Genomic DNA, 54,809 nt, shown 5'->3' with positions numbered 1-54,809 from the left:
CGGCGGGCAGTGCTCCAGCAGCGTCGCCCGCAACCCGTATCCGATGACCCCGATGCGCACCGGGTCAGGCTAGGTCAGTGCCGGGCTCGGTGCGCAGGAGGCGGACCAGGTCCAGGACGGTGAGCCCGCACAGCGAGGCCAGGGACTCCAGCGCCGGGTAGTCCAGCTCGCGGACCGGGCTGGCGTGGCGGGCGACTTCCGCGGCTGCCCATCGGCGGGCCGGGATCAGCTCGTGGTGCTCGTCGTGGGAGAGCCGGTTCAGGTCGACGCGCAGCGCGGCGGGGTACTCCTCGTGCGCGACCACCTGGTGGACGCGTTCGAGCAGGTCGTGCGGGGAGGCGTCGAGCACGCCGCACAGCTCGACGAAGCGCACGACCGTGCACGAGCGGGTTCCGGTCTCGTAGGAGGCGAGCGCCTGGGCCGACAGCTCACCGGGCAGGCGCTGCACCAGCTGCGCCCGCGTCCACTTGCGGCGCAGGCGCAGCCTGCGCAGTTCCAGCCCGAGCGCGCGCTGGTATGCGGCACCGTCCATGTCCCCTGCCCGGCCTGCTAAGGCGACGCCGTCCCCGACAGCAGTCTGACCTGCGATTTTCCGACCGGTGCCACGCTACGCACTTTGCCGCCCGAGGGAACCGCGACAGGCGAAGTGCCCCACTATCGGGTGAGGTGTCGGCAGAGGTCCGGCCACTTCCGACGGATCCGGCGGCCCGTTCGATTACCGTTCAGTAGCCCCTGGACGGACGGCCCCCGGCGACAGATACTGCCTGGGCACCGTGCCTTCGCGCCCCGCATCGAGGCCCGCCGCAACCCTCCTCGGCGGGGCGGGGCCGCGACCGCAGTGCGCGCCCCGGGCCGGTCCGTGCCGTACCGGTTCCGGGGCGTCCCCGACCCCTGCTGTTGAATCTGACCCGTGGTGACCGCACTGGATCGCGCCGACCGGCGCGCGGCTGGGCCGACACCCCGGGCGGACTGGCGGGTCTGGGGTCCGCTCGCCGCGCTCCTGGCCGTCTTCTACAGCGCGATCTCGGTCACCAACCACCTGGCACTGCGCACCACCGGCTACGACCTGGGCATCTTCGAGCAGGCCGTGCGCGGCTACGCCGAGGGCGGCGCGCCGGTCTCGGAGCTGCGCGGCCCCGGGTTCGTGCTGCTCGGCGACCATTTCCACCCGATCCTGGCGACGCTGGCCCCGGTCTACCGCCTCTTCCCCGGCGCGGTCACCCTGCTGGTGGCGCAGGCGGTGCTGCTGGCGGTCTCGGCGATCCCGGTGACCCGGCTGTCCGCGCGCCGCTTCGGCACCGGCTTCGGGCTGTGCGTCGGCCTGGCCTACGGGCTCTCGTGGGGCCTGCTCACGACTGTCGACTTCGACTTCCACGAGATCGTCTTCGCGGTGCCGATGCTGGCCTTCGCGCTGGAGAAGCTCGTCCAGGAGCGCTGGAGCGCCGCCGCCTGCTGGACGGTGCCGCTGGTGCTGGTCAAGGAGGAGCTGCCGCTGACCGTCGCGGCGATCGGCCTCTACCTCGTCTTCCGGGGGCAGCGGCGGCTCGGCTGGGCGGTCACGGGGTTCGGCGCGGTCTCCTTCGCCGTCATCGTGCTGGTGCTGATCCCGGCGTTCGCCCCCGACGGCTCCTACGGCCAAGGCGACAACCTCGGCGGCGGCGGTCCGCTGCAGCTGCTCTCCGAGGCCCCCGGCAGGCTCGTCACGCCGCCGGAGAAGCTGGTCACGGTCCTGGTCCTGCTGGCCCCGACGGCGTTGCTCGCCCTGTTCTCGCCGATGGTCCTGCTGGCCGCGCCGACGCTGCTGTGGCGGTTCATGTCGCTCAAGGAGGCCCACTGGGGCATCGAGCACCACTACGGCGCGGTGCTGGTGCCGATCGTCTACTTCGCCTTCCTGCAGGCGATGGCCACGCGCTGGCCCGCGCTGCGGGCCGAGGCGGTGATGCGGTGGCGGCGGGTCGTCGCCGCGGTGTGCGTGGTCTCGGCCGCGGTCTCGCTGACGGCCCTGCTGCACGGGCGGGAGTGGTCGCCGGGCGAGCGGGTGGCCACCGCCCGGGAGCTGATGGCGCTGATCCCGGCGGGCGCGAGCGTGGCCGCGGGCAACCCGCTGGCCCCGCAGCTGACCGGCACCCACGACGTGCAGCTGTTCCCCTCGTACCAGGGCAACGTGGTCGACGCCGAGTGGGTGCTCGCCGACACCCTGTACAACGCCTGGCCGCTGACGCCGCAGGAGCAGGCCCAGGAGCTGCGCCTGCTCCAGTCCAGCGGCTACCGCACCGTCCGCGAGCAGGACGACTACGTGCTACTGCGCCGCGGGCCCGGCTAGCGCGTGCCCGATCAGCGCGAGCACCGCCGCCACCCCGGGCAGCACCGCGCAGACCGCCGCCCAGCGGCCGTCCATGACGCGGCGGTAGTCCCGGCGCGCGCCGATGGCGGCGAACCCCGACGCGCAGAGCAGCACGACCACCGCGGCGGCGAAACCGAGCGCACCTCGGGAACCGTGCAGCAGCAGCGCGCCGAGCGCCGCGCACGACAGCGCCGTCCGCCGCCAGGCCAGCCGGGTGCGCTCCGGTTGCAGGCCGGGATCTCCGGTCACGACACCAGCACCAGGACGAGGACGACGGCGGCCACGAGCGCGACGCCGTAGCCGAGGACCGCCATCTCCGGCGCCGGCGGCAGCGCGGCGCCCTCGCGCATCGCCCGCTGCGCGCGCCGCCAGCGGCGGTGGCTCAGCCCGGCCAGCGCGGCGCCCAGGACCACCAGCGCGACGCCGATCGCGGTGCGCACCGCGGGCGGACCGAGGTCGGGCAGGTACTGGTCGAGCGCGACCCCGGCGGCGACCAGCGCGAGCGAGGTGCGCACCCAGGCCAGGAACGTGCGCTCGTTGGCCAGCGTGAAGCGGTAGTCCGGCTCGGCCATGGCCTCCCTTTCCGTCCAGGCGATCGTAGGACGGGGTTCCCGTGCGGCAAGCGGGCCCATTCCCGCCCCCGTTCGCCGCAGCCGGCCACGCCTGGTGACCACGCCCCTCCTGGCGCGCACCGGATCGGCCGATTCCGGCGGGCGCGAACCGCGGCGTAACGTCGAGCGACGGGCGTACGCCGTCCTGCCGACAGACCCCCTCCCCCCTGCGCTCTCCACCGGAGGCCGTTCGTGAAGCTGTCCACAATCCTTGCCGCGGCTGGTGCCCTGGTCACCGCCGCCGCGCTCGCCACCCCCACCGCCGCCGCCGCACCCGCCGCACCGTCCGGAGTGGACGCCACAACGCTGATGTCGCGCCTGGACGCCAAAGCGGCGGCGGGCGTGCCCGACTCGGTCACCGGCTGGCACGTCGACCAGGCGAGCAAGCAGGTCGTGGTCTCGGTGCTGCGCGCCGACACCGACGGCCTGGCCTGGGCCCGCTCGCTGGGCGGACCGGTCCGGGTCGAGCACACCACCGCCCAGCCGCGGCGGATGTGGGACATCATCGGCGGGCAGGCCATCTACTTCGGCTCGGGCCGCTGCTCGGTGGGCTTCAACGCCCGCAACGCCTCCGGCACCCGCTACGTCATCACCGCGGGCCACTGCACCGAGCTGGGCGGCACGGTCAACGGCGTCGGCGGCGTGATCGGCCCGGTCGCCGGGACCTCGTTCCCGGGCAACGACTACGGGATCATCCGCGTCACCAACGCGGCGGCGGTCTCCACACCGCTGGTCGACCGCTACTCCAGCGGCTCGGACGTGACCGTCATCGGCAAGGAGGTGGTGCAGGTCGGCCAGCGGATCTGCCGCTCCGGCTCGACCACGCAGTGGCGCTGCGGCACCGTCCAGGCGTTCAACCAGTCGGTCAACTACGGCGGCGGCGACATCGTCACCGGGCTGACCCGCACCAACGCGTGCGCGCAGCCCGGCGACTCCGGCGGCCCGTACGTGAGCTTCCCGACCGGCACCACCGTGCAGGCCCAGGGCGTGCTGTCCGGCGGCTCGGGCAACTGCTCCACGGGCGGGACGACGTTCTTCCAGCCGGTCAACGAGATCCTCACCGCCTACGGGCTGACGCTGATCACCGGCTGATCCCCGGGAGCCCGTGCCCGCCCCCTCGTCGGGGCGGGCACGGGTGTGTCACAGCTGCCCGACCTCGACCTCGGTGTCCAGCAGCTCGGGCACCACCGCGCCCGCCCCCGGCGCGGCCACCGCCGCCGCCGACCAAGCGACCGCCGCCGCGACGCGCTCCGGCCAGGACCGTCCCGCCGCGGTCGCCCCGGCCAGCGCGGCGACCGCGGCGTCCCCCGCGCCGGTCGGGTTGCCGTCCACCCGCGGTCCGCGCGCCCGCCAGGCCCCGCTCCCGGTCACCGCGACCATCCCGGCCGCCCCGAGGGACACCACGACCGCGCCCGCCCCCGCTGCCAGCAGCTGCCGGGCCCCCGCCACGGGGTCTTCGGCTCCGGTGGCCGAGCGCAGTTCCTCGGCGTTGGGCTTGAGCACGTCCGCACCCGCCCGCGCGGCGGCCACCAGCGGCTCACCGCCCACGTCGACGAGCACGGGAACGCCCGATCCCCTCGCCAGCGCGACGAAGCGGGCGTAGGCATCGACCGGGGCGCCGGGCGGCAGCGAACCGGAGCAGACCAGCGCGCCCGCACCGGGCAGGCGGCGGGCAACGAGGTCGAGCAGGCGCTCCCAGTCCTTTTCGGACAAAGCGGTGCCCGGTTCGCTGAACAGGGTGGCGTCCGGCGGGTCGTCGGCGACGACGGCCACCGTCATCCGGGTCGCCCCGCCGACCGGCAGCAGCTCGTGCGGCAGACCGGAGTCGACCAGGTCCGCCCGCAGCGAGTCGCCGAGGACGCCGCCCGCCGGGCCGATGGCCAGCGTCGCGACGCCCAGCTGGTGCAGCACCCTGCTCACGTTGAAACCCTTGCCGCCCGCGCGTTCCAGCACCGACCGGACGCGGTGGGTCGCCCCGGGGACGAGCCGGTCGACGTGGTAGCTGACGTCCAGCGCCGGGTTGGGCGTGCAGGTGATGATCACCGGACCGCGACCCCGGCACCCAGCACCCCGAGCAGCCTGGCCACCTCCTCGGCGACGGCGTCGCGCGCCGGGCCGACGTACTTCCGTGTGTCCACAAGGGACTTGTCGGCGGCGAGCGCGGCGCGCACCGCGGCGGTGAACACCTTGTTGAGGTGGGTGGCGATGTTGACCTTCGTCATGCCCGCGGCGACGGCGGCGGCCAGCTGCTCGTCGGGCACGCCGGAGGAGCCGTGCAGCACGAGCGGGACCGGCACGGCGGCGCGCAGCGCGGCGATGAGGTCGAGGTCGAGCACGGCGTCGCGGGTCGTCATGGCGTGCGAGCTGCCGACGGCGACGGCGAGCGCGTCCACCCCGGTCGCCGCCGCGAACGCGGCGGCCTCGGCAGGGTCGGTGCGCACGCCGGGCGCGTGCACGCCGTCCTTGCCGCCGACCTCGCCCAGCTCGGCCTCCACGAACACCCCCGCAGCGTGGCAGCGGCGCACGACCTCGGCGGTGGCGGCGACGTTCTCCGCGTACGGCAGCCGCGAGGCGTCGAACATCACCGACCCGACGCCCAGCGCGATCCCCTCGTCCACCAGTTCCGGGGACTCGACGTGGTCCAGGTGCACCGCCACCGCCACCGCGGCGGCGCGCGCCACGGCCAGGGTCGCCGCGGCGATCGGCTCCAGGGAGCCGTGGTAGCGCACGCAGTTCTCGCTGATCTGCAGGACGACCGGGCAGCCCGCCCGCTCGGCCCCGCGCACCAGCGCGTAGGCGTGCTCGACCTGGATGACGTTGAATGCCCCGACCCCGCGCTCCCCGGTCACGATCGAGGCCATCGGGACCAGCATGTCAGGCGCCCGCCAGGATGACCGAGCGGCTCAGGCCGCGCGGGTTGTCCGGGTCGAGCCCGCGCGCGGCGGCCATCGCGACCGCGACGCGCTGGGCGAGCACCAGCTGGGCCATCGGGTCGACGCCGGTGCTGACGAAGTCCGCGCCGAGCGCGGTGACCTCGTCGGCGAGGCCGTCGGGGGCCGGGCCGAACATCCAGGTGGCGCGGCCGGGTCGGGCGATGCTGATCGGGCCGTGCCGGTACTCCATCGCCGGGTAGGACTCCGTCCACGCGCCCGCGGCCTCGCGCAGCTTGAGCGCGGCCTCGGCGGCCAGGCCGACGGTCCAGCCCCGGCCGAGGAAGGTGATCTGCTCGGCCGCGGCCAGCCCGGCGACCGGCAGCTCCAGGACCCGCGCGCAGTCGGCGGCCGGCGCGCCCAGGTCCTCGCCGAGGGAGGCGCGCAGCAGGGCGAGGGTGGAGGTGGCGAAGCGGGTCTGCACGACCGAGCGCTCGTCGGCGAACTCCAGCACCACGGCGGTGTCGGCGACCTCGGTGACGGGGCTGCCCGCGACGCCGGTGACCACGGTGGTGGCCGCCCGGCCCGCGTGCCCGCGCAGCAGGTCCACGACCTCGGTCGTGGTGCCGGACCGCGAGATCGCCACGACACGGTCGTAGTCGCGGCGGTAGTAGTCACGGCGGTCGTAGTCGCGGCGGTCGTAGTCGCGCCCGAGCGGGGCCTCCGAGGCGGCGAAGGCGTCGGTGACGCCGTGGCCCGCGCCTTCGCGCAGCGCGGCGTAGGCCATGGCCATGAACCACGACGTGCCGCAGCCGACGACCGCGACGCGCTCGCCCGCCTCCACGCCAAGGCCCCCGGCCCCGATCTCGGCGGCGCGTCGCCAGCACGCGGGCTGGCTGGCGATCTCGGCGGCCACGAACGACTCGGACATCCGCGCTCCCCTGCTCGATAGTGCTCACTTCTGCACATCATCATGCATCTCTGAGCAAAGCCTGGCAAGGGCGCAGATGTCTGGACCACCCGTGATCAGCAGGCGCAGGCGAAGCCCGGAGGCGCCACCAGCGGGTCGACCGGGCCGCGCGACACCGCGCCCGCGCGCTCCACCGGCAGGCCCTCGCGCACCCAGTACTCGAAGCCGCCGATCATCTCCTTGACCGCGAACCCCAGCCGGGCGAACTCCAGCGCCGCGCGGGTCGCGCCGTTGCACGCCGGACCCCAGCAGTAGGTCACCACCACGGCCGAGGACGTGACCTCGGCAGCCGCCCGCGCGGCGATCTCGGCGGTGGGCAGGTGCAGAGCACCCGGGATGTGGCCCGCCGCCCAGCTCTCGGGCGAGCGCGAGTCGACCACGAGCAGGCCGGGCGCGCCCGCCTCCAGGTCGGCGTGCACGTCGCTGACGTCGGTCTCGAAGGCCAGGCGCGCGGCGAAGTGGGCGGCGGCCTCGGCGGGCGGGGCGGGCGGGACGCGGGTCACGGCGGTCATGGCGCTGATGATCGCCGCCGCGGCGCCCGCCGCGGCAGTGGCTGAAACGTCGCGCGGCGACGAGATCCAGCCAGGATCAGGCCAGCTCCACCAGCCTGGAGTCGGTGAGCTGGTAGCCCACGCCGCGCACGGTGCGGATCAGCTCCTCGCCCGCGGCGAACTTGCCGCGCAGCCTGCGCACGTGCACGTCCACCGTGCGCTCCCCGATGTAGGCGGTGTGCCAGACCTCGCGCATCAGCGTGCGGCGGCGGTGCACCTGGTTCGGCGCGGAGGCGAGGTGGTGGAGCAGGTCGAACTCCAGCCGGGTGAGGGTGATCTCCTCGCCGTGCCAGTAGGCGCGGCGCGCGGCCGCGTCCAGCCGCAGCGGGGCCGACCGGGCGGGCAGGGCGATGACCCGGCTCCCCGGTCGCTCGGCCGACTCGGCGAAGTCCTCTGCCGCCGCGTCCAAGGCGCCCAAGGCGCGCAGCGCGTCCACGAGGTCGGCGACCTTGTCCGAGTCGGCGGTGATGTGCAGGGTCAGTTCGACCCGTCGGGCGGGGGGCTCGATCAGGAGCGGCGCTGCCATGTCAGTCATCCCAGTCGTGTACCGAAGGTGATGGTGGGAGCGGGCGGAATCCGCGCGGTCAGCGTGGACACCGCCGAGGAGTCACCACATCGGGACGCACAGTCCCACTCGACCATCGGATTACGAACGCGTCAACGTCGTCCCGCTCACTGGAACCGATCGGAGGACCTTCGCCCTCACCCCTTCGGCGGCCACGTCACCCCATCGGCCCCAAGCACCACGGATGGCCGCGTCACTCCAGCGGCTGCTCGACCCCCAGGTACGGGTGCAGCACGCCCTGTCCGCGCGGCAGGAACCACTCGTCGAAGTCCAGCCCCGGCGTGCCGAGCAGATCGATGTCGTCCTCGCCCGCCTCGCTGGAGAGCTCGTAGAGGCGCTCGTGGTCCATGTCGGCGAAGGCGTGCCGGTCGAAGGCCGCCAGGACCTCCTTCATCGGCAGCTCGTCCAGCAGGTTCGCCAGGTGCAGCTGCACCCCGGCCTCGGACTTGAGCACGTGCAGCGCCAGCGCCTCGGCGGTGCACAGCGGCGGCGTCCAGCCCTCCTGCGTCAGCCGGTGGCCGAGGATCGCCGACACCACCAGGAACTGCTTGGCGAACAGCGCGCCGTAGTGGTCGGCGTAGCGCTGGGGCAGCTGGTTGAGCACGCTCAGCGACTCGGTCTCGCTGGCGGCGGCCTCGGCGTCGTCCAGCTCCTGCACGTCGGCGAACAGCTCGTCGGTCAGGATCTCCATGCCCTGCACGAAGGCGCCCGCGACCAGCGCGGCGGCCTCGGCCGAGACCGGGCTGTCCGGGTCGTCGGGGTCGTGGCCGAAGGCCTCGGGGCCGAAGGCGACCAGGCTCTCGGCCGAGCGCAGCAGCTCCTCGCGCAGCGCGTCGACCTCCTCCTCGGTCAGCTCCTCGTCGTCCTCGTCCTCGCCGTCCTCCTCGGTCGCGGCGCCCAGGGCGGCTTCCAGGTCGTCGTCGGTGGCGATGACCTCGCAGCGGCCGACGGTCCAGCCGGGCAGCAGCTCGGCCTGCTGCAGCATCTCGGTCAGCACGTGTCGGGCCGCGTCCTCGGCGAAGCTCAGCGCCGGGGCGTCCACCAGCCACGTGATCACCGCGCCGCCGGGGTGCACCGCCACCCGGTGGTCCAGCGGCTCGACCTCGACGCCGTCCGGGCCCTCGATGCCCGCGAGCAGGTCGAGGCGCTCGTCGAGCAGGGCGGCCACGCCGTGGCGCTGGAGGGGGTCGAGGTCGGGGGTGCCTGCGGCGGGAGCGAGGTCCGCGGTGAGCTGGTATTCCACGGGGCGCAGTCTAGGAGCGCCACCGGACCGGGTCCCCGGCAGGCGGCCAGTCCACCGGTGGTGACCACGTTCACTCTCCCGGGTCGGTTTCTGCGTCCGGACGAGTCATATCCAGCCGCGGGTTGTGCCATTCGCAGGTTGCGTGCCCCACAGTGTTCGGCGAACCGATCTTGTGGAAGGCGCGATGAACATCTATCTGGCCGGTCTGCTCTGGGTGCTGGGCGCGGCGGTCGTGGCGGGCGTGGCCGCGTACGTGGTCCGCCGGATCGGCGAGACCGACGGCATCGTGGAGAACAACGAGGCCGCCGGCCAGGTGTTCACCATCGTCGGCGGCCTGCACGCCGTGCTCATCGCGTTCGTGCTGATCTCGCTGTTCGACTCCGCGGGCGCGGCCGAGGAGGACGCGTTCAAGGAGGCCGACGGGCTCGTCGCCGCCTACTGGGCCACCGAGGCCCTCGGCGAGCCGGTGCGCAGCGAGATGCACGACCTCGCCATCGCCTACGCCACCCGGGTCGCCGAGGACGAGTGGCCGACGATGCAGCAGGGCAGCGGCGACGTCAGCGACGACGGCTGGGGCGAGCTGGCCGCGATGCGCTCGCTGATCACCAAGGCCGAGGTCGACCAGCTCTGGCAGAACGAGCAGAAGGCCGAGGCGGCGGGCAAGCTCTGGGAGGTCTACGAGGCCAGGCAGGCCCGGCTCGACGCCGCAGGCAGCGAGGGCGTTTCGACGGTGGTGTGGTTCGCGCTGATCGCGGGCAGCCTGATGTCGATCTCCCTGCCGCTGATGTTCGGCGGCCCGCGCCCGGTCGCGCACATCTTCATCGTGTCCGTGCTGGCGGGCACCCTCGCCCTGCTGCTGTTCGCCACCGCGCAGCTGCAGAACCCGTACGGCGGCGGCGCAGCCATCCAGCCGGACGCCTTCGAGGCCGCGATCACCCGCCTCCAATGAGACTGCTGAGACCGCGACTGCTCGCCACCGGGCTCGCCGCGGCGGGCCTGGTCGGCGGCGGCGTGGTCGTCCTCGGCTCCGGCGCGGGCGAGGCCGCCCCGACCGCGCACCCGAGCTGCCAGGCCCTGCGCGTCACCGCCACCGGCGAGGACTCCCTGTCCACCGCCTACCGGGTCGACCTGGCCACCGGCCGCGCGACACGGCTGGGCACCCTGGCCGTCCAGGTGGACGCCATCGGCTACCACCACGGCCAGCGGCTCGTCTACGGCGTGGCGGGCGCGCGCCTGGTGAGCCTGACCCTCGACGGCGCGCTGACCGACCACGGACCCGTCCCCGGCTTCGACGGGGCGTCGGCGGGCGCGGTGCTCGGCGACCGCCTGCTCGTGCGCGACGGCCGCCACCTGCGCGCCATCGCCGTCGACCCGGCCGCGGCGGACTTCGCGACCGTGGTCGGCTCGACCCGCCTGCACCCCGCCGAACTCGCCAGGACCGTCGACGACTTCGACGCCCGCGGCGGCGCGCTCTACGGCGTCACCACCCACGTCCCCTACTACGGCCGCGTGGTCTCGATCGATCCGGCGACCGGCTCGGTGTCCGCGGTGGATGGTCCGCGCCTGCCCGGCGGCCGCTCCTACGGATCGGCGGCGCTGGGCCCCGACGGCGCGCTGTTCGCCGCGAGCAACACCACCGCCGAGCACGACTGGCACGAGCGGGACGAACCCCTGCGCAGCAGGCTGACCAGGCTCGCCCCCGGCCCGAACGCCGCCGCCGAGGAGATCGCCGCCTGGCCTGCCGCCACCCGCACCGACATGACGGGCTGCCTCGGCACCACCCAGCCGCCCATCCCCACCAACCCCCCGACACCGCCGATCCCGACCAACCCGCCGACCACGCCGTCGATCCCCACCAACCCCCCGACCACCACCCCCTCCATCCCGACCAACCCGACCACCCCTCGCCCGACCACCACCCGCCCGACGACCACCCGCCCGATTCCCACCCGCCCGATCCCCACCAATCCGCCCACCACCACCCGGCCCCGCCCGCGTCCGACCACACCACCACCACCCCCGCCTCCCCCACCGCCCCCGACCCAGCCTGCCGATCCGCCCGCCGCGGACCCGCCCGCCGCCGAGCCGCCCGCGCCCCCACCCCCGCCGCCACCCGCGCCCCCGGCCCCGCCGGTCCTCGCCGCGGGTCTGCCCGACCGGGCCCCCCAGCTGGCGCGCCCCGCCGTCACCCCGACGGAGAAGAAGCGCCGCTGGGGCGTGGCCACGCTGGCCCTCATCATCGGCGCGGGCGCCGTCGCGGGGGCCTCCCACCGCCGCAGGCACTGATCCCGCACGTCACCGGCGGTGCGGTCATCACTCCATAAGGGGTCCGTCAGCCGGGCGCGGGAACATCGTCGGCGGACGACGGCCAGCGGAAGGTGACTGCTGAATCGATTTTGACATCGCGCGTAACCCGTATGTACCGTCGGTGCCGCAACCGCCGGTGGATCGCCAGCGCTGTCGTCTCCCGGACTTGACCACCGCGCACACCGGAGACGACATGCCGACACCCCTGCACCCGGTCGTGGCCGAGGTGACCGCCAGGATCGCCGAGCGCAGCGCCGCGGGGCGGACCGCCTACCTGCACCGCATGTCCCAGGCCGCGTCCAGCACGCCGACGCGGGCCGGGCTCGGGTGCAGCAACCTCGCCCACGGGTTCGCCGCCTGCGACGGGCCGGACCGGCTGGCGGTGCGCGGGGTCAGCAAGACCAACGTGGCCATCGTGTCGGCCTACAACGACATGCTCTCGGCCCACCAGCCCTTCCAGGAGTACCCGGACTGGATCAAGGCCGCCGTGCGCGCGGCGGGCGGGGTGGCGCAGTTCGCCGGCGGCGTGCCCGCCATGTGCGACGGGATCACCCAGGGCCGGGCGGGCATGGAGCTCTCGCTCTACAGCCGCGAGGTCATCGCCATGGCCGCCGCGATCGCGCTCTCCCACGACATGTTCGACGCCACGCTGCTGCTCGGCGTCTGCGACAAGATCGTCCCTGGGCTGCTGATCGGCGCGCTCGCCTTCGGGCACCTGCCCGCGATCCTGGTCCCGGCCGGGCCGATGGCCTCCGGGCTGCCCAACACCGAGAAGGCCCGCGTGCGGCAGGCCTTCGCCGAGGGCAAGGCCACCCGCGATGACCTGCTCGCCGCCGAGTCGGCCTCCTACCACTCGGTCGGCACCTGCACCTTCTACGGCACCGCGAACTCCAACCAGCTCGTGGTCGAGGTGATGGGCCTGCACCTGCCGGGCGCCAGCTTCGTCGCCCCCGGCACCCCGCTGCGCCGCGCGCTGACCGACGCCGCCGCCCGCCGGGCGGTGGAGATCTCCGCGCAGGGCCGGGAGTACACGCCGCTGGCGCAGGTGGTGGACGAGCGCTCCGTGGTCAACGGCGTCATCGCGCTGCTGGCCACCGGCGGCTCCACCAACCACACCCTGCACCTGGTGGCCATCGCCGCCGCCGCGGGCATCCGGCTGACCTGGGACGACTTCGCCGACCTCTCGGCGGTGGTCCCGCTGCTGGCCCGCGTCTACCCCAACGGCACCGCCGACATCAACCACTTCGTCGCCGCGGGCGGCGTGCAGTTCCTCATCGGCGAGCTGCTCGACGCCGGCCTGCTGCACGGCGATGTGTCCACTGTGGCCGGACCGGGCCTGGACCGCTACCGCCAGGAGGCCGTGCTGGTCGACGGCGAGCTGACCTGGCGGCCCGGCGCGGCGGTCTCCGGCGACCCCGGCGTGCTGCGCCCGTTCGCCGAGCCCTTCTCCGCCGACGGCGGCCTGCGGATGCTCTCGGGCAACCTGGGCAAGGCCGTCATCAAGGTCTCCGCCGTGGCCCCCGAGCACCGCGTGGTGCAGGCGCCGGCGCGGGTGTTCACCGACCAGAACGCCGTCGGCGCCGCCTTCCGCGCCGGCGAGCTGGACGGCGACGTGGTGATCGTGCTGCGCCAGCAGGGCCCGCGCGCCAACGGCATGCCCGAGCTGCACGCGCTGACCCCGGCGATGAGCGCGCTGATGGCGCGCGGGCACCGCGTCGCCCTGGTCACCGACGGCCGCATGTCCGGCGCGTCCGGCAAGATCCCCGCCGCCATCCACTGCACCCCCGAGGCCGCGGCCGGCGGCCCGATCGCCCTGGTCCGCGACGGCGACCCGGTGCGCCTGGACGCCGAGACCGGCACCCTCACCCTGCTGGTCGAGCCGGACGTCCTCGCCGCCCGCCGCCCGACCGACGCCCCCGCCGACGACGCCGCCTGGACGGGCACCGGCCGCGAGCTGTTCGCCGCCTTCCGCCACGCCATCGGCCCCGCCGACCACGGCGCCACCATCTTCGGCCCCGCCTTCGCCACGAACACCACCGACCTGGACGAGCTGGAGTACTCGGTATGAGTTTGCTGGACATCTCGCCTGTCGTCCCCGTCGTCGTGATCGATGACCGGGCGACGGCGGTGCCCATCGCGGAGGCGCTGCTGAGCGGCGGGGTCGGGATCATCGAGGTCACCCTGCGCACGCAGGCCGCACTGGGGGCCATCGAGCGGATCGCCGCCGAGGTGCCGGGGATCGTCGTGGGCGCGGGCACCGTGACCAGCCCGGAGCTGGCCGCCGCCGCGGCCCGCGCGGGCGCGCGGTTCCTGGTGACCCCGGGCAGCACCGACCGCGTCCTGGACGCCGCCGCCGCCACCGGTCTGCCGACGCTGCCCGGCGCGGCGACGGTGTCGGAGGCGATGCGCCTGGCCGAGCGCGGCTTCACCGAGCTGAAGTTCTTCCCCGCCGAGGCCGCCGGTGGCGTGCCGTACCTGAAGTCGATCGCCGGTCCCCTGCCGGACCTGCGGTTCTGCCCCACCGGCGGCATCAGCGCCGCGACCGCGCCGACGTACCTGGCGCTGCCGAACGTGGGCTGCGTCGGCGGCAGCTGGCTGACCGCCTGCGGCGTCGCCGAGGTCGAGGCGCTGGCCAAGGAGGCGGCGGCCCTGCGCTGAGAGCCGCCTGTCGGCGGGCACCCGTAGCCTGGAGGCCATGACCGGGCACGCGCTGTTCGACACAGCCATCGGCCAGTGCGGCGTGGCCTGGGGTCCGTCGGGCATCACCGCCGCGTGGCTGCCGGGCGCCCGCCGCACCGGCAGTCCCGCCAAGCCGCCGCCCGCGGTGGCCGAGGCCATCCGGCGGATCACGGCGCTGCTGGCGGGCGAGAAGGACGACCTGCGCGACATCGCGCTGGACCCGGCGGGTGTGCCGGAGTTCCACCTGCGCGTCTACGAGGTCACCCGGGCCATCCCGGTGGGCGACGTGCTCACCTACGGCGAGGTCGCCCGGCGCGTCGGCCAGCCCGGGTCGGCGCAGGCGGTCGGCCGGGCGCTGGGCCGCAACCCGTTCCCGCCGATCGTGCCCTGCCACCGGGTGATGGGCGCCGACGGCCGCATGGTCGGCTTCTCCGCCCCCGGCGGCACGACGACGAAGCTGCGCATGCTCGCCATCGAGGGCGCGGCGGACCCCTACGGCCAGGAAGCGCTGTTCTAAGCCTTCACCGGCACCGCGATGGCGGTCGCGGCGATGCCGTTGGCGACCGTCCAGCGGCCGGTGAACCCGGTGATCTCGACACCGTCGACCACCGGCCCGGCGACCAGCAGCCGCGCGCGGAAGCCGCCGTCGGGGTCGAACTCGATGTGCGCGTCGGAGAAGCCCAGCCACTTGCGGGTGAGCGGGAACCAGGCCTTGTAGACGCTCTCCTTGCCCGCGAACAGCAGCTTGTCCCAGTGCACATCGCGGCTGCCCGCCGCCAGCGCCGCGAGGTGCACGCGCTCCTCGGGCAGCGAGACCGCCTCCAGCACGCCTTCGGGCAGCGGGACGTGCGGCTCGGCGTCGATGCCCACGCTGCGCAGGTCGGTGTCCAGCGCCAGCACCGCGGCCCGGTACCCGGCGCAGTGGGTCATGCTGCCGACGATCCCGGCAGGCCAGGTGGGCGCGCCCCGCTCGCCGGGCAGGATCGGGGCGGGTGGGACGCCGAGGCGGGCCATGGCCTGGCGGGCGCAGTGGCGCACGGTGGTGAACTCGCGGCGGCGCTTGTCGACCGCCTTCGCCACGACCGGCTCCTCCTCCGGGAGCAGCACGGCCTCCGGCGGGTCGTCGTAGACCTCGATGGCGACTACCTCGGCGGGGAGGATGCTCTCGATCACGTGGTGGGACCCTAGTCGAGGTGAGGCCCGGTCGACAGCGCACTTGACCGGGCCATCAGCACCTTCTCAGGATTTCCTCACCCGGCGCGGTTGCGCGCCACCACGTAGACCATCGGCAGGCGCAGGGGCGAGCCGTCGGGCAGCGTGTCGGTCGCGAGCAGGGGGACCTCACCGCTGTCGACCACCTCGATGCCCGCGCCGGCCAGCACGGACTCCAGCTTGCCCTCCTCCCAGGCGGCCGGGGTCAGGCCGTGGCTGAAGACGAGCTGGAGCCTCGGCACCGCGTCCGGGCTCTGGCCGAGCACGGCCTTCATCGCCGGACCCGCCGACGGCGCCAGCTCCACGTCGAAGGCGTGGCCGGAGCGGCCCAGCAGGACCGCCAGCGCGGCGGCGGCCTTCGGGCGGTCCTCGTCGGGCATCTGGTGGAACACGCCGCGCAGGTAGACGTTGGCGTCGCCGAACTCGTCGTGCAGCGCGGCGGCCGCGCCCGCGTCGGTGAGGTCGAAGTGCCGGAAGGTCGCGGCGGTGTCGGTCTGCAGCGCGCGGGCGTGCTCGATCGCGGACTCGGCGAAGTCCAGGCCGACCACCCGGTCGAAGTGCTCGGCCAGCGCGGCGGTCTGGGTGCCGTTGCCGCAGCCGATGTCGAGCACCGGCAGCGCGGCGGCGAAGTGCGGCTGGAAGATCGGCAGCTGCGCGGCCGCGGTCACCGCGCCCGTGCTGTCCCAGACCGGCAGCCCACGCTCCTTGGGCAGCTCGTGCCAGTAGTTCTGCCAGTTGGCGTTCACACCATCGACCATGAGTCCTCCACCGAACGGGTTACAAGCGGAGTTCGGTTTATGCCCGGACCACCAGTTCGGGCAAGAGATCAACTCGTTTTTGATCTTATAGGGTGAACCTGCGTAACCTTTATGATCACATCAGGTGATCTTTGATCACCCAGCGTCCACTAAGGACCGGCGACGGGCACCTGCGCGCCGGAGACCGCGACGTCGCCGCTGAGGTGCAGCACGGTCGCGGCGATGCGCTCCGGGCTCACCCAGCCCGCGCGGTCGGAGTCCGGCATGGCCGCCCGGTTGCCCGGGGTGTCGATCACGCCCGGCAGCACGGCGTTGGCGCGCACCCCGTCGCCGCCGTACTCCTCGGCCAGCGCCGCGACCAGGCCCAGCACCGCGGTCTTCGCCGTGATGTAGCCCGACGCCCCGGAGAACGGCCGCTTCACCGCGCCCGCCGACACGCACACGATCGACCCTCCGCCCGCGGCCACCAGGTGCGGCAGCGCGGCGTGGCAGACCAGGTACGTCGGGCGCAGGTTGAGCCGCAGCAGCCGCTCGAACTCCGCCACCGGCGTCTCGTGCAGCCGCCCGCCCATGGCGAACCCGCCGACGAGGTTGACCACCGCCCCCAGCGGGGCGCCCGGGTCGCCGGTGGCCGGCGCCAGGCACGCGGCGACCTCGTCCTCGGCGAAGAGGTCGGCGCGGTGGGCGACCAGGCGCTCGTGCTCGGGCAGCCGGTCCAGCTCGTGCTCGGCGATCCAGGGCACGACGACCCGCCACCCGTCGGCGAGGAACGCGGCCGTCACCGCGCTGCCCAGTCCCCCGGTCCCACCTGTCACCAGTGCGGTCTTCATGGCGACATCCTCCCCCGGTCAGCTCTCCGAGAGCTCGGGGGGCAGCGCCTCGTCGGCCTTGGGCTGCGTGCGCACCAGCACCGCGTGGATGATCATGCGCTGGGCGTTGGAGAACTTGGGGTGGCAGGTGGTCAGCGTCAGCATCGGCGTGAGCTTGTCCTCGGCCACGCCGGGGTTCTCGTTGCCCGGCACCGGCAGCACGACCTCGCTCTGGCCGGGGGTGACGATCCGGCGGCCGACGGCGGCGGCGTAGTCACCCTCCTGCGCCTCGACGCCCGCGCACCGGGGATCGCCCGCGTCGGCGGGCTGGCCCGCGGTGGGCAGCATCCGGTAGACGAACCAGTCGCTCTGCGTCTCCACGACGATCGCGTCGCACACTTCGAGCAGGTCGAGATCGTTGAACGGCGCACCCTTGCCGACCCGGTGCCCGGCCACTGCGAAGTTGCCCGGCTCCCCGGGCAGCGCCGAGTCCTTGTAGTGGCCGGGCCCGGTCTCCAGGTTCTTCTCGGACGTGCCCTCGACGATCGTGAAGTGGTAGTCCGGCCCGAAGACGGGGATGTAGAGCTTGGCCATGCCCTCGCCGTCGGCGAACTCGAACTTCTGCTGCCGCTCGGGATCCGGCGCGGGCGCGCTCTCCCACTGGCGGTCCATGTCGGCGGTGACCGTGGCCTGCTTGCGCGCCGACATCAGGTCGGTGATCCAGACCTCGTAGACGACGAACAGCAGGATGACCAGACCGGCGGTGACCATCAGCTCACCGAAGGAGCGGATGGCGATGGACACCGCGCCCGCCTTGGGCTTCTCGGGCTTGGCGTCGCCGTCGTGATCGTCGTAGCCGTCGTGATCGTCGTAGCCGTCGTGATCGTCGTAGCCGTCGTAGCCGTCGTCGTCCGGGGGGTCGGTCTCGATGAAGTCGGTGGGCGGATCGGCCTGCCGCCTGCGCGGGGGTGGCGGCGGCGCGACCGGGCGCAGAACGCGGGTGGGGGCGTCGGCGGGGTCGAGCGCGCGGATCACCTGGGTGGGCTCGTCGACCGAGCCCACCGCACCGAGATCGAGCTGACCGCCGAAACGCCCCGGCTGCGCCCCCGAGACCGGGCCGCCTGCCATCGGGGAACCACCCGACGGGCCGCCGTTGCGGGGCGTGCCGCCCTGGGGTGCGCCACTCGGCGGCATGCCGTCCCGAGACACGCCGACCTGGACCGTCCCGCTGGGCGGGGTGCCATTGCGAGCCGATCCACTCTGCGGCGCCCCACTCGCCGGAGCGCCATTGCGAGCCGAGCCGTCCTGAGGCGGCGTGCCGTTCGCCGGGATGCCGCTGGCTGGGGTGCCGTTTGGCGGGGTGCGGCGGGGTGGGGCCGGGCGGTGGGCGGGCGGGCGGTGTGGTTGGGCCTGCCTCGGCCGGTCTTCGCGCGGCGGGGCGCGGTGGGTGCCCGGGGGTGGCTGCGGGGCGCGGCGCAGGGGTGGTTGCTCCACCGTGCCCCACCCCCTCCGGGTCTGTCCGACCCCGTCAAGATAAGGCACTGCGCCGTTCGGCGGCTGTTAGTCCCGCCTCAGGTGAGGAAGCCGCGCAGCAGGGCTGCGGTCCCGGCGAGGTGTTCGGCCATGGCCGTGCGGGCGGCGGCGGGGTCGCCGTCGAGGATCGCGTCGACCACGGCGCGGTGTTGCTGGTCGGAGTGTTCGATGTTCGCGCCGAGGGGTGGGATGGCCTCCAGCAGGGCGTCGAGGCGGGCGCGCAGGTCGGCGACGGCGGCGGTCAGCGAGGGCGAGGCTGCCGCGGCGGCGACGGCCAGGTGCAGGCGGGCGTCGCGCCTGCGGTAGTCGGCGACGACGGCTCCGGTGCACTCCTCCAGGCGGGTGCGCAGGTGGCGGCGGGTGGTGGGGTCCAGCGCGCGGGCCGCGGCGGACTCGGCGGCGCCGGTCTCCAGCACCTGCCGCAGCGTGATCACGTCCTCGACATCGGCGGCGAACGCGGGCGGCGGCGGGGTCGGGTGCGTCGGGCGGATCGAGCGGACGAACGTGCCGCCGTAGCGGCCGCGCCTGCTCTCCACGTACCCGGCCTCCTGCAGCGCGTGCAGCGCCTCGCGCAGCGTGACCCGGCTCACCCCGAGCCGGGCCGCCAGTTCGCGCTCGGCGGGCAGCCGCTCGCCCGGCGCGGCCAGGCCCAGCCGGATGGCCTGCAGCAGCCGGGCCAGCGTCTCCTCGAAGGCGTTGCCCGCCTTGACCGGGCGCAGCAGCGCGTCGGCGAGCGGGTCAGAGTGGGGTGACATAGGCGCCGGAGATCCCGCCGTCGACCAGGAAGGACGACGCGGTGATGAAGGACGAGTCGTCGGAGGCCAGGAAGGCGACCGCGCCCGCGATCTCCTCCGGCTCGGCGAAGCGGCCGAGCGGGATGTGCACGAGCCTGCGCGCGGCGCGCTCGGGGTCCTTGGCGAACAGCTCCTGAAGCAGCGGGGTGTTCACCGGCCCCGGGCACAGCGCGTTGACCCGGATGCCCTCGCGGGCGAACTGCACGCCCAGCTCGCGGCTCATCGCCAGCACGCCGCCCTTGGACGCGGTGTAGGAGATCTGCGAGGTCGCCGCGCCCATCACCGCGACGAACGACGCGGTGTTGATCACCGAGCCGCGCCCGCGCTCCCGCATGTGGCCGATGGCGTGCTTGCAGCACAGGTACACCGAGGTCAGGTTGACCTGCTGCACCCGGTGCCAGGCGTCCGCGCCGGTCTCCAGGATCGAGTCGTCCTCCGGCGGGGAGATGCCCGCGTTGTTGAACGCGACGTCCAGCCCGCCGTAGCTGTCCACCGCGGTCTGGAACAGCGCCTTCACCTGCTCCTCGTCGGTGACGTCGGTGCGCACGAACAGGCCGTCGACCTCGCCCGCCGCCGCCTGCCCGCCCTCGACGTCGACGTCACCGACGACGACGCGCGCACCCTCCGCCGCGAGCCTGCGCACCGACGCCAGCCCGATGCCGCTCGCCCCGCCGGTGATCACCGCGACGCGGCCGTCCAGCCTGCCCATTCAGCCCTCCGAACTGATGAAGACGGTCTTCTCGTCGGTGAACCCGGCGAGCGCGTCCGGCCCCAGCTCGCGGCCGAGCCCGGACTGCTTGAACCCGCCGAACGGCGTCCAGTAGCGCACCGAGGAGTGCGAGTTGACCGACAGGTTGCCCGCCTCCACCCCGCGCGCCACGCGCAGCGCGCGGCCGACGTCGCGGGTCCAGATCGAGCCGGACAGGCCGTACTCGGTGTCGTTGGCCAGGGCGATGGCGGCGGCCTCGTCGTCGAAGGGCAGCACCGCCACGACCGGGCCGAAGACCTCGTCGGTGACGGCTCGGTGGTCCTCGGGCAGGCCCGCGAGGACCGTCGGGGGGAACCAGTAGCCCGGCCCGCCGGGCGCGGCGCCCTGGAAGGCGACCACGTCCTCGTCCAGGTAGGAGCGCACCCGCTCGCGGTGCTCGGCGGTGATCAGCGGCCCCATCTGGGTCGCGGGGTCGGCGGGCGGGCCGACCACGACGGCCTTGACCGCGGGCTCCAGCAGCTCCAGGAAGCGGTCGTGGACCGAGCGCTCGACCAGGATGCGCGAGCGCGCGCAGCAGTCCTGGCCCGCGTTGTCGAACACCGCCATCGGCGCGGCGGCGGCGGCCTTCTCCAGGTCGGCGTCGGCGAAGACGACGTTGGCGCTGTTGCCGCCCAGCTCCAGGGTCACCCGCTTGACCTGGTCGGCGCAGCCCGCCATGACCTGCTTGCCGACCTCGGTCGACCCGGTGAACACGACCTTGCGCACCAGCGGGTGGGTCACGAACCGCTGCCCCACGACCGGGCCGGAGCCGGGCAGCACCTGGAAGACGTCCTCCGGGATGCCCGCCGAGCGGGCCAGCTCGGCCAGGCGCAGCGCGCTCAGCGGCGTCGCCTCGGCGGGCTTGAGCACCACGGTGTTGCCCGCCGCCAGCGCGGGCGCGAAGCCCCACGCCGCGATCGGCATCGGGAAGTTCCACGGCGCGATCACCCCGACCACGCCCAGCGGCTCGTGGAAGGTGACCGCCCAACCGCCCGGCGCCGGGATCTGCCGCCCGGACAGCCGCTCCGGCGCGGCGGCGTAGTAGTGCAGCACGTCGCGGACGTTGCCCGCCTCCCAGCGGGCGTTGCCGACGGTGTGCCCGGCGTTGCGCACCTCGATCCCGGCGAGGTTCTCCAGGTCGGCGTCCACGGCGTCGGCGAAGCGGCGCAGCAGCCGGGCCCGGTCGGCGGGCGCGACCGCGCGCCAGGCCGGGAACGCGGCGTGCGCGCGGGCGATCGTGGCGTCGGCGTCCTCGGCCGAGGCCAGGGCGACGGTGGCGATCACCTGCTCGGTCGCGGGGTCGCGGACCTCACGGACGTCGCTCAGCGCTCCGCCCTCCAGCGGCGGGCCGCGTCGACCAGCGCGGTGAACAGGCGGATGTCGTCGGCGTTCTGCTCGGGGTGGGACTGCACGCCCACGGCGAAGCGGGCCGCGGGCACCTCCACCCCCTCGACCACCCCGTCGCCCGCCGTCGCGGTGACGGCGATGCCCGTGCCGAGGCGGTCCAGCGACTGGTGGTGGTGGCAGGCGACCTGCACCCGCTTGCCCAGGATCGACTCCAGCCCGCTGCCGGGCGCGAGCGTCACCTCGGTCTTGCCGAACATCGCCACCTCGGGCTGGTGGTCGTTGGTGCCGGTGCGCTCGGGGGTGTGCTGGTGCAGGGTCCCGCCCAGCACGACGTTGAGCACCTGCATGCCCCGGCAGACCGCCAGCAGCGGCATGCCGACCGCGAGCGCGGCCTCGGCGAGGGCGAACTCGGCGGCGTCGCGCAGCGGCTGCGGGGTGCCCGTCGTCGGGTGCGGGGCCTGGCCGTAGCGGGCCGGGTCGATGTCGGCGCCGCCGGAGAGCACCAGCCCGTCGAGCCAGTCGACGGTCTCGGCGCGCCAGTCGCCGATCGGCGGCAGCAGCACGGCGTTGCCGCCCGCCGAGCGCACCGACTCGACGTACTCGCGGTGCAGCACGACGGCCTCGGTCTCCCAGATCCCGAACGTCGAGTGCTCCAGGTAGGTGGTGATCCCGATGACCGGCGGGCGCCCGGCCCGGCGCTCAGAGCCTCTCGAAGCCACGGGCCAGCTCCCAGTCGGTCACCGCGGCCTCGAAGGCGGCCAGCTCGACCCGCGCGGCGTTGAGGTAGTGGTCCACGACGTCGTCGCCGAAGGCGGCCCGCGCGGTCGCGCTCTCCCGCAGCACGTCGGCGGCCTCGCGCAGCGTGGTGGGCACGCGGGGCTTGTCGGAGGTGTAGGCGTTGCCGGTGAACTCCGCTTCCGGCTCCAGGCCGTTCTCGATGCCGTGCAGCCCGGCCGCGACCATGGCCGCGACCGCGAGGTAGGGGTTCACGTCGCCGCCGGGGACGCGGTTCTCCACCCGCCGCGCCGCGCCGTGGCCGACCACGCGCAGCGCGCAGGTGCGGTTGTCGGTGCCCCAGGCGACCGCCGTCGGGGCGAACGACCCGGCGGCGAAGCGCTTGTAGGAGTTGATGTTCGGCGCGTAGAAGGCGGTGAACTCGCGCAGGCAGGCGAGCTGCCCGGCGAGGAAGGCGCGGAACACGTCGTCGCCGATCACCTCGCCGTCGGCGCGCAGGCTCATGTGGATGTGGCAGGAGTTGCCCTCGCGCTCGTTGACCTTGGCCATGAACGTCAGGCTGCGCCCGTGCTTGGCGGCGATCTCCTTCGCGCCGGTCTTGTAGACGGCGTGGTTGTCGCAGGTGGTGAGCGCCTCGGCGTAGCGGAAGGCGATCTCGTGCTGGCCGGGGTTGCACTCGCCCTTGACCGACTCGACGTAGAGCCCCGCGCCCGTCATGTGGTTGCGGATGTCGCGCAGCACCGGCTCGACGCGGCCGGTGCCGAGCAGGGAGTAGTCGACGTTGTACAGGTTCGACGGGGTGAGGTGGCGGTAGCCCATGCGCTGGGCGTCCTCGTAGGTGTCGTCGAAGAGGATGAACTCCAGCTCGGTGCCCACGTGCGCGGTCATCCCGTGCTCGGCGAGGCGGTCCAGCTGGCGGCGCAGCACCTGGCGCGGCGAGGGCGCGACCGGGGCGCCGTCGAGGGTGAGGACGTCGGCCTGCACCATCGCGGTGCCCTCGTGCCAGGGCACCGGGCGCAGCGTGTCCAGGTCGGGCTGGAGCAGGAAGTCGCCATAGCCGCGGTCCCAGGACGAGGACGCGTACCCGTCCACCGGGTTCATCTCGACGTCGACGGCCATCAGGTAGTCGCAGGCCTCGGTGCCGTGGCTGAGCACCTCCTCCAGGAAGTACCGCGCCCCGCAGCGCTTGCCCTGCAGCCTGCCCTGCATGTCGGTGAGCGCCACGAGCACGGTGTCGACCCGCCCGGCGTCCACCAGCTCGCGCAGCCGGTCGACCGACAGCTCAGGCATGCGTGTACCCCTCCCCAAAGGATCAGCAGGCGCCCAATGGAAGACCGCGTCCCAGCATCGTGTCAGTGATCACAGCCCTACGGCAACACTGAATTGGGCTCACAATGGGCCACGGAGATGCCAATAAGCCGCTCGACCAGCACGGACGGGCAAGTGGGAACGATCTGTTCAAAACTGCGCCTTGCCCGGTTCACGGCCGTTAACAAATACTGGCGATCATCGCGCTGGACCACACCCGGGCGCCCGACCGAGGGCGAGGGCGCTCAGGGGTTCCCTGCACCGGTCCACCGCGGGGCTCACCGGCGGTGGCCGCGGCACGCGGTCACCGCCCCCCTTCCGGTGATCATCGACAAGCGTCCTTGCCGCGCCTGCGCGGCTGGGGCAGGGTTGGGGCCGTGATCAGCGAGGAAGTCGTGCTGCTGGACGAGTCCGGCGCGGCCATCGGGACCGAGGACAAAGCGACGGTGCACCACGGGGACACTCCCCTGCACCTGGCGTTCTCCAGCTACGTGTTCAACCGCGACGGGGAGTTCCTGCTCACCCAGCGGGCGGCGAGCAAGAAGACCTGGCCCGCGGTGTGGACCAACTCCTGCTGCGGGCACCCCGCCCCCGGCGAGCCGCCGGTGACCGCGGTCGCCCGCAGGCTGGCCGACGAGCTGGGACTGGTCGGCAGCACCGAGATCGACCTGCTGCTGCCGCGCTTCCGCTACCGCGCGGTGCTCGACGGCGTGGTGGAGAACGAGATGTGCCCGGTGTACCGGGTCGTCACCGACGGCGTGCTCGCGCCCAACCCCGACGAGGTCGACACGGCCGAATGGGTGGCGTGGCAGCCCTTCGCGGCGGCGGTGCTGGCGGGCGAGCGGCCGATCTCGCCGTGGTGCGCGCTGCAGGTCGAGCAACTCGTGGCGCTCGGTCCCGACCCCCTCGCCTGGCCGGTGGGCGACGACGCCGAGCTGCCCCCCGCACTGCGGCGATGACGCACACCGAGCTGTTCAACGGCGCCATCGAGCACCTGGTGCCGCAGGCGCACCGGATGGGCGTGCAGGCCGTCGTCCTGGAGCCCGGCCGCGCGGTGTGCCGGGTTCCGCTGGCGGGCAACGGCAACCACCTGCGGACGATGTACGCCGGGGTGCTGTTCACCGTCGCCGAGGTGCTGGGCGGGGCGATCTGCCTGCCGTCGTTCGACATGGCGCGCTTCTACCCGGTGGTCAAGAGCGTGCGCATCGACTTCCGCAAGCCCGCCCGCACCGACGTGCTGGCCTCCGCCGAACTGCCCGCCGAGCGCGTCGCCGAGATCGCCGCCGCGGCCCAGGAGCACGGCAAGGCCGAGTTCACCCTCGGCGCGACGCTGACCGACGAGGCCGGGATCGTCGTCGCCACAACGGAAGGCGTGTACCAGCTGCGCGCGCACCAGCCCTAGGCTGGCCGTGTGCATGTGCTCTTCTCCGCGCTCGCCGCGCACGGCCACGTCTTCCCGCTGCTGCCCCTGGCACGCGCCGCGGCCGCGCGCGGGCACCGGGTCACCTTCGCCACCGGTGCGGACTTCGCGCCGCTGCTGGCCAGGCTCGGCTTCACCGCCGCCGCGGTGGGCATCGGCATGTCGGAGGCGTTCCGGCGGTCGACGGCCCACCTCGGCGAGCCGGTCGACCACACGAACCCCGACGACCCGGCGCTGCGGCGCGCGAGCGCCCGCTCCTTCGGCTACACCCTCCCGACGGCTTTCGGCGCGGACATCGGCGAGCTGATCGACCGCGATCGCCCCGACCTGGTCGTCCACGAGGTCGCCAACCCGGGCGCGGCCATCGCCGCCGCCGCGCGCGGCGTCCCGACCCTCGCCCACGGCATCGGCCGCGGCCGGATCCTGGAGATCTTCCCCGACTACGACGCCGAACTGGCCGCCGCCCACCAGACCCTGGGCGCCGACACCTCGGCCGACCCGATGCGCCTGGCCGACCCGTACCTCGACATCTACCCGCTGTCGCTGCAGGAGCGGCCCCTGCCCACCCGCATGCCGCTGCGCCCGACGCCCTTCGCCGAGCCCGGCGAGCTGCCCGCCTGGGTCGCCGAACACCGCGAACCGCTGGTGTACCTGACGCTGGGCACCGCTTTCAGCAGCGCCGACGCCCTGACCACCGCCGTCCACGGCCTGGCGGAACTGCCCGCCCGCCTCCTGGTCGCCGCGGGCCCGATGGTCGACACCGCCGACCTGCGCGACGTCCCGCCCTCGGTGACCGTGCTGCCCTGGGTCCCCCAGGCCGACCTGCTCCCCCACACCGACCTGGTCGTCCACCACGGCGGCGCGGGAACCTCCCTGGCGTCGCTGTCCGCGGGCCTGCCCCAGCTTTTCCTCCCCCAGGGCGCCGACCAGTTCATCAACGCCGACGCCATCACCGCCGCGGGCATCGGCCACACCCTCCGCGCGCCGACCGCGGAGTCCATCACCGAGGCGGCGACCGCCCTGCTGTCCGACGGCACCGCCCGCGCGAAGGCCCGGTCCGTCGCCGCCGAGATCGCCGCCATGCCCGGCCCTGCCGATGTCGCCGACCGCCTGCCCGAACTGGCACAGGGCTGACGAACAGGCACTCAGCCATCCGACTCCGTCGGCGCCGAGCCCGCGAACTCGGCGCGGACGTGCCGCAGTCGCCTGCCATCCGGGAGTCCCCAGAAGTACCAGCCGTTGGTGGCCCTCTTACGCAGCCCCCGCCCCGCCCCGGAGGGGCTGTCGTAGACCACGCCGCCCACCTCAAGACGACCGCCCGGCAGGATGGTCGCCTCCACGCCCGCGAAATCGCGGTGCGTGGCCCGGAGCTTGTCACCGACGGCGAGCAAGCCGGCGGCGATCAGGTGCTTGATCTCGACCCAGTCCTGGGCTTTCGCCTGTGGGTCGATGACCTGGCCTTGGTGCCCGTCGGGCACGGGCCAGACCGTCAACAGAGCAGTGATCAAGTCAGCCGTGCGCTGATCGATAAGCGGCTCGTCCCACTCCGTGGAGTGCGCCTGCTCTACGACGCGACCGGTCAGCTTGATCGTGTTGTGCTCCAGCAGCGCTTTCCGCTTGTCGGCCCACGTGCCGTTGGAGACCTTGGCGTTGAGCTTGCCAGTCAGCAGGGTCAGATTGCCGAGCCGGTGGACTCTGAGCTGCCGTTCCCACTCCTGTTCCTGCGTCTCCACCGGCCAGTTGGGCTGCCACTTCTGCGGAAGGATGTGCTCGATCGGGAACCCCGCCCGCTCAACCTGAGGTTGCCCCGTCTCCGCGCGGAAGGCGTTCTCGATGGCCTCCAGGACGGTCCGCAGGCGAGCGCGGGAGAACCGCCGGTACACAGCTTCGTCCGCGAGCGAGTCGCGGATCTCGTCGTCGCCGGGCCAGTAGGTGCTGGTGACGTTCAGCCGCGCGAGATGGGCGACGACGCGGTCGGCGAGGTCGCCCGCCGGAGTGTCCGAGTACGTCTTGATGATGTCGGCGACGATCCGGCCCAGATCCGAACCACTGAGCCGCAGGAGCTGGCGACGCACGATCCAGCTCTCGGCAGCCGAAACGATCCGGTCGATGGTCCACTGCGGCAGGTCCCGACCGGGTTCGTGCAGCCAGATCAACAGCGGTTTGAGCAGTTCCACGCCGCTCGCCTGCATCCGGTACACGGCCATCTCGACGACGCTGAGGTTGCCGCCGGTCCTGGCCGCCGCCTCTGTCCACGCCTCGTATTGGTCGGCCTGCTGTTTCAGCACCGGCAGCAGATCAGCGACCTTCTGCTCCCCGTGGTGCTCGACGTAGGACTTGAACCGGGTGAAAGTTGAATGCGGGCTGATCTCCTCTCCAAGGCGCGACATCAGCCATTGATTCAAGAAGAGCGAGCTGCGACTGACGAAGAACCGACCGACGCTGATGTCCTTCGCCCAGAACTTCGCCTCGAAGGGCCAGTCCTGCCGGTAGGCGGCCTTGGTGTCGCCGCCTTCGGCCGCCAAGCGCTGGAACACGAAGTTCCGCACAAGGTCCGCCGCTGTCAGCGGCGTTCCTCGCGCGTTGAGCGTCTCGAAGATCTCCTGGGAGTTCTCCGCGGCCAGGAGTTCGATGGTGACGAGTTGCAGATCCGCCTGCAAGGCGTTCGCCAGTTGCTCGGCCTTGAGGCCGTATTCCGCTGAGTCCGGGTCGCCAAGCCACTGGGCGACAGCGGTGGTGAAGTACCGGTGCGCTTGGACGATCTTGGAGTCCGCGTGCTTCAGGCTCGCATGATCCACAGGCGGGTCCGCTGTCATGACCTCGTCGAACGCGTCGTGATCCAGGTTGAGATGGCGCACCTTGAGGCAGCTTTCGCCCTCGGGCAGGTAGTTCGCGGAGTTGTGGGTCAGCGACTCGAGCTGGCTCGCCAGTCGCGCGTTCCCCCTCTGGCCGAGAATCGCGCCGGTCGCGTCCATCAGCAGTTGCAGCGTCGTCAACCTCTGCTGACCATCGATCACGTTCCACGTCGTCAGTCGATGAGTGTTCGATTCGTGCGCTTGGAGCACCACGGCGCCGAGGAAGTGCTGCTGAGTGCGTGAAGGCTCAGCGATGCGCAGTTCGACAACCCGGCGGATGTCCTTCCACAGCGGCTCCCACTGCTCGTCCTCTTTCCAGACGTAAGGGCGCTGGAACAGCGGAATCACGAAGTGCTGGGGAAGGCTGAACAGCTGCAAGGGCGTCCGCTTGAAGGTCTCCACGCGACCATGATGCCGCGACGTCCCTGATTCGCGGCCGAAGAATGATCACGGCGTGTCAACCGCGATCAGTCGGATGTGGGGACTTTCGCGCCGTGACCACGTAGTAGTCGAGCAGCCCGTCGCGGAACGCGGTGAGGTAGCGCCGCGGCCAGGTGCCCTCCGCCGCGCCGAGCTGCGCGACCCACGCGTCCAGCCCCGGCCACACGTCCGCGCCGATCGATTCCACCCCCACCCCGCCGAACCCGGCCGCCGCCAGGTCCGCGGCGAACAGCGGCACCGGGTGCTCCCGGTCGACCCCGTCGGCGAAGGGCTCCAACATCCTCGGCAGCGTCCCCACCACCGACTCGTGCGGGACGAAGAACGTGGCCACCACGAGCCGTCCCCCCGGCGCCAGCACCCGGAACGCCTCCCGCGCGAACCCCCCGAGATCGTCGAAGTGCTGCGCCGCCTCCACCGACACCACCGCATCCGCCACCCCGTCCCCGAACGGCAGCGCGTCGGCCGCCCCCTGCCGAAAACTCAGCCGCCCCCCGGAAGCCGCGACGGCCTCCCGATTCCGCTCGACACACCGCTGAACCTGCTCCTGGTGCAGATCCACCCCGTGCAGCTCGGCAGGCAGGCACTCGGCGAACGCCCACCCCGGCCCGACCCCGGTCCCCGGCCCGACCTCCACCACCTTCGCCCCGACGAGATCGGCGTACACGAGCCGGTAGAGGGCCAGCTGGCTCTCCACCCGCTGTTCCTCGGAGATCGGCCCGTCCAGCGGGATATCGCGCCAGTAGCCGTAGTTGATGAACCCGCCGGCGAAGACCGGGATCGAGCTGAGGTCGTCCTCGCCGTACATCTTCGCCCGGAGCGCCGCCACGTCGGTCATCCCGCCACGCTAGCGCCGCGGCCGGGTGGGCGCGCCCGCCTGTAGCGTTTCGTCAGGGCCGCGACGCAGGCCCGCACCGAGCGCTTGTCACCCACGATGACCGGCGCGTCGACGGCAAAGGTTCGATGAATCGCGGACAGCCCTGCGCGGGCTGTCGCCGCTCAGAGACTTCCCCCACCTCCCCATAGCCTGGGACGTCGCGCGACCGATCCGGGCGCCTCGTCCATCGGTGCGAGCACACCGAGCCGCGCTCGGCGCGATCGAACTGGCCCTCCGCGACGCCGCGACGATGTTCGGCGTCAGATCCCGAGACCGGTGGCGAACGCTTGACGGTCACAGGGCGCGCGGCTGAGAAAACCGCGACCAGCCGCCATCCGCGCGCGGCGACCGACACTCGACCAGGAGCCCCGGCCCGCGCGTCCACGGCCAGGCGCTAGCGTCGCGGCATGGGGACCGTCGTGGAGATCTTCAGCTATCCGGTGAAGGGCTGTGCCGGGGTATCGCTCACCCGCGCCGACGTGACGCCCGCAGGGCTGCGCCACGACCGGGAGTTCATGGTCACCGGGCTCGACGGGGTGTTCCGCAGCCAGCGGCGCTCGCCCCGGCTGGCGCTCATCCGGCCCGAGGTCGTCGGCGACGTGCTGTTGCTGCGCGCCACAGGCGTGGAGGAGCAGGCCATCCCCATCCACCCGGACGGCCCGCGCCGTCCCGTCACCCTGTTCTCGGCCCCCTTCACCGCCGTCGACCAAGGCGACGCGGCGGCCGGGTGGCTGAGCGAGGTGCTGGGTGCCCCGAGCAGGCTGGTCCGGGTCCCGCCCGACCACGCCCGCGTTGTCGACGGCGCGACGCCGGGGACCTCAGGCTGGGCGGACAGCGCCGCCGTGCACCTGCTCACCCGCTCGTCCCTGGCCGACCTCGCCGCCCGCGTGGACGAGCCGCTGCCGCTCTCCCGCTTCCGCCCGAACATCGTCGTCGACGACCTCGGCGCCCCCTACGCCGAGGACGACCTGCGCGCCGTCCGGATCGGCTCGGTGGGTCTGGCGTTCTGCAAGCACGCGATCCGGTGCGCGGTCACGCTGGTCGACCAGGACACGGGGGTCAGGGCGGGGCCGGAGCCGCTGCGGGCGCTGGCCGCCTACCGCCGCCACCCGGACGGCGGGGTGGCGTTCGGGACCAAGTTCTCGGTGGTCGCGCCGGGCGCGCTGGCCGTCGGGGATGTCGTGTCCCGGACATGCCGCGAGGCGCCCCCCGCTGGGAGCGCCTCGCGCTAGTCCGTCGCAGTACCGGTCAGTCGGTGACGGTGACGCCCATCGAACGGGCGGTGCCCGCGACGACCTTGACGGCGGCGTCGAGGGTGGTGGCGTTGAGGTCGGGCATCTTGCGCTCGGCGATCTCGCGGGCCTGCGCGCCGGTCAGCGTGCCGCCGGACTTGTGCCCGGGGGTGGCCGAGCCGCCCTTGGCGCCGATGGCCTTGCGGATCAGGAACGAGGTCGGCGGGGTCTTCAGGCGCAGCTTGTGGCTGCGGTCCTCGAAGACGGTCACCACGACCGGGACGATGTCACCGCGCTGGGCGGCGGTGGCCTCGTCGTACTCCAGCTTGATCGCACGCGTGTTGGCACCGGTCGGGCCGAGCATCTTGCCCAGGTCGACCATGGCGGCGTTGCCCGCTTCGAGCTCGAGGGTGGCCTCGAACGTCTTCTTCTGCTTCGGTGGCATTTCCCGATATCTTCTCTCTACGACGGACCCAACCGCCCAAGGGTACTACGCGGTCGGGTGATCCCCTGAGCGCACTCCCTCCGAGCAGCGCCACACCGCCCCCACGCTGGGCCGATCGCCTCGGGTCAGGCGGATTCGCGGCACCCCATCCCACCTTGCGATAACCCCTGTCCGATACCCGACATTGTCGTTTTCCGCCCTGTCCGCCCCGCGATCGCGCCGGCTACCGTCCCGCCACCCCGTGAGCCGCACCACAGCCCCCGGGTGGACGTGTGAGCGTCCCTGACCCCCTGCAGTCAGGAAGGACCGCAAGTGGAATCCAAGCGGAAGAAGGTGCTCGCGGCGATCGCCGTCGGGGCCTCGGTCACCACCGGGGTGGTGGTCACGCAAGCCGCGACCGCCGCGCCCACCGCACCCCAGGTGCAGCAGCACGCCGCCAAGATCATCGTCGGCTACAAGTCCGGCGCCGTGGAGGCCGTGTCCTACGTCGCCGCGGCCCAGGACGCCGAGGCCAAGACCGGCGGCAAGCTGGCCCGCACCCTGGGCACCGGCGCGGCGGTGGTCGCCCTCGCCCCCGGCGAGGACGTGAACGCGGCGCTGGCCGCCTACCGGGCCGACTCCTCGGTGGCCTACGCCGAGCCCGACCTGCTCGTGCACCGCATGGCCGAGCCGAACGACCCCGAGTACGCCAAGCAGTGGGACCTGTTCGAGGCCACCGCGGGCATGAACGTGCCGGGCGCGTGGGCGAAGTCGACCGGCGCGGGCGTGACCGTCGCGGTGATCGACACCGGCTACGTGGCGCACTCGGACCTGGCCGCGCAGATCGTGCCGGGCTACGACTTCATCTCCGACGTCGACAACGCCAAGGACGGCAACGGGCGCGACTCGAACCCGGCCGACCCCGGCGACGCCAGCACCACCTCCGACTGCCAGGGCCGCGGCGGCGCGAAGTCCTCCTGGCACGGCACGCACGTGGCGGGGACGATCGCCGCGCAGACCAACAACGGCAAGGGCGTCGTCGGCATCGCCTACGACGCGAAGATCCAGCCGATCCGCGTGCTCGGCAAGTGCGGCGGCTCGACCTCCGACATCGCCGACGCGATCACCTGGGCCTCCGGCGGCTCGGTGCCGGGCGTCCCGGCCAACCAGAACCCGGCGAAGGTGCTGAACCTGAGCCTGGGCGGGCAGTCCTCCTGCCTCTCGACCTACCAGAACGCCATCAACGGCGCGGTCCAGCGCGGCAGCACCGTGGTCATCGCCGCGGGCAACTCGAACATGGACGTCGCCAACTTCACGCCGGCGAACTGCAACAACGTCGTGGCCGTCGCCTCCAGCAACCGCCAGGGCAACCGCGCCTTCTACTCCAACTACGGCGCCAAGATCGACGTGGCCGCCCCGGGCGGCGAGGTGCGCCGCGAGAGCGACCCGCCGGGCTCCATCACCACCCCGGAGAACGGAATCTGGTCGACCCTCAACGCCGGTGACAACGGCCCGACCTCGGAGAACTACGAGCCGTACATGGGCACCAGCATGGCGGCCCCGCACGTGGCAGGCGTGGCCGCGCTGATGGTCGCCAAGAAGCCGTCGCTGACCCCGGCCGAGGTCGAGACGCTGCTGAAGAACAACACCCGCCCGCTGCCGGGCACCTGCTCCGGCGGCTGCGGCACCGGCCTGGTCGACACCGTCAAGACCGTCAACGCCGTCGACGGCGGCCAGGAGCCCCCCGCGGGCGAGGTCACCGTCACCAACCCGGGCAACCAGTCCGGCCGGGTCGGCACCGCGGCCTCCCTGCAGATCAGGGCGACCGCCAGCGGCCAGGGCGCGACCCTGTCCTACTCGGCGACCGGCCTGCCCGCCGGCCTGTCGATCAACGCGAGCACCGGCCTGATCTCCGGCACCCCGACCACCGCGGGCACCTCCACGGTCGTCGTCACCGCCAGGGACAGCCTGAACAAGACCGGCACCGCCCAGTTCACCTGGACGGTCACCTCGGGCACCGGCGGCGGCACGGTCACCGTGACCAACCCTGGCCTGCAGCTGGACTTCCGCGGCTGGGCGGCCTCCCTGCAGATCACCGCGCGCTCCTCGGACGGCACGGCGCTGACCTACTCGGCGACCGGCCTGCCCACCGGTATGGCGATCAACGCCCGCACCGGCCTGATCAGCGGCATCCCAAGCCGCACGGGCACCTACGCCGTCACCGTCACCGCGACGAACGCGGGCGGCACGGCGGGCACGACGACCTTCACCTGGTACGTGTTCTAGTCGAGCGCGGAAGGCCCCGCAGGTGAAGGGCGAGAGGGCCGGGCGGATCACCGCCCGGCCCTCTTCACGTCTGTCCGCAACGGTGGGGCCGGATACTCCGACCTCCCACCAGCGCCTGATCTACAGCCAGCCCCTGTGCGCGGCCTGCACCCCCGCTTGAAAGCGGGTCTCGGCGCCGAGTTGGCGCATCAGCTCGGTCACCCGCCGCCCGACGGTCCGCTCGGTGATCCCCATCGTCCTGGCGATCGAGCGGTCCTTCATGCCCGAGGAGAGCAGCGCCAGCAGCCTGCGGTCGCGGTCGGAGACCTCGGGGGCGGGGGCGGAGAACGGCACGGCGCGGGACCACTGGGCCTCGAAGCAGGCGATGATCGTGTCCAGCAGCGCCGAGCGGCGCACCAGCCACCGCCTGCCCGGGTCCGGCCGCTGGTAGGACGACGGCAGGATCGCCGCCTCGCGGTCGAAGACGACCATCTTCAGCGCGCCGTCGGCCAGCACCCTGGCCTCCTCGCCCGCCTCGACGCAGCGGCGCATCAGCTCGACGTTCTCCTCGGCCTCCAGCGACTCCGGCGCGTACACGACGCGGTAGCGGATGCCCGCGGCCAGCTGCGCCAGCTCGGGGACGTTGGGGGTGCAGTGCCCGCCCAGGTAGGGCGGGGCGTCGACGACCAGGACCTCGCGCCGGGCCTCGAACTGCAGGCGGGCGATGGCCGAGATCACCGCGTCGTCGCCTTCCAGCAGCTCGACGGCGTCGACGCCGTCGGAGCCGGTGCGCTGGCGCAGCCTGGCCAGGTCATCGATCTGCACTTGCAGCTCGGCCAGCTCGCTCTGCCTGCGCTGCACGAGAGCGCTCACCGACACCTCCGGCGACACCGCGGCGTACTCGTGCCTGCCGACGTACTGCACCAGGCCCGCCGCGAGCAGCCGGTCGACGGCGGCCAGCACCGCCGGTTCGCTGTCGCCGAGCCGCTCGGCCAGCTGCGGGGCGCTGGCCCGCGGCGCGTCGAGCAGCGCGAGGTAGACGTCGTTCTCGGCCCGGCCAAGACCGATGGGTTCCAACAGGAACATGGGCACCTCCTGTCGCCTCTGCCCTGAGAAGACGACCGAACACCCGGTTTGACACGCGGCCCCGCCAACCCGCGCGCGGGATGCGACCGGGACCACATCGCGCCGAGGACTAGACTCAGCCGGGTTTCCGCGCCCTGACTAGGAGGAATGGTGTCCGTCGACACGCCGAGTGATGTGCTGGCCACGGCGGGGCGGCGGCGCACGTTCGCGGTGATCAGCCACCCCGACGCGGGCAAGTCCACCCTCACCGAGGCGCTGGCGCTGCACGCGCGGGTGATCTCCGAGGCCGGCGCCGTGCACGGCAAGGCGGGCCGCCGCGGCGTGGTGTCGGACTGGATGGAGATGGAGCAGGCCCGCGGCATCTCGATCACGTCGGCGGCGCTGCAGTTCGGCTACGGCGACTGCGTGGTGAACCTGCTCGACACCCCCGGCCACGCCGACTTCTCCGAGGACACCTACCGGGTGCTGACGGCGGTCGACAGCGCGGTGATGCTGCTCGACGCCGCCAAGGGCCTGGAACCGCAGACGCTGAAGCTGTTCGAGGTGTGCCGCCACCGCGACATCCCGGTCATCACCTTCATCAACAAGTGGGACCGCCCCGGCCGCGACGCGCTCGCCCTGTGCGACGAGCTGGTCGAGCGCATCGGCCTGCAGCCGATGCCGCTGACCTGGCCGGTCGGCGACGCCGGGCACTTCAAGGGCGTGGTCGACCTGCCCACCGGCCGGTTCGTCGGCTACGAGCGCACCGCGGGCGGCGCGACCGCCGCCGCCGAGGAGCACCTGGACGCCGACGCGGCGCTGGAGCGGGTCGGCCCGGAGTGGACGCGCGCGGTCGAGGAGGCCGAGCTGCTTGCCCTCTCCGGCGGCGAGTTCGACCACGAGCGCTACCTCAAGGCCACCGCGACCCCGGTGCTCTTCGGCGCCGCGGTGCTGAACTTCGGCGTGCGCCACCTGCTGGACCTGCTGGTCTCGCTGGCCCCGCCGCCCGCGCCGCGCCCGGACGCCGCGGGCGCCGAGCGGCCGGTGGACGCCCCGTTCTCCGGGTTCGTGTTCAAGGTGCAGACCGGCATGGACCGCGCCCACCGCGACCAGGTGGCCTTCGCCAGGGTGTGCTCGGGGGTCTTCGAGCGCGGCATGGTCGTCACCAACGCGACGACGAACCGCCCGTTCGCCACCAAGTACACCCAGCAGATGTTCGGCCGCGAGCGCACCACCGTCGACACCGCTTACCCGGGCGACGTGATCGGCCTGGTCAACGCCACCGCGCTGCGCGTGGGCGACACGCTGTACGCGGGCAAGCCCGCCGTGCGCTACCCGCGGCTGCCCACCTTCACCCCGACGGCCTTCGCCGTCGCCCGCCCGACCGACCTCGGCAAGGCCAAGCAGTTCCGCCGCGGTGTCGAGCAGCTGGGCGCCGAGGGCGTGGTGCAGGTGCTGACCTCCGACCGCCGCGGCGACGCCGCGCCGGTGTTCGCCGCGGTGGGCCCGATGCAGTTCGAGGTCGCCGCGCACCGGATGGACGCGGAGTTCAACTCCCCCATCCGCATGGACCACCTGCCTTACAGCACCGTCCGGCGGCTGCTGGACCCCGCGCAGGCGCCGATCCTCAACACCGGCACCCGCAGCGAGGTCCTGACCCGCGCCGACGGCACGCTGCTGGCGCTGTTCCTCGACGAGATCTCGCTGGGCATGGCCAGGCGGCTCAACCCGGAGCTGGCGCTGGACGACAGCCTGGTCGACACCGACACCGACTGATCAGCCGGGCCTCACGGCTGGAAGAGGACCTTGACGGCCCCGTCCTGCTTCTTCTGGAACATCTCGTAGGCGTCGGGGGCCTCGGCCAGCGGCACCCGGTGGGTGGCGAAGCCGTCGACGCCGAGCGGGTCGCCGTCGGTGAGCAGCGGGAGGATGTCGGGCACCCAGCGGTGCACGTTGGCCTGCCCCATGCGCAGCTGGATCTGCTTGTCGAACATGGTCAGCATCGGCAGCGGGTCGGCCATGCCGCCGTAGACGCCGGAGACGGAGATCGTCCCGCCCCGGCGGACGATGTCGATGGCCAGCCGCAGCGCGTGCAGCCGGTCGACGCCCGCGGTCGTCATGACCTTCGCGGCGAGCGCGTCCGGCAGCAGTCCGGTCAGCTTCTGCGCGCCCTCGGCGACCCGGGACCCGTGGGCCTCCATGCCGACGGCGTCGATGACCGAGTCAGGGCCGCGCCCGCCGGTGCGCGCGCGGATCTCCTCGGCCAGGCCGGAGCCGAGCGCACGCAGGTCGAGGGTGTCCACGCCGCGTTCGGCCGCGCGGGCCAGCCGCTCGGGCACGAGGTCGACACCGATGATGGTCTCCACGCCCCGGTGCCGGGCGATCCGGCACGCCATGTCGCCGATCGGGCCGAGGCCGAGCACGACCAGGCTGCCGCCGGGCGGCACGTCGGCGTAGGCGACGGCTTGCCACGCGGTGGGCAGCACGTCGGAGAGGTAGACGAAACGGTCGTCCGCCGGGCCCTCCGGGACCTTGATCGGCAGCGTGTTGCCGAACGGCACGCGCAGGTACTCGGCCTGCCCGCCCGGGACCTGGCCGTAGAGCTTGGTGTAGCCGAAGAGCGAGGCGCCGGTGCCCTGCTCGCGCACCTGCGTGGTCTCGCACTGCGAGTGCAGGCCCGTGCCGCACATGGCGCAGGTGCCGCAGGAGACGGTGAAGGGGACCACGACCCGGTCGCCCGCGCGCAGTTCGGTGACGCCGGGTCCGACCTCCTCCACGATCCCCATCGGCTCGTGCCCGAGGATGTCGCCCTCGTCGAGGAACGGGCCGAGCACCTCGTAGAGGTGCAGGTCGGACCCGCACAGCCCGGTGGAGGTGATCCGCACGACGACGTCGGTCGGGTCGGTGATGCCGGGGTCGGCGACGGTGTCCACGCGGACGTCGCGGCGACCGTGCCAGGTGAGTGCCTTCATGCTGACCGGTTTCCCGCCAAGCCCGCAGGGAAACCGGGTTTTGTCCGTCTCCGCCAGGGGCACTTCACAGGTGTCTCCCGCGCTCCCCATGACCGAGGAAGTGGTCACGTGCCCGCTGACTTCGACCAGCACGGCGTTCCGACGCCCGGGGCCATCATCACCTTCGTGCGCTCCGGCGGGCAGCAGCCCGGCGGCACGGGGCCGGTCGGCTCCGGGATCGTGGTCGGCCCGGTGTACCCGGACCCGGACACCGGGCGGTGGTGGGTCGGGGTCCGGCTGCCGTCAGAGGCCGACGAGTTGCCCGGCGTCGACCTCATCGACGCGGAATCCATTGTGGACAGCATCCCGCCCCGCTGGGAGAAGCCGGTCTGGTAGCGGGCTGACGAAGAGAGAGCGGAGGACGGCGCAGCCGCCCTCCGCTCTCTCTTCGTCAGTCGTCCATGTGGTCACCGGTGAGCTTGCGGTACCCCTTCGCACCCGCGCGGTCCACCGCCGCCTTCACCACGCCGAACAGCGCGCCTTGCAGGAGTGCGGCTGCCAGCACCTCCTTGGTGCTGTGGTCCGGCGAGGTGGCCTCCGGCGCTTCCTCGTCACCGGAAGCCACCTTCCAGACCCGCTTGAACAGCGCCGACGCGAGCAGGCCGCCGAGCACGCTGATGAGCAGGCTCAGCGGCCGGTAGATGAGCTTCAGCATGCGCGGGGTTTACCCGGAACCTGCCATGTCCGAAACCGCCGCAGACATGTAGTACACATGCTATCGTTCGCAGCATGAGAACTACCGACTTTGCCGCGAGCCCCGCGCGGCAGGGGGAGCCGGTAGAGGGCACCGCGATCCGCGTGCGCGGCTTGCGGATGCGCTACGGCACCAAGGACGTGCTGCACGGCGTGGACTTCGAGGTCCGCACCGGGGAGCTGGTCGCCCTGCTGGGACCGAACGGGGCCGGCAAAAGCACGACCATCGAGATCCTGGAGGGCTTCCGGGCCCGCTCCGGGGGCGAGGTCGAGGTGCTGGGCACGGACCCGGCGCAGGGGGACGAGACCTGGCGGGCCGGGCTGGGCATCGTGCTCCAGTCCTGGCGCGACCACGCCAAGTGGCGGGTGCGCGAGCTGCTGGCGCACCTCGGCCGCTACTACCCCGACCCCTTCGACACCGACGAACTGCTGGAGCTGGTCGGGCTGACCGGGCAGCAGGGCCAGCGCGCAGGCACCCTCTCCGGCGGCCAGCGGCGCAGACTGGACGTGGCCATCGGCATCGTCGGCAGGCCCAGGCTGCTGTTCCTCGACGAGCCGACGGCGGGCTTCGACCCGCAGGCCCGCCGCGAGTTCCACGAGCTGGTGCACCGCCTGGTCGACGTCGAGAACACCACGGTCCTGCTCACCACCCACGACCTCGCCGAGGCCGAGAAGCTGGCCGACCGCATCCTGATCCTGGCCCAGGGCCGCATCCTGGCCGACGGCAGCGCCGTCGAACTGGCCCGCACGGTGGCGGGCAAGGCCGAGATCCGCTGGACGCGCGGCGGGAAGCACTTCGTGCACACCGCCGACGAAGTCGAGGACTACGTGCGCGAGCTGCTCGCCGAGCCGGGTGAGCCGGTGCGCGACCTGGAGGTCCGCCGGACCTCGCTGGAGGACACGTACATGGCGATGGTGCACCGGACGGAGGGATCATGAGCACGTTCGCGCTGGGGGTCGAACGGGGCCTGATCACCTGGCGGGGGACCAACCTCACCCGCGAGGGCCTCTTCAACCTCGTGTTCTACAACGCCATCCCGCTGGTCTTCCTGATCCTGTCCCGCAACTCGACGCTGCCGGGCACCGACATCCCGATCGGCGGCAAGCTGCTGCCGGGCACGCTCGCGCTGATGGTGGTGTTCTCGGTGATGGGCGTGGCCTACTACCTGTCCACCGAGCGCGAGGACGGCACGCTGCTGCGCGCCAAGGCGATCCCGAAGGGCATGTCGGCCTACACCGTCGGCCTGGCCGTGGTCGTCATCGTCGACACCGTCGCGGCGATGCTGGTCGTGTTCGTGCCGGGCATGTTCATCGTTCCGGACGTGCCCGTCGGCGATCCGATGATGTGGATCGGGCTGGTCGGCTACTTCCTGCTCGGCCTGCTGGCCTGCCTGCCGCTCGGGGTGCTGATCGGCTCGCTGATCAAGAGCCCCAGGGTGATCGGCGGCTTCGGCTTCCTGCTCACCATGGGCCTGGCGATGGTCTCCGGGCTGTTCTTCCCGCTCGAGGCGCTGTGGGGCTGGGTGCAGGCGATGGTGCAGGTCTTCCCGCTGTACTGGCTCGGCCTGGGCATGCGCTCGGTGTTCCTGCCCGCCGAGGCCGCCGCCTTCGAGATCGGCGAGTCGTGGCGCACGCTGGAGACCCTCGGCGTGCTCGGCGCGTGGACGGCCATCGGGCTGGTCCTGGGGCCGATCCTGCTGCGCCGGGTGGCCCGGCGGGAGTCCGGGGCGGCGATGGAGGAACGCCGTACGGCCGCTTTGCAGCGGGTCTAGAAGAATCACCGGCATATGAGCGAGAACGTCCACAACCGGATCGCGGTGCTGCGCGCCGAGCGCAAGGTGTCCCGTCGCCAGCTGGCGGACGCGCTCGGCGTGCACTACCAGACCGTCGGCTACCTCGAACGCGGCGAGTTCAGCCCGAGCCTGCACCTGGCGCTGCGCATCGCCGAGCACTTCGGGGTCCCGGTGGAGGCGGTCTTCTCCACCAAGCCGTTCCCGCGCATCGGGGTCGCGGCCGACTGAGCCGGCGCGGCGCGGGCCTCACTGCGGGTCTCACTGCGGGCCTCACAGCAGTGCCCGCCTGCTCTCCAGGAACTCCCGTTCGACGGCGTTGCCCGCCAGCGCGATCGCCGCGTCGTACTCCGCCGCCGCCTCCGCCGTCCGCCCCAGCCTGCGCAGCAGGTCGGCGCGGATGGCGGGGCGCAGGTGGAAGCCGGGCAGCTCGACGGCGTCCACCTCGGCCAGCGCGGCGGCGGGCCCGGCCACCTCGGCGACGGCGACCGCCCGGTTGAGGGCGGCCACCGGGGTCGGGGCGATGGCCAGCAGGTGGTCGTAGAGGGCGAGCACCTGCCGCCAGTCGGTGTCGGCGGCCGTCGCCGCGTCGGTGTGCACGGCGTTGATGGCCGCTTGGAGCTGGTAGGGCCCCGGCCGGTCGCGGCGCAGGCAGCGGCGCACGATGGCGTGGCCCTCGGCGATCAGCGCGCCGTCCCAGCGGCCGCGGTCCTGCTCGGGCAGCGGCACGAGCCGCCCGCCGTCGGTGCGCGCGGCGCGGCGGGCGTCGGTCAGCAGCATCAGGGCGAGCAGGCCGAGCGCCTCGGGCTCGTCGGGCATCAGCTCGGCCAGCAGCCGGGCCAGCCGGATCGCCTCGGCGCACAGCTCCGGGCGCACCAGGTCGGCGCCGTGGGCGGCCGTGTGGCCCTCGGAGAAGATCAGGTAGAGCACCGCCAGCACCCCGCCGAGGCGGTCGGGCAGGTCGGCGTCCCTCGGCACCCGGTACGGGATGCGCGCCGCCTTGATCTTCGCCTTGGCCCGGACCAGGCGCTGCGCCATGGTCGTCTCGGGGACGAGGAAGGCGCGCGCGACCTCGGCGGTGCTCAGCCCGCCGAGCAGCCGCAGCGTCAGCGCGACCCGGGCGGCCGGTGCCAGCGCCGGGTGGCAGCAGGTGAAGACCAGGCGCAGCCGGTCGTCGTGCACAGGGCCCAGCTCCTCCGGTTCGTCGCCGTGGGCCAGCGCGGCCTGGGCGTGCTTGTCGCCGCGCACGGCCTCCCTGCGGAGGCGGTCGATGGCGCGGTTGCGCGCGGTCGTGATGATCCAGCCCGCCGGTGCGGGCGGCGCGCCGGTCTCCGGCCAGCGCCGCACCGCCTCGGCGAACGCGTCCGCGACGGCGTCCTCGGCGAGGTCGATGTCACCGAAAGCCCTGGTCAGCACCGCCACCGCCCGGCCGTGCTCGGCCCGGAACACCGCCACGACCGCGTCCGGGTCGCTCATGCGAACGGCCGGACCTCGATCGACAGGGGGTCGAGCACCGCGGCCAGCCGCTTGCCCCACTCCAGAGCCTCGTCCAGGTCGGCGCACTCGACGACGGTGAACCCGCCCAGGTGCTCCCGGCCCTCGGCGAACGGGCCGTCGGTGAGCAGCGCGCCGCCCTGGCTGACCACGGTCGCGGTGTGCGGCGGGTGCAGCCCGGCGGCGAACACCCACACCCCCGCCTCGCGCATCCGCCGGTTCAGCGCGTCCAGCTCGGCCATGATCGGGTCGAGCACCTCCGGTGGCGGCGGGTCGCCGTCGGGCTGGTAGATGCTCAGCAGGTACTGGGCCATGTGCGCCTCCTCAGGCTCGTTCTCACCCCTACACGAACGAGGCCGCCGGATATCGACACCAGGCCCGGAATCGTCTGAAACACGCACACGCGTGCCGGACTTCACGCTGCCTCTCCACGGCGGCGACACCGAACGCGGCGACCTCGGCGCCGACCGCGTCGGGCATGGCACCGCCGCGCTGCCGCCCCGGCGCTGCCGGCGCACGCTGCTGGCCGAGAACGGCGTGACCGCGTCGTTGCTGCCACGGGAGCGCAAGGCGGCGTTGCTCAACGAGATCAGGGCGGTCCCGCTCCCGGCATGATGGCCCCATGGGGACAACGGAGGCCTTGCGCGCGCTGCTCGGGCCGGACGCGACGTGGTCGGCCGAGCACGAGGGCGCCAGCGGGACGGCGCTGCGGGTGAGCGCGGGCGGGGCGACGTACTGGGCCAAGGGCGGGCCGTCGGCCGACGCCGAGCACGAGCGGCTGCGCTGGCTGGCGGGCAGGCTGCCGGTGCCGGAGGTGGTGGCGCACCGGGACGGCCTGCTGCTGCTGGCCGACGTCGGCGCGCCGTCCCTGGCCGCCGCCGCGCCCGAGGACCTGGGGGCGGTCCACGGCGGGATGCTGCGGGCCCTGCACGCGCTGCCGGTCGCGGACTGCCCGTTCGACGGCGGGCTGGACGTCGTGCTCGCCCGTGCCGAGGCGGGGGTGCGCGCCGGACTGGTCGATCCCGGCGACTTCGACGACGACCACGCGGGGATGTCCGCCGAGGACGTCCTCGCCCGCCTGCGCGCGCTGCGGCCCTCCGAAGAGGACGCCGCGGACGCTGTCGTGGCCCACGGCGACTACACCACGACCAACGTCCTCGTCCCGGCAGGCGGCGCTCCCGTCCTCATCGACGTGCCCGCGCTCGGTGTCGCCGACCGCCACCGCGACCTGGCGATCGCCCGCCGCGAGCTGGACGACGACGGCTGGGCCGCCTTCCTGGCCGCCTACGGACCCGCCGAAGTGGACACCCACCGGCTGTACTACTACCGGTTGCTGGACGAGCTGCTGTGATCACCTTGTTGGGGGAACGCCGCCGCGGCTATTCGCTGGATACCTTTCGGCCACAACCGACGAGAGGACCCGGCATGCCCATTCCCACGGAGCCGATCGGCAGCGTCCCGCGCCCGGCCTACCTGCTGGCGGACATCACCGACGCGGCGTTGGTGGACAAAGCGCTGACCGAGACCATCGCCGAGTTCACCGCGACCGGCTCCCCCGTCGTCACCGACGGCGAACAGGGCAAGTCGAGCTTCGCCACCTACCCGCTCGCCGGCCTGACCAACCTCGGCCCCGACGGTGCCGTGATCCCGTTCGCCGACGGCCACACCCGCCAGCTCCCGGCGCTCACCGCGGGCCCGTTCCGCTACGGCGACTACGCGGTCACCCACTACCAGCGCGCCCGCGGCCTGACCGAGCTGCCGGTGAAGCAGGCGGTGATCGCCCCGTCCGCGCTGAGCCTGCTGTACCCGGCCGACGGCATCGACGGCTACAGCCGCGAGCAGTTCCTCGCCGACCTCGCCGACGAGGCCGAGAAGGACATCCGCCAGTGCCTGGAGGCGGGCGCGCACTCGGTGCAGCTGGACTTCACCGAGGGCAGGCTCTCCCTCAAGCTGGACCCCTCCGGCGGTGTCCTCGACGCGTTCATCGCCCTCAACAACCAGGTGCTCGACCGCTTCAGCGACGCCAAGCGCGCCCGCATCGGCGTGCACACCTGCCCCGGCGGTGACCAGGACTCCGTCCACAGCCTCGACATCGACTACGCCGACCTGCTGCCGAAGCTGTTCACCCTGCATGTCGGCGCCTTCTACCTCCAGCTCGCCAGCGAGCCCGACCCCGAGCGCGTGCTGGCCATCGCCGCCGAGCACCTGCCCGAGGGCGCCCGCCTGTTCGTCGGCGTCACCGACCCGATCGATCCGGCGGTGGAGACCGACGAGCAGGTCCGCGACCGCGTGCTCGCCGCCGCCCGCCACATCCCGGTCGACCGGCTCGGCACCTGCGACGACTGCGGCTTCTCCCCGTTCGCCGACGACACCTCGACCTCGCGCGAGACGGCCTTCGCCAAGGTCGCCGCCCGCGTCCGCGGCACCGCGCTGGCCGCCGAGCAGCTCGGCGTGTGACCTCTCGTGCCCCCGGCGCCCGCGCGGGCGCCGGGAGTACGGTCGCCCCATGACCGACGCGACGGTGTCCGACCTGATGGCCGAGCTAGCCGCCCTGGCAGACCCGAAGATCCGCGCCGTCAACGAACGCCACGGCGACGACCACGCCGTCAACCTCACCGCGCTGCGCGCCGTCGCCAAACGCCTCAAGACCCAGCCCGACCTCGCCACGGCCCTCTGGTCGACCGCCGACTCCGCCGCCCGCCTCCTGGCGATCCTGGTCTGCCGCCCCAAGCAGTTCACCCAGACCGACCTGGACACCATGCTGCGCGAGGCCCGCACCCCCAAGGTGCACGACTGGCTGGTCGGCTACGTGGTCAAGAAGACCCCCCACGCCGAAGCCCTGCGCACCACCTGGCTGACCGACCCCGACCCGGTCGTCGCGAGCGCGGGCTGGGCCCTCACCACCGACCGCGTCACCCGCTCCCCCGCGGGCCTGGACCTCGGCGCCCTCCTCGACACCATCGAGGCCCACATGAAGACCGCCCCCGACCGCCTCCAGTGGGCGATGAACCACTGCCTGGCCCAGATCGGCATCGACCACCCGACCCACCGCCCCCGAGCCCTCGCCATCGGCGAACGCCTGGAAGTCCTCAAGGACTACCCGACGCCGCCGAACTGCACCTCCCCCTACGCCCCGGCCTGGATCACCGAGATGGTCCGCCGCGCCGAACCGGCCCGGCACTAGGCTTTCCCGCACATCCGAGGGGAGCTGGTGGCAGTGGCACGCCTTCACGTCGGCTGCGCGCAATGGACCCACAAGGCGTGGCCCGGCCGCTACCTGCCCCAACCGCTGCCCGCCAAGGAACGCCTGCGCGCCTATGCGAGCTGGTGCAACGCGGTGGAGGGCAACACCACCTTCTACGCCACCCCTTCCCGCGCCACGGTCGAAACGTGGGCGGAGCAGACCGACCCCGACTTCCGCTTCGTCCTCAAGATCCCCAAACTCGTCACCCACGAACGCCGCTTCGCGGCCGTGGAAACCGAGATGCGCGCCTTCCTCGACGCCATCGACCCCTTGGGCAGCCGCGCCACCCTCTGGACCCAACTCCCCGCGTCCTTCGCCCCCACCGACGTCGACGCCCTCACCCGCTTCCTCCGCAGACTCCCCGTCAACCTCAACCGCGCCGTGGAAGTCCGCCACCCCCGCTTCTTCACCGACACCTCCGCGACCTCCGCCCTGGAAACCGCCCTGTCCCACGCGGACGCCGAGTGGGTCCCCTTCGACACCACCGCCTTCTTCGACCGCCCCCCGACCAGCGAAGCCGAACACGAGGCCTGGACCAGAAAACCCCGCCTCCCCCGCCGCACCAAGGCCCTCACCGACCACCCCGTCGTCCGCTACCTGGGCCGAGACTCCGCCGAGGACACCGTCCAAGGCTGGCAGCCCTGGACCGCCGTCACCGCCGACTGGCTCCACGAAGGCCGCTCCCCCACCATCTTCATCCACACCCCCAACAACGACGACGCCCCCGCCCTGGCCCGCCAGTTCCACAACGACGTCCGCGCCTTGGTCCCCGACCTGGACCCCCTCCCCGACCCAACCCCGACCGAACCCGCGACCTTGTTCTGACTCGGCCCGTAACACGGGTGGGGGTGCGGCGAGATGACCCGGAAAAGCGCCGCTGACACGGTGGCGCGCGGCGGAAGGGACGAAGCGCGGTCATGGAGCTCAACAAGGCCACCACGGCGTTCATCGCGTGTCACTGGGAGAACGACATCGCGGGAGCCGACGGGGCGTTCGCGCCGTTCTTCCGGGCGGAGATCGAGCGGCGCGGGGTCATCGGGGTGGCGAAGCGGCTGCTCGACGGGGCACGGGCGGCCGGGGTGTCGGTCGTGTACACGCGGGTGGCGTTCCAGGCGGGACACAGCGACCTGGTCACCAACATCCCGCTGCTGGGGGTCGTGGGGCAGCAGGGCAGCCTGCTGGACGGAACCCCCGCGACGGAGATCCTGGCCGAACTGGCACCCGAGCCGGGGGACACGGTGGTGACCAACGCCAAGGTGGGCGCCTTCGCGGCCAGCGACCTCGACGAGCGGCTGCGGACGGCTGGAATCGACACCGTGGTGCTGTTCGGCGTGGCCACCAACCTCACCATCGAGAACACCGGCCGTGCCGCGGGCGACCTCGGCTACCGCGTGGTGGTGGTCGAGGACGCCTGCGCCGCAGGCTCCCAGGAGGCCCACGACGCGACGATGGCCTCGTTCGGCCTGCTCGGCGAAGTCGCCTTGGCCGACGACGTACTCGCCGCCCTCGGCTAGACAGTCCCGTATACGGTCAAAGGCCGCCTTCCCTGATCGGAAGGCGGCCTTTGGTCTGTGGACCTTGGGGGAACTTACTACAACACAAAACCCCAGGTAGAAGCCCTGGAGGCGCTGCTCCGGAAGCTGCCCGACCCCACCGAACCGGCTCGACCGTCTATTGAGCGCCCCAAACCACGACGGGCACGCCAACTCGACGCCGACCAGGTCCAGGAACTCATCACCGGTTATCAGGCCGGAGCGACGGTCTACGAACTGGGCCACCGGTTCGGCATCGAACGGCGGACAGTCAGCAACATCCTCAAACGGCACGACGTGCCGATGCGCCGCCGCGGCCTCTCCCCCGAGCAGGTCGACGACGCCATCCACCTGTACAACCTCGGCTGGTCCCTGGCACGAGTCGGCGCACACCTGGGCGTTGACCACACCACCGTCTTGACCAGGTTGCGGGAGCGAGGCGTCCCCACCCGAGACACCCACGGGCGACCACGGGGCTGAGCGCCGCCGTCTCAAGGGGCCTTGAGAAGCGAGCATATTGACTACAGGGTGTAGCACTGGGCAAGTCATTCATACCATCGAGTGATGAGTGTGCGACTTGTCTGGAGTCCTCCACGGCACATGGTTGAGTGGTCGATTGCTAGGCCAATCACCCGCCCGTCCAGCGAGGAGGTCGATGAACCGGGTTCGCAACCAGCCGACTCGTCGACCGCTTGGGATTGTCGCGCGAACATCTCACGCCTTGGTCGGTGATCGATATGCGTGAGCACTACAAGCCCTTGCTGGGTGAGCTCTCGGGGCGGACACCGATCGTGCTGAGTGGTCTTCCCCAAGGTGTAGAGGCCGTGACGGTTCCGGTTCGCCGTAACGGAGAGTCGCGCGTGCCGAGGGACCGACGCGGCCGTGTGAACGTGACGCGAGTGGATCTTGTTCCTTCCGAGCGAACTGCGCTTTTCGCGCCGCCAGATGGCTTGTCGCGGGCAGACTTGGTGTGGGCGTTGTCTGCGGGTCGGCGGCAGTGGTCATCGGTGCAGAATCGCTTCGGTGATCGTGCGTTTCCTATGGCCCTAGATCTTGTCCGGTCTGGTGGGGTTGTGCTGCGGTGCGCGGTCGATCGAGATCGACTTGCGCTGGGTTCTCCGGAGAGCTGGACGCTGTCGAGCGCGTGGGCGGAGCAGGCGGATGACGAACTCGCCGAACTTAGGCCGCAACGTGATCCGGACGAGGTGCGCGCAGAACTCCTGAAGCTGCTCGAGGGCCTCCAGGCGCCACCGCCACTTGTTGCGGAGCGGTTGGTGCTTCGCGTGGTATCCGCTGGTTCTGCCCTCGTCCCGCCACCTGGCACGACGACAACCGCGAAGAGTTGGGCGACCTATGAAGCCGCTCTACGCGCCGCGTGTAAATGGGCGCGCATGGATCGCACGCCCGGCGCGGCTGAGCTTGCCGGTCTGGCGTGGGGTGATACACACGCCAAGTGGTCTGCAGCGCGATCGATCGTTTTCAGCCAACTCGTCGGCATTGAGTTCTCCCGAGCCGTGCAGAAGTCGGACATCACCATCAGGGTGCGCGGTCCGCTCGTCTGGCGGCAGGGAAGCGCGATCGCAGACGCGAGTCGCAGCAGACCGTGGATTGGGTTGCCGTCAGAGGGTGTCCGTCTTGTCGGTGAGATCGACTTCTCGGCAACGGGGATCCTACTGATTGAGAACGCCGAGACGTTTGAACAGGCATGCGGGATCGGTGAGATAACCGACTCATGGTTGTGCGTGTGGGGCCAAGGAAAAGCAGTCGTCAATACAATCGACCTCATCGCCGCTCTACCACACGTGAGGGTCGCGGCATGGATGGATCTCGACGCGGCCGGCCTGGAGATCTTCACGATGCTGACCCAACGATTGGGCAGGTCGGCGACGCCCATCGGCATGGATCTGGAGCTGCTGCGCTGCGGTCCCGCCAGAAAGAGAGCGAATGTCGAAGAGCAACGCAAGGCTGAGCACGACGACAGGGTTCTTGCTGCGAGGCTGAAGGACCGTCTCCCTCAATCGCTACGCGAGGTGGCGGAACACATTGAGGCGACCGGCAAAGCCGTAGAGCAACAGCCCCTCCATGACGTCGTCCTCCCAGTCCTTGCCCAGCGACTCTCGGCGATACCGCAGGAGTAGCCAAGATCGTGGACGAATTCGACGAGCAGCCGCTGTTTCCTTCCCCGTCTCCGGTGACGTCTGATCACGCTGTTCCAGTCAGTGACGCTCGCTTGCTGGAGAACCTTCGTTCGTTCGTGGCGCCCATCGCTCGTGACATGAAGGTTGTTATCGATGATCCACGCGCACTAAAAATGGCTCGCGATATGTCCGAGGTGTTCGCCGACCACGCCGGGTTGACTGGAATGACAAAGGCGGACGTCGAACATGCGCTGAGTGGTCGCGGCAACGTGGACCATGCGTTGTTCGAGTCGCGGTTCGATCTCTTCGTCCGGATGGGCCTGATCAAACCGTTCCTTGAGAAGAAACAACAGTCGCGGTACGTCCTGGACCCTTCCGGCATGGTCGGCCTGCTGGTGTTCGAGCGGCTCGGCACGCGTGGCGGTGTCGAGGAGATGCTGTTGCTGCTCGACCGAACGCGCTGGTTGATCGAAACCGGCGAGGCCGACCGGGCCACGCTAGCCAAACACCTGAAGCGGTGCCGCCAACTCCTCAGCGTGTATACCGCGAGTCTCGCTCGGCTGATCGGGACGGCGTCGATCAGCGAACTCATGGATGAGCACCGCAACCACGACCCTCGTAAGGTTCAACACGACGTACACGTGCTGAACAGATTGGTCACCGACCGGTTCGCCCGCGACTTCGAACTCGGTGAGCTTGCATTCCAGCTGGTGAAGGCGGAGCTCGCCTATCGCCACCAAGTACTCAGCGCAGTCGACCGGGTGCTCGACCAGGGTGGGGCGTCGCTGGACTTCAGTGTCCTCACACCTGAGCAGTACCTGTCTGCGGCTCTCGATGCCTCCTTGGAGGAGCTCTCGGGAGTCGCGGGACAGCTTGTTGTTGATCCGCCGAGTGCGTGGCTGGATCCGGGGTCAGTCGTGGACGCGTTGGATGAGTTCCGCCCTCGACGTCGCCAGCCATCGCGACCACCTGAGCCTACGGGAGGCGCAGACGCCGATCCCATCGGGACGATGCAGCAGCAGCACGAGCGCATGGCTCGTCAGCGGCGGTTGGCCATCGAGTCACATCTCGGCGATGCCGACTCGATCGACCTGACGGCGACCCTTCGCGAGATGGGGTGGCCGGCGGCTGCCGTTGAACTCGTGGAACTGCTGGGCGTTTCGGCGGACCCGACGCAGCCGTTCACCGTGAGCCTGGGCGAGCAGGCGTTGATCGACGTCGAATCTCCGGTCACTTATCTGCACCCCGTGACGCTGCACCGGGAACAGACCATCCAGGAGGACCAACGGCAATGACCACGCTGATAACAGATCCAGTGGTCCTGCTCGCCGCGATCCGCGCAACGGGTGGACTCCCTGTGGACCTAGCTGATCCACGAGCTGTCAATCTCGCGCGGCGCGCCGCGGAATCCGCGGGGCGCTCACTCGTGCATTGCACGACCGGCAGTGTCCGCCGACGCGCAGGTGGACGCGGATTGGTCCTCGGGTGGCTTCCTCAGTCCACGCCTGCGCCGGAGGAAAGCCAAACGTATCCAGTACGCAACCTGACTCCGGTAGCGAGGCTAACTTGGGCGTGCTGCCTCGGCCTGGCTTGGCCCGACCGCGTCGCCTCGCCGTATCCCGGTGTGCCGTTCAGGAGATCGGAAGTAGTAGATGTAGCGGGGGAACTGGGCGTTTCGACGATGTGGGCCAAGACCGCGCTGTTCCGTACGCTCATTCCGGGCCTCTTCGTCATTCCCGATGAAGGTTCCTTACGCTTGGGGCCGGCGACCGCCGCGCTACCGGAACCCTTCGTCGATGCGATGCGACGATTCCACGACAGACTTCCCCGCCTGCAACCGCGACCAGCCGTCCCTCATGACACTGAACTCGACGATGCCGAACTCGAGGACATTGACTTCGACGATGATCACGACACACGGTTGGAGGGCGAGACGTTCACCAATGAAGACGACTTCGAGCAGGGTACTTATGACGACCTCTGGGACGAATAATGGCTGCGCAGGGAATGCCCTCAACAGACGAAATCGCTGTTCGTGAAGCGATTGGTGCACTGGAAATCGCTGACGGTCTGGTGCCGTCGGGCGTATTCCCAGCGCTGGAGGAACCCGCCTTACGCAAAACGGTTAGCGAGCGGCTCGCGGAGTGCGGTCGGACGCTGATCAGCGTCGGCGACGACTGGACGAGTGGCTACCGTGACGACGTCGCCGACGCATTGGTTGAGTTGGACATCGGCGTCCTCCCACCGGAAGACCGAGCCGTGCTTGTCCTGATCCTTCTCCGAACAGTCGCCATTCCCCGCGCTCGTGGTAGCAGGGCTGGAGAGACATGGGGCAGCACTGCTGGAGCGAAAGGTACTTCGGTAGATGAACTCGCGTTGAACCGAAACATCTTCAAGACTCAGATCAAGGAGTCCGTTCGCAACTTGGTCACGCACGGCTTGGTCGACCGTCATCGCGGAATGCTGTTCCCCGGTCCCGCGCTCCTGCGCCTTACCCCACGGCGATCGGCGCAACTCTGGGAGAACCTGCTGCTCCTGGCCGCACCGGACAGCCTTTACGCCCATGCGATCCGCAGTCGTCGAGCAAGTCCATCTCAGCAGAGTGAGCATCAGGAGAGGGCATGACCACGCTGTTTGATCAGCCGCGGGCGATCGCTGACGACACCCTCGGTGTAATCGGTGATCGACAACTCGTGGTGGTGCAGACGTTCTACATCGCACGGCTTACCAGCCATCCCGTCGCCATCGTGCCCTCCGCGTTCGTGGCCGTCACTGGACGCGGCCCGCGTGACTCCAACGAATCCGGGAAGACGAGTTTCAATGCGGCGGTCTCACTCCTGCTCGGCGACCCCGAGTGGCGGGTCACCGGGGGAGGGGTCGCCGCCGTGGCTCAACTACTGTTCGAACCCGACACGGCAGGTGTTGCTGCTACGCGTTACCCCGCTGCGGACACCGGATTCATCATTGGTGTGTTCGCGGATCCGGACGATCCAGTGTCCACTGCGCACACCGTGTGGATGAAACTGTCGTCCACCCCGAAGTACGTGCAGGTCCGGCATTGCGCGGGGGTGCACCTCGTGGACGCGGAGAGCGACGTCGAACGGCACCGCTTGGCTCCGACGACGTGGAAGGCGCTGCCATCGGCCGACCTCGGCGCGCATAGTTATGTAGAGACTCTCTACGGTCACAGCCCCCGTTGCCTGGCTTACGTAGCCGCGCGAGGCAAACAGCGCAGCGGCCCGTCGCTGCTGAAGATGGACACCGGTGCGTTCAGTCCTGAAGATATCGGAACAGCCCTCGTCCGCCTCACAGGACGCAGCGAAGCACTCGAGTTCGAACAAGAACAGCGCCGCAAGCTCGCCAAGCAGCTCGAAGAACTAGAATCCACCAAAGCACAACACGAACAGAAGTGGACAGCCGAGGAAACGATCGTCGAAGGCGTTCGTACCCGCAAGAAGATCCGCGCCGTCCTCGACGACGGCGAGAAGCTGTGGCTCCAGCACTTGGCACGTGGCCTTCTCGACACAATGGGCCGGCGCGAGATGCTCGACGCCCAGCAGCGGCAGACCGCAGCTGAAATCAAGACCTTGGGCATAGAGCTACGCAAACGGCAGGCCCGCGAGAAAGAGCTCTCCGACGACACCTCGGTACACAAGCGTGCACAAGACGCCCAGGGAACCTTCAATCTGGCCGATCAAGACCTCTCAGAGGCGAAGAGCCGCGAGACGACGCTCCTGAACAAGCTAAGCACGCTTCGCGATCAGATGATCAAGCTTGAAGAGCGCGGCGCCAGAACCTCGCCCCCAGACGTTGCTACAGCGAAGGAAGCTCTGGAAAAGCGGAAGGAGGAGCGCACGAAGAGCGAGGTGATCCTCCAAACCGAGACGCAGGTTACGGAAGACCTGCGGATCGAACTCGCACAAGCCGAGGAGGGCCGGATCGGCGACGCTGGCCGTAGCATCACGATCCTGTCCGAATGGAGATCGGGCATTGAGGCTGTCGGGCTCCTAGACGCGATCGAGGTGGCCGAAGAACATCGTGACGTCTGGGAGCCACGTCTGCATCCATGGCGCGACGCAGTATGCGTCGATCATCACCTTCGCGACGACGCCCTCGCTGCACTGGCCAGCCACGCAGGGGCAATACTCATCGCAGGCGAACCCACGGACGTACTGCCCGATGGCCTCTTGGCGGCGCCACCTCCCGCGCGACGGTTCCTGGCTGAACTCGCGGCCCGCGTCCCGCCGGTCGAGACCGAAGGCGTCAATGCAGTCCACGATGTCAGCCTCGGGGTCATCGTGCTCGGTGGCTTCGCAGATCCAACGACCGGTCGTGTGCAACTGGTACGTGCTCTTAAAGCACGGCTCGGGCAGGCCGAGAACAAGCTGCTCGGGCTCAAGAAAGCTGCCGAACTCGCTGCAGCGCGGGAAGCACAGGCAATCGAAGTTCTCGATGCCGCCGAAGCGGCAGTTGAATACCAAAAATGCCATAACGAGCGCACCAGGATCGAGGAGCATGCACTTCCAGAGATTCGCACTGTCATCCAAGAGCTAACTGCCAAGCGGGATACAACACTGGAGATACTTACGGCGGCAAAGGCCGAGGTGCAAAGTATCGAAGCGACACGTTCCCAAGCGCGCAGCGAACGGCAGCAAGCAGAGAAGGAACTCGCCTCGGCTAAGAAGGACTACGCCACGACCCGCCAAGCTCTCGACGCCGCCACGATGGATTACTGGCGTTCAGGACTTCCTGGGGGTGAGGCCGACGCTCGCCTCATCCTCAACTGGGCCGACCAATCGGTGGACTACGACACACAACGCGGCATCGTGCGCCCCGCTGATCCACGCGACCCGTCCCTACCCGCGGTCGTCCGCTCTCGAGACGTACTCGCCAATCGCGCCAATGACGAACTCAACACCATCCTCAACCTCCTAGGCGTACAGCGTGATACCGGTGACGGAGCTCCCACCGACGAAATCGGCGAAGCCGTCCGCCGCCGGGATCGGCAAGACGACCGAAACCACACGCCGTCATCCCACGACGAAGCAAGTTTCGCCGTGCTCGCTTCAGCGCTGAACGACTGGCTTACCCAGCATGTGGAACGCGATCAACTAGCCGAGGAGCAGATCGAGACGGCACGGCAGGAACGAGCGAGGGAAAGAGCTTACATCGAGTCCAACCTCACGGTGATGGAGCAAAGCGTCACGAACGTTCAAGACAGCCTCGAACAACGCGTCGAAGACAACTTCATGGCGATCCGCGAGGCTCTCAACGAGCTCAACCGATCTGCCGGCGGCTATGGTGCGACACTGCACTGCGAGGTGTTCCGGCCGGTCGGACCTGAGGACACTTGGACATGGAGAGTGACACCGGCCTGGCAGCGGTCACCAGGTGGGCGGATGCTGCCGTACGACAATGCCACGAACACGGCCCAGGAGAAGCTGTTCAGCATCCACCTCGTGCTCGCAGCACTTCTCGCGAGCCCGAATCCGCGCGGGCGTGTCCTTATCCTGGACGAGCTCGGCGACTCTCTCGGTGACGAGCACCGCCGTGATGTCTTGTCAGCAGTCGCCAAAGTCGCCCGTATTCATGGAATCACCGTCCTCGGGACATGCCAGGACGCGGTGATGCCCGACGCAGCGTCCTACTGCGGCGAGGTCCTCTACTTCTGCTACCCGTCCAAAGCAGACGCCCTCAACCTGCCAACCCGGATGTTCGGGTTCGACGACAACGGCGAGAGAGTCGAACTGTCGGCCGAACACCTTCTTACTGGCAGGTAACCCTTTTGATTAGGGTGCTCATGTTTCCTCAAAACAACGGAACCCGCTCGTAGAGTAAGGGTTCAGCACCTCGCAATTCGTGTTCGACGGCCTCAGTGAGGTTTCGGTCGTCGATGAGTACGCCGAATTCGACATTGCTGTGTTCTGCGCTCCACGAGTAATTCGCGCTGGTCGCCAGCAGGAACCGGTGGTCGATGGCGAGAAACTTCGCGTGGTTGCGCACGCCTGCGCCGTCGAATTCCTTCGTACGCAGGACGGTAGCGGGTCGAAGATGCGCAGCAACTTCCGAGGCGGTCGGTGCGCCTCGACCTGCGGCTGTCGCGTCCAGGTACACCCGCACGGCCAGCTCCGACCGTCCTGCAGCCTGCCGCAGGGCTTGCCACAGCTCCGAGGAGCGCTGGAAGTTGAAGGTGGAGCAGGTGATCGACTGCCGCGCACTGTCGACAAGGTGCGGCACGGAGGCGGTGAGCGGCCCGCTGCGCGCGAGATGCCCCGGCATCGTCCACAAGGGCGTCGCCGAGGTCGGGGCGGACCGTGCGCCTTCGACGGCCCGCAGGACGGTGATGCGGGACGCCGAAGAGCTGGCGGCCAGCAGTGCCCGGACCGTTGCGCGGTTCCCTGGGGCGACAGCCCTCAGCGCGCTGGTGAGGGTGTCGCCGTCGGCGAGCCGGTCCGCCAGCAACCCCGCCTCGGTCCCAGTGAGCCGCCGGCCCAGTTCCCAGGCCGCCGCAGGGTCAATCGGCGCGTCCGAAGAACCCAACACCACTCCCAGGGAGGTCGACGAGGAAACGCCGGTCGAGGAACCGGTTGGCCCTCTCACAAGAGGTCTCCGACGCCATCACACAGCAGTGGCAGGCGGCGCCGTGCAGAAAGTCCTCAGGGTCCTGTGGGGTGCGCATCGCACAGATCGGGTCCGAGGAGCACCGGGTAGCCCGGTACAGCGCGCCCGACACAACACGTTCGAGCCGGTCGGGTTCACTGAGCTGCACCAGCCCGCCGAGGGTGCCGTCGCTATCAGAGGCGGTCGTGCAGATAAGCAGCCTGGCCGCCGCTTCGCGGCCTCCGGACTCGGGCCAGGCGTACAGCCGTTCGCTCAGACTGGCGGCGGAGTAGCCGCACGTCATGGCCAATTCCCGGATCAGTACGTGCGCGAAGGTGTGGATGAGC

At 71.4% G+C, this 54,809-nt stretch carries 58 protein-coding genes (2 of these 58 only partly in view); 29 read left to right on the top strand and 29 right to left on the bottom strand.

Features of this window, described 5'->3' with window-relative positions; genetic code table 11:
• Window positions 1–60, bottom strand: the start of a protein-coding gene (locus tag ACFPM7_RS18035; RefSeq protein WP_378248803.1) for a Gfo/Idh/MocA family protein. Its footprint begins 1,095 nt before the window's first position; the window shows 60 of its 1,155 coding nt (coding positions 1–60); its start codon is at window positions 58–60; its stop codon lies beyond the left edge, outside the window.
• 4 nt (window positions 61–64) lie between these two features.
• Window positions 65–532 carry a helix-turn-helix domain-containing protein gene (locus tag ACFPM7_RS18030; protein WP_378248802.1) on the bottom strand — a complete coding sequence of 156 codons (468 nt, stop codon included), beginning with the start codon at window positions 530–532 and terminating at the stop codon, window positions 65–67.
• A 381-nt stretch (window positions 533–913) separates the two neighbouring features.
• Here ACFPM7_RS18030 and ACFPM7_RS18025 point away from each other — a divergent pair, with 381 nt between their 5' ends.
• Window positions 914–2,323: a DUF2079 domain-containing protein gene (locus tag ACFPM7_RS18025; protein ID WP_378248801.1), complete on the top strand. Its 1,410-nt coding sequence runs from the start codon at window positions 914–916 to the stop codon at window positions 2,321–2,323.
• On the opposite strand, the gene ACFPM7_RS18020 is transcribed toward ACFPM7_RS18025, so the two are convergent.
• Window positions 2,300–2,593, bottom strand: a complete 294-nt coding sequence (locus ACFPM7_RS18020; protein WP_378248800.1) for a DUF202 domain-containing protein — start codon at window positions 2,591–2,593, stop codon at window positions 2,300–2,302. The genes ACFPM7_RS18025 and ACFPM7_RS18020 overlap by 24 nt on opposite strands.
• Window positions 2,590–2,916 (bottom strand): YidH family protein, encoded by a 327-nt coding sequence (locus tag ACFPM7_RS18015; protein WP_378248799.1) that lies wholly within the window; start codon window positions 2,914–2,916, stop codon window positions 2,590–2,592. Before ACFPM7_RS18015 ends, ACFPM7_RS18020 begins: the two co-directional genes overlap by 4 nt.
• Before the next feature lie 231 nt (window positions 2,917–3,147).
• On the opposite strand from ACFPM7_RS18015, the gene ACFPM7_RS18010 reads away from it, so the two are divergent.
• Window positions 3,148–4,047: a S1 family peptidase gene (locus ACFPM7_RS18010; protein WP_378248798.1), complete on the top strand. Its 900-nt coding sequence runs from the start codon at window positions 3,148–3,150 to the stop codon at window positions 4,045–4,047.
• 48 nt (window positions 4,048–4,095) lie between these two features.
• On the opposite strand, the gene ACFPM7_RS18005 is transcribed toward ACFPM7_RS18010, so the two are convergent.
• The 6 genes from ACFPM7_RS18005 to ACFPM7_RS17980 form a co-directional block, all read right to left on the bottom strand.
• Window positions 4,096–4,998, bottom strand: a complete 903-nt coding sequence (locus ACFPM7_RS18005; protein ID WP_378248797.1) for a 1-phosphofructokinase family hexose kinase — start codon at window positions 4,996–4,998, stop codon at window positions 4,096–4,098.
• Complete coding sequence (locus ACFPM7_RS18000) at window positions 4,995–5,816, bottom strand: class II fructose-bisphosphate aldolase (protein ID WP_378248796.1); 822 nt, start codon at window positions 5,814–5,816, stop codon at window positions 4,995–4,997. The genes ACFPM7_RS18005 and ACFPM7_RS18000 overlap by 4 nt, the downstream gene beginning before the upstream one ends.
• Before the next feature lie 13 nt (window positions 5,817–5,829).
• The gene (locus ACFPM7_RS17995) at window positions 5,830–6,756 is read right to left on the bottom strand and encodes an SIS domain-containing protein (protein WP_378248795.1); all 927 of its coding nucleotides are present in this window, start codon (window positions 6,754–6,756) and stop codon (window positions 5,830–5,832) included.
• A gap of 95 nt (window positions 6,757–6,851) precedes the next feature.
• Entirely contained in the window at window positions 6,852–7,307 is a 456-nt protein-coding gene (locus tag ACFPM7_RS17990) for a rhodanese-like domain-containing protein (protein WP_378248794.1), read from the bottom strand.
• Between the two features lie 76 nt (window positions 7,308–7,383).
• Window positions 7,384–7,872 carry a winged helix-turn-helix domain-containing protein gene (locus ACFPM7_RS17985; RefSeq protein ID WP_378248793.1) on the bottom strand — a complete coding sequence of 163 codons (489 nt, stop codon included), beginning with the start codon at window positions 7,870–7,872 and terminating at the stop codon, window positions 7,384–7,386.
• Between the two features lie 232 nt (window positions 7,873–8,104).
• Window positions 8,105–9,154 carry a hypothetical protein gene (locus tag ACFPM7_RS17980; protein ID WP_378248792.1) on the bottom strand — a complete coding sequence of 350 codons (1,050 nt, stop codon included), beginning with the start codon at window positions 9,152–9,154 and terminating at the stop codon, window positions 8,105–8,107.
• 184 nt (window positions 9,155–9,338) lie between these two features.
• Here ACFPM7_RS17980 and ACFPM7_RS17975 point away from each other — a divergent pair, with 184 nt between their 5' ends.
• The 5 genes from ACFPM7_RS17975 to ACFPM7_RS17955 all read left to right on the top strand — a co-directional run bounded on the left by ACFPM7_RS17975 (window position 9,339) and on the right by ACFPM7_RS17955 (window position 14,657).
• Window positions 9,339–10,103 (top strand): bestrophin-like domain, encoded by a 765-nt coding sequence (locus tag ACFPM7_RS17975; protein WP_378248791.1) that lies wholly within the window; start codon window positions 9,339–9,341, stop codon window positions 10,101–10,103.
• On the top strand, window positions 10,100–11,440 hold the full coding sequence (locus ACFPM7_RS17970; protein ID WP_378248790.1) for a DUF6923 family protein: 1,341 nt from the start codon (window positions 10,100–10,102) through the stop codon (window positions 11,438–11,440). The genes ACFPM7_RS17975 and ACFPM7_RS17970 overlap by 4 nt, the downstream gene beginning before the upstream one ends.
• A 214-nt stretch (window positions 11,441–11,654) precedes the next feature.
• Complete coding sequence (gene edd, locus ACFPM7_RS17965; protein ID WP_378248789.1) at window positions 11,655–13,529, top strand: phosphogluconate dehydratase; 1,875 nt, start codon at window positions 11,655–11,657, stop codon at window positions 13,527–13,529.
• Complete coding sequence (gene eda, locus ACFPM7_RS17960; RefSeq protein WP_378248788.1) at window positions 13,526–14,119, top strand: bifunctional 4-hydroxy-2-oxoglutarate aldolase/2-dehydro-3-deoxy-phosphogluconate aldolase; 594 nt, start codon at window positions 13,526–13,528, stop codon at window positions 14,117–14,119. Before edd ends, eda begins: the two co-directional genes overlap by 4 nt.
• Window positions 14,120–14,156: 37 nt before the next feature.
• Window positions 14,157–14,657, top strand: a complete 501-nt coding sequence (locus ACFPM7_RS17955; RefSeq protein WP_378248787.1) for a methylated-DNA--[protein]-cysteine S-methyltransferase — start codon at window positions 14,157–14,159, stop codon at window positions 14,655–14,657.
• On the opposite strand, the gene ACFPM7_RS17950 is transcribed toward ACFPM7_RS17955, so the two are convergent.
• The 9 genes from ACFPM7_RS17950 to ACFPM7_RS17910 form a co-directional block, all read right to left on the bottom strand.
• Complete coding sequence (locus ACFPM7_RS17950) at window positions 14,654–15,313, bottom strand: 4'-phosphopantetheinyl transferase family protein (RefSeq protein WP_378248786.1); 660 nt, start codon at window positions 15,311–15,313, stop codon at window positions 14,654–14,656. The two genes, ACFPM7_RS17955 and ACFPM7_RS17950, sit on opposite strands and share 4 nt — an antisense overlap.
• Before the next feature lie 77 nt (window positions 15,314–15,390).
• Window positions 15,391–16,110, bottom strand: coding sequence for a class I SAM-dependent methyltransferase (locus ACFPM7_RS17945; protein WP_378248785.1), 720 nt, complete (start codon window positions 16,108–16,110; stop codon window positions 15,391–15,393).
• 149 nt (window positions 16,111–16,259) lie between these two features.
• Complete coding sequence (locus ACFPM7_RS17940) at window positions 16,260–16,940, bottom strand: SDR family NAD(P)-dependent oxidoreductase (RefSeq protein WP_378248784.1); 681 nt, start codon at window positions 16,938–16,940, stop codon at window positions 16,260–16,262.
• Between the two features lie 18 nt (window positions 16,941–16,958).
• Window positions 16,959–18,047, bottom strand: a complete 1,089-nt coding sequence (locus ACFPM7_RS17935) for a class E sortase (RefSeq protein ID WP_378248783.1) — start codon at window positions 18,045–18,047, stop codon at window positions 16,959–16,961.
• 443 nt (window positions 18,048–18,490) lie between these two features.
• The gene (locus tag ACFPM7_RS17930) at window positions 18,491–19,207 is read right to left on the bottom strand and encodes a FadR/GntR family transcriptional regulator (protein WP_378248782.1); all 717 of its coding nucleotides are present in this window, start codon (window positions 19,205–19,207) and stop codon (window positions 18,491–18,493) included.
• Window positions 19,191–19,955 carry a 3-oxoacyl-ACP reductase gene (locus ACFPM7_RS17925; RefSeq protein ID WP_378248781.1) on the bottom strand — a complete coding sequence of 255 codons (765 nt, stop codon included), beginning with the start codon at window positions 19,953–19,955 and terminating at the stop codon, window positions 19,191–19,193. The genes ACFPM7_RS17930 and ACFPM7_RS17925 overlap by 17 nt, the downstream gene beginning before the upstream one ends.
• The gene (locus ACFPM7_RS17920) at window positions 19,956–21,320 is read right to left on the bottom strand and encodes an aldehyde dehydrogenase family protein (RefSeq protein ID WP_378248960.1); all 1,365 of its coding nucleotides are present in this window, start codon (window positions 21,318–21,320) and stop codon (window positions 19,956–19,958) included.
• Entirely contained in the window at window positions 21,317–22,060 is a 744-nt protein-coding gene (locus ACFPM7_RS17915) for a gamma-glutamyl-gamma-aminobutyrate hydrolase family protein (protein ID WP_378248780.1), read from the bottom strand. Before ACFPM7_RS17915 ends, ACFPM7_RS17920 begins: the two co-directional genes overlap by 4 nt.
• Complete coding sequence (locus ACFPM7_RS17910) at window positions 22,041–23,366, bottom strand: glutamine synthetase family protein (RefSeq protein ID WP_378248779.1); 1,326 nt, start codon at window positions 23,364–23,366, stop codon at window positions 22,041–22,043. The genes ACFPM7_RS17915 and ACFPM7_RS17910 overlap by 20 nt, the downstream gene beginning before the upstream one ends.
• Window positions 23,367–23,761: 395 nt before the next feature.
• Between ACFPM7_RS17910 and idi the strand changes: the two genes are divergently transcribed.
• From idi to ACFPM7_RS17895, 3 genes are read left to right on the top strand one after another with little or no spacing between them, the layout of a single operon-like run.
• Window positions 23,762–24,343: an isopentenyl-diphosphate Delta-isomerase gene (gene idi / locus ACFPM7_RS17905; protein ID WP_378248778.1), complete on the top strand. Its 582-nt coding sequence runs from the start codon at window positions 23,762–23,764 to the stop codon at window positions 24,341–24,343.
• Window positions 24,340–24,786 carry a YiiD C-terminal domain-containing protein gene (locus ACFPM7_RS17900; RefSeq protein ID WP_378248777.1) on the top strand — a complete coding sequence of 149 codons (447 nt, stop codon included), beginning with the start codon at window positions 24,340–24,342 and terminating at the stop codon, window positions 24,784–24,786. The genes idi and ACFPM7_RS17900 overlap by 4 nt, the downstream gene beginning before the upstream one ends.
• Before the next feature lie 9 nt (window positions 24,787–24,795).
• A complete protein-coding gene (locus ACFPM7_RS17895) occupies window positions 24,796–25,938 on the top strand; it encodes a glycosyltransferase (RefSeq protein WP_378248776.1) in 1,143 nt (380 codons plus the stop codon).
• A gap of 11 nt (window positions 25,939–25,949) precedes the next feature.
• On the opposite strand, the gene ACFPM7_RS17890 is transcribed toward ACFPM7_RS17895, so the two are convergent.
• Window positions 25,950–28,061, bottom strand: coding sequence for a GmrSD restriction endonuclease domain-containing protein (locus ACFPM7_RS17890; protein ID WP_378248775.1), 2,112 nt, complete (start codon window positions 28,059–28,061; stop codon window positions 25,950–25,952).
• Window positions 28,062–28,116: 55 nt separating this feature from the next.
• Window positions 28,117–28,935 (bottom strand): class I SAM-dependent methyltransferase, encoded by an 819-nt coding sequence (locus tag ACFPM7_RS17885; RefSeq protein WP_378248774.1) that lies wholly within the window; start codon window positions 28,933–28,935, stop codon window positions 28,117–28,119.
• A 446-nt stretch (window positions 28,936–29,381) separates the two neighbouring features.
• On the opposite strand from ACFPM7_RS17885, the gene ACFPM7_RS17880 reads away from it, so the two are divergent.
• Window positions 29,382–30,206: an MOSC domain-containing protein gene (locus tag ACFPM7_RS17880; protein WP_378248773.1), complete on the top strand. Its 825-nt coding sequence runs from the start codon at window positions 29,382–29,384 to the stop codon at window positions 30,204–30,206.
• 16 nt (window positions 30,207–30,222) lie between these two features.
• On the opposite strand, the gene ACFPM7_RS17875 is transcribed toward ACFPM7_RS17880, so the two are convergent.
• Window positions 30,223–30,651 (bottom strand): uL11 family ribosomal protein, encoded by a 429-nt coding sequence (locus ACFPM7_RS17875; RefSeq protein ID WP_378248772.1) that lies wholly within the window; start codon window positions 30,649–30,651, stop codon window positions 30,223–30,225.
• Between the two features lie 312 nt (window positions 30,652–30,963).
• Between ACFPM7_RS17875 and ACFPM7_RS17870 the strand changes: the two genes are divergently transcribed.
• Window positions 30,964–32,916 carry a S8 family serine peptidase gene (locus ACFPM7_RS17870; protein ID WP_378248771.1) on the top strand — a complete coding sequence of 651 codons (1,953 nt, stop codon included), beginning with the start codon at window positions 30,964–30,966 and terminating at the stop codon, window positions 32,914–32,916.
• A gap of 120 nt (window positions 32,917–33,036) precedes the next feature.
• Here ACFPM7_RS17870 and ACFPM7_RS17865 read toward each other — a convergent pair whose 3' ends face one another.
• Window positions 33,037–33,981 (bottom strand): winged helix-turn-helix transcriptional regulator, encoded by a 945-nt coding sequence (locus tag ACFPM7_RS17865; RefSeq protein WP_378248770.1) that lies wholly within the window; start codon window positions 33,979–33,981, stop codon window positions 33,037–33,039.
• Between the two features lie 150 nt (window positions 33,982–34,131).
• Between ACFPM7_RS17865 and ACFPM7_RS17860 the strand changes: the two genes are divergently transcribed.
• Window positions 34,132–35,736: a peptide chain release factor 3 gene (locus ACFPM7_RS17860; protein ID WP_378248769.1), complete on the top strand. Its 1,605-nt coding sequence runs from the start codon at window positions 34,132–34,134 to the stop codon at window positions 35,734–35,736.
• Window positions 35,737–35,747: 11 nt separating this feature from the next.
• Here ACFPM7_RS17860 and ACFPM7_RS17855 read toward each other — a convergent pair whose 3' ends face one another.
• Window positions 35,748–36,932: a zinc-dependent alcohol dehydrogenase gene (locus ACFPM7_RS17855; RefSeq protein ID WP_378248768.1), complete on the bottom strand. Its 1,185-nt coding sequence runs from the start codon at window positions 36,930–36,932 to the stop codon at window positions 35,748–35,750.
• Between the two features lie 108 nt (window positions 36,933–37,040).
• Between ACFPM7_RS17855 and ACFPM7_RS17850 the strand changes: the two genes are divergently transcribed.
• Window positions 37,041–37,307, top strand: a complete 267-nt coding sequence (locus ACFPM7_RS17850) for a hypothetical protein (RefSeq protein WP_378248767.1) — start codon at window positions 37,041–37,043, stop codon at window positions 37,305–37,307.
• A gap of 55 nt (window positions 37,308–37,362) precedes the next feature.
• Here the strand turns inward: ACFPM7_RS17850 and ACFPM7_RS17845 are convergent, their stop codons facing one another.
• Window positions 37,363–37,626, bottom strand: coding sequence for a DUF4235 domain-containing protein (locus tag ACFPM7_RS17845; RefSeq protein WP_378248766.1), 264 nt, complete (start codon window positions 37,624–37,626; stop codon window positions 37,363–37,365).
• 158 nt (window positions 37,627–37,784) lie between these two features.
• Between ACFPM7_RS17845 and ACFPM7_RS17840 the strand changes: the two genes are divergently transcribed.
• Genes ACFPM7_RS17840 through ACFPM7_RS17830 form a run of 3 tightly spaced genes read left to right on the top strand, consistent with a single transcriptional unit; the run spans window position 37,785 to window position 39,685 of the window.
• Window positions 37,785–38,603 carry an ABC transporter ATP-binding protein gene (locus tag ACFPM7_RS17840; RefSeq protein WP_378248959.1) on the top strand — a complete coding sequence of 273 codons (819 nt, stop codon included), beginning with the start codon at window positions 37,785–37,787 and terminating at the stop codon, window positions 38,601–38,603.
• On the top strand, window positions 38,600–39,436 hold the full coding sequence (locus ACFPM7_RS17835) for an ABC transporter permease (RefSeq protein WP_378248765.1): 837 nt from the start codon (window positions 38,600–38,602) through the stop codon (window positions 39,434–39,436). The genes ACFPM7_RS17840 and ACFPM7_RS17835 overlap by 4 nt, the downstream gene beginning before the upstream one ends.
• A gap of 15 nt (window positions 39,437–39,451) precedes the next feature.
• Window positions 39,452–39,685: a helix-turn-helix transcriptional regulator gene (locus ACFPM7_RS17830; protein ID WP_378248764.1), complete on the top strand. Its 234-nt coding sequence runs from the start codon at window positions 39,452–39,454 to the stop codon at window positions 39,683–39,685.
• A gap of 42 nt (window positions 39,686–39,727) precedes the next feature.
• Here the strand turns inward: ACFPM7_RS17830 and ACFPM7_RS17825 are convergent, their stop codons facing one another.
• The gene (locus ACFPM7_RS17825; RefSeq protein ID WP_378248763.1) at window positions 39,728–40,930 is read right to left on the bottom strand and encodes an RNA polymerase sigma factor; all 1,203 of its coding nucleotides are present in this window, start codon (window positions 40,928–40,930) and stop codon (window positions 39,728–39,730) included.
• Entirely contained in the window at window positions 40,927–41,262 is a 336-nt protein-coding gene (locus ACFPM7_RS17820) for a YciI family protein (RefSeq protein WP_378248762.1), read from the bottom strand. The genes ACFPM7_RS17825 and ACFPM7_RS17820 overlap by 4 nt, the downstream gene beginning before the upstream one ends.
• 91 nt (window positions 41,263–41,353) lie before the next feature.
• Between ACFPM7_RS17820 and ACFPM7_RS17815 the strand changes: the two genes are divergently transcribed.
• From ACFPM7_RS17815 to ACFPM7_RS17760, 12 genes are all read left to right on the top strand, one after another.
• Window positions 41,354–41,563 carry a hypothetical protein gene (locus ACFPM7_RS17815; protein WP_378248761.1) on the top strand — a complete coding sequence of 70 codons (210 nt, stop codon included), beginning with the start codon at window positions 41,354–41,356 and terminating at the stop codon, window positions 41,561–41,563.
• A gap of 7 nt (window positions 41,564–41,570) precedes the next feature.
• Window positions 41,571–42,299 (top strand): aminoglycoside 3'-phosphotransferase, encoded by a 729-nt coding sequence (locus ACFPM7_RS17810; RefSeq protein WP_378248760.1) that lies wholly within the window; start codon window positions 41,571–41,573, stop codon window positions 42,297–42,299.
• A 74-nt stretch (window positions 42,300–42,373) separates the two neighbouring features.
• Complete coding sequence (locus tag ACFPM7_RS17805; protein WP_378248759.1) at window positions 42,374–43,405, top strand: uroporphyrinogen decarboxylase/cobalamine-independent methonine synthase family protein; 1,032 nt, start codon at window positions 42,374–42,376, stop codon at window positions 43,403–43,405.
• 49 nt (window positions 43,406–43,454) lie between these two features.
• Window positions 43,455–44,132, top strand: a complete 678-nt coding sequence (locus ACFPM7_RS17800; RefSeq protein WP_378248758.1) for a DNA alkylation repair protein — start codon at window positions 43,455–43,457, stop codon at window positions 44,130–44,132.
• Between the two features lie 33 nt (window positions 44,133–44,165).
• Window positions 44,166–45,017, top strand: a complete 852-nt coding sequence (locus tag ACFPM7_RS17795; protein WP_378248757.1) for a DUF72 domain-containing protein — start codon at window positions 44,166–44,168, stop codon at window positions 45,015–45,017.
• 92 nt (window positions 45,018–45,109) lie between these two features.
• The gene (locus ACFPM7_RS17790) at window positions 45,110–45,706 is read left to right on the top strand and encodes a cysteine hydrolase family protein (RefSeq protein WP_378248756.1); all 597 of its coding nucleotides are present in this window, start codon (window positions 45,110–45,112) and stop codon (window positions 45,704–45,706) included.
• A 57-nt stretch (window positions 45,707–45,763) separates the two neighbouring features.
• Window positions 45,764–46,204 carry a hypothetical protein gene (locus ACFPM7_RS17785; protein ID WP_378248755.1) on the top strand — a complete coding sequence of 147 codons (441 nt, stop codon included), beginning with the start codon at window positions 45,764–45,766 and terminating at the stop codon, window positions 46,202–46,204.
• Window positions 46,205–46,461: 257 nt separating this feature from the next.
• Window positions 46,462–47,862, top strand: coding sequence for a Wadjet anti-phage system protein JetD domain-containing protein (locus ACFPM7_RS17780; protein ID WP_378248958.1), 1,401 nt, complete (start codon window positions 46,462–46,464; stop codon window positions 47,860–47,862).
• 8 nt (window positions 47,863–47,870) lie between these two features.
• A complete protein-coding gene (locus tag ACFPM7_RS17775) occupies window positions 47,871–49,157 on the top strand; it encodes a hypothetical protein (protein ID WP_378248754.1) in 1,287 nt (428 codons plus the stop codon).
• Between the two features lie 386 nt (window positions 49,158–49,543).
• Window positions 49,544–49,855 carry a hypothetical protein gene (locus ACFPM7_RS17770; protein ID WP_378248753.1) on the top strand — a complete coding sequence of 104 codons (312 nt, stop codon included), beginning with the start codon at window positions 49,544–49,546 and terminating at the stop codon, window positions 49,853–49,855.
• Window positions 49,855–50,487, top strand: a complete 633-nt coding sequence (locus ACFPM7_RS17765; RefSeq protein ID WP_378248752.1) for a type III PLP-dependent enzyme domain-containing protein — start codon at window positions 49,855–49,857, stop codon at window positions 50,485–50,487. Before ACFPM7_RS17770 ends, ACFPM7_RS17765 begins: the two co-directional genes overlap by 1 nt.
• On the top strand, window positions 50,484–53,642 hold the full coding sequence (locus tag ACFPM7_RS17760) for a coiled-coil domain-containing protein (RefSeq protein WP_378248751.1): 3,159 nt from the start codon (window positions 50,484–50,486) through the stop codon (window positions 53,640–53,642). Before ACFPM7_RS17765 ends, ACFPM7_RS17760 begins: the two co-directional genes overlap by 4 nt.
• A 28-nt stretch (window positions 53,643–53,670) precedes the next feature.
• Here ACFPM7_RS17760 and drmC read toward each other — a convergent pair whose 3' ends face one another.
• Both drmC and drmB read right to left on the bottom strand, forming a co-directional pair.
• Window positions 53,671–54,405 (bottom strand): DISARM system phospholipase D-like protein DrmC, encoded by a 735-nt coding sequence (drmC, locus tag ACFPM7_RS17755; protein WP_378248750.1) that lies wholly within the window; start codon window positions 54,403–54,405, stop codon window positions 53,671–53,673.
• Window positions 54,377–54,809, bottom strand: the final stretch of a protein-coding gene (gene drmB / locus ACFPM7_RS17750; protein WP_378248749.1) for a DrmB family protein. Its footprint extends 632 nt past the window's final position; 433 of the gene's 1,065 nt are visible here — the last part of the coding sequence; its start codon lies beyond the right edge, outside the window — the gene reads right to left on this strand; it ends in the stop codon at window positions 54,377–54,379. The genes drmC and drmB overlap by 29 nt, the downstream gene beginning before the upstream one ends.

Source organism: Actinokineospora guangxiensis (assembly GCF_042657845.1).
Classification (GTDB): Bacteria; Actinomycetota; Actinomycetes; order Mycobacteriales; family Pseudonocardiaceae; genus Actinokineospora; species Actinokineospora guangxiensis.
Note: the sequence above shows the minus strand (reverse complement) of the source record. Positions and strands in the feature narration are given on the sequence as shown.

Bases quoted from the DNA above. Each gene is read 5' to 3' on its own strand.
- ACFPM7_RS17855 (WP_378248768.1), bottom strand. From the start codon at position 36,932: ATGAAGGCACTCACCTGGCACGGTCGCCGCGACGTCCGCGTGGACACC.
- ACFPM7_RS17835 (WP_378248765.1), top strand. From the start codon at position 38,600: ATGAGCACGTTCGCGCTGGGGGTCGAACGGGGCCTGATCACCTGGCGG.
- ACFPM7_RS17830 (WP_378248764.1), top strand. From the start codon at position 39,452: ATGAGCGAGAACGTCCACAACCGGATCGCGGTGCTGCGCGCCGAGCGC.
- ACFPM7_RS17800 (WP_378248758.1), top strand. From the start codon at position 43,455: ATGACCGACGCGACGGTGTCCGACCTGATGGCCGAGCTAGCCGCCCTG.
- ACFPM7_RS17935 (WP_378248783.1), bottom strand. From the start codon at position 18,047: ATGGCAGGCGGCCCGGTCTCGGGGGCGCAGCCGGGGCGTTTCGGCGGT.
- ACFPM7_RS17975 (WP_378248791.1), top strand. From the start codon at position 9,339: ATGAACATCTATCTGGCCGGTCTGCTCTGGGTGCTGGGCGCGGCGGTC.
- ACFPM7_RS17970 (WP_378248790.1), top strand. From the start codon at position 10,100: ATGAGACTGCTGAGACCGCGACTGCTCGCCACCGGGCTCGCCGCGGCG.
- ACFPM7_RS17825 (WP_378248763.1), bottom strand. From the start codon at position 40,930: ATGAGCGACCCGGACGCGGTCGTGGCGGTGTTCCGGGCCGAGCACGGC.
- ACFPM7_RS17840 (WP_378248959.1), top strand. From the start codon at position 37,785: ATGCGCTACGGCACCAAGGACGTGCTGCACGGCGTGGACTTCGAGGTC.
- ACFPM7_RS17885 (WP_378248774.1), bottom strand. From the start codon at position 28,935: ATGACCGACGTGGCGGCGCTCCGGGCGAAGATGTACGGCGAGGACGAC.
- ACFPM7_RS17765 (WP_378248752.1), top strand. From the start codon at position 49,855: ATGGCTGCGCAGGGAATGCCCTCAACAGACGAAATCGCTGTTCGTGAA.
- ACFPM7_RS18015 (WP_378248799.1), bottom strand. From the start codon at position 2,916: ATGGCCGAGCCGGACTACCGCTTCACGCTGGCCAACGAGCGCACGTTC.
- ACFPM7_RS17845 (WP_378248766.1), bottom strand. From the start codon at position 37,626: ATGCTGAAGCTCATCTACCGGCCGCTGAGCCTGCTCATCAGCGTGCTC.
- ACFPM7_RS17925 (WP_378248781.1), bottom strand. From the start codon at position 19,955: ATGGGCAGGCTGGACGGCCGCGTCGCGGTGATCACCGGCGGGGCGAGC.
- ACFPM7_RS17880 (WP_378248773.1), top strand. From the start codon at position 29,382: ATGGGGACCGTCGTGGAGATCTTCAGCTATCCGGTGAAGGGCTGTGCC.
- ACFPM7_RS17900 (WP_378248777.1), top strand. From the start codon at position 24,340: ATGACGCACACCGAGCTGTTCAACGGCGCCATCGAGCACCTGGTGCCG.
- ACFPM7_RS17910 (WP_378248779.1), bottom strand. From the start codon at position 23,366: ATGCCTGAGCTGTCGGTCGACCGGCTGCGCGAGCTGGTGGACGCCGGG.
- ACFPM7_RS18000 (WP_378248796.1), bottom strand. From the start codon at position 5,816: ATGGCCTCGATCGTGACCGGGGAGCGCGGGGTCGGGGCATTCAACGTC.
- ACFPM7_RS17805 (WP_378248759.1), top strand. From the start codon at position 42,374: ATGCCCATTCCCACGGAGCCGATCGGCAGCGTCCCGCGCCCGGCCTAC.
- ACFPM7_RS17930 (WP_378248782.1), bottom strand. From the start codon at position 19,207: ATGTCACCCCACTCTGACCCGCTCGCCGACGCGCTGCTGCGCCCGGTC.
- ACFPM7_RS17770 (WP_378248753.1), top strand. From the start codon at position 49,544: ATGTGGGCCAAGACCGCGCTGTTCCGTACGCTCATTCCGGGCCTCTTC.
- ACFPM7_RS17985 (WP_378248793.1), bottom strand. From the start codon at position 7,872: ATGGCAGCGCCGCTCCTGATCGAGCCCCCCGCCCGACGGGTCGAACTG.
- ACFPM7_RS17780 (WP_378248958.1), top strand. From the start codon at position 46,462: ATGCGTGAGCACTACAAGCCCTTGCTGGGTGAGCTCTCGGGGCGGACA.
- ACFPM7_RS17820 (WP_378248762.1), bottom strand. From the start codon at position 41,262: ATGGCCCAGTACCTGCTGAGCATCTACCAGCCCGACGGCGACCCGCCG.
- ACFPM7_RS17955 (WP_378248787.1), top strand. From the start codon at position 14,157: ATGACCGGGCACGCGCTGTTCGACACAGCCATCGGCCAGTGCGGCGTG.
- ACFPM7_RS18030 (WP_378248802.1), bottom strand. From the start codon at position 532: ATGGACGGTGCCGCATACCAGCGCGCGCTCGGGCTGGAACTGCGCAGG.
- eda (WP_378248788.1), top strand. From the start codon at position 13,526: ATGAGTTTGCTGGACATCTCGCCTGTCGTCCCCGTCGTCGTGATCGAT.
- ACFPM7_RS17865 (WP_378248770.1), bottom strand. From the start codon at position 33,981: ATGTTCCTGTTGGAACCCATCGGTCTTGGCCGGGCCGAGAACGACGTC.
- ACFPM7_RS17875 (WP_378248772.1), bottom strand. From the start codon at position 30,651: ATGCCACCGAAGCAGAAGAAGACGTTCGAGGCCACCCTCGAGCTCGAA.
- ACFPM7_RS17760 (WP_378248751.1), top strand. From the start codon at position 50,484: ATGACCACGCTGTTTGATCAGCCGCGGGCGATCGCTGACGACACCCTC.
- ACFPM7_RS17990 (WP_378248794.1), bottom strand. From the start codon at position 7,307: ATGACCGCCGTGACCCGCGTCCCGCCCGCCCCGCCCGCCGAGGCCGCC.
- ACFPM7_RS17790 (WP_378248756.1), top strand. From the start codon at position 45,110: ATGGAGCTCAACAAGGCCACCACGGCGTTCATCGCGTGTCACTGGGAG.
- edd (WP_378248789.1), top strand. From the start codon at position 11,655: ATGCCGACACCCCTGCACCCGGTCGTGGCCGAGGTGACCGCCAGGATC.
- ACFPM7_RS17810 (WP_378248760.1), top strand. From the start codon at position 41,571: ATGGGGACAACGGAGGCCTTGCGCGCGCTGCTCGGGCCGGACGCGACG.
- ACFPM7_RS17995 (WP_378248795.1), bottom strand. From the start codon at position 6,756: ATGTCCGAGTCGTTCGTGGCCGCCGAGATCGCCAGCCAGCCCGCGTGC.
- ACFPM7_RS17945 (WP_378248785.1), bottom strand. From the start codon at position 16,110: ATGGTCGATGGTGTGAACGCCAACTGGCAGAACTACTGGCACGAGCTG.
- ACFPM7_RS17940 (WP_378248784.1), bottom strand. From the start codon at position 16,940: ATGAAGACCGCACTGGTGACAGGTGGGACCGGGGGACTGGGCAGCGCG.